The following is a 57671-nucleotide window of genomic DNA, read 5'->3' as shown; positions in this document are numbered from 1 at the left end:
GATGCGGTATTGCAATGAAGACGACGAGTATTTTGATACCTGGCTTCGACAAGCTGGTGGAGGCAGAACTGGATCGGCGGGCGCGTATGACACGTCTGGAGCGTTTGCCGGTCTCGGTCTCTTGCCTCACTAGCGATATTCATATCATCCACACTGGCACCGACGCGGCCGACTTGGTGGATCAATTGGAAAGTCAGCCGGTCACGATGATCGGAATCGATACGGAATTTCGCTTTAGCCATCCGGAGATTCTCGTGTCTGGGAAGGAATACACCGACCCCAGCCGAATCGTACCTCTGGTTTGCTCCGTGGCCGTATTGTTGAACGCAGGCCCCCAGTTGGATTCTTGCCAAGTGGGGGCTCTCGTTCGAGCTGTTTTCGATCTTCGAATTTCGGCCGTGTATCCACATTTGCAACGCCTGCTCGACTTGCCGGTGTCTTGGGTCGCACATTCTGCATGCGCTGAATTCCATTGTCTCTGGGCTTGTGGTATTCGCCCGACCGAAGATCGCTTAACCGACACGTTCCTGGCCGCAGCATGCTTGACAAGCGGGGAGTTTCATTTTCGAAAGAACTCGGCGACGAGCGATAAGCAGCCAGGTGCCGAAAAGCAAAAAGAGAGACTGGCACATGCACGGAGTCTGATCGGTCAATGTCAGCGGTACGGTCTCCGCCATCCGTATTCCAATAGCAAAGACCAATTGCGAAAGAAATTCCTCGAACTCGGTCCACAGGGCGAGTTGACCAGTGACATGGTCGAATACGCGTCCGCAGATGCCGAATTTGCAGTCAAGCTTCATCTTGCTCAGCAATCTGACATTGTCCGCCAAGATCTTCAGCGCCATTTGATCAGCGTGGAGTATCCCATGGCTGGAGCTGTTGCTCGCATGGAGCTTCGAGGCATCCCACTCGACCTTTCTGCGGTCGAAGAACATACGAAACCGCTAGGGGAACTGGTTTCTGAATATGAAGTGCGTCTTCACGACTTTGGTGTCGAGCCTGGGTCGAGCGCTTCGTTCCTATCGAAAATGGAATCAGAAGGGCTTGTGGAGCACTTTCGTGAGGGGACCAAACTCACAACGAAAAAGGAAGTTCTTCAGCGTGCGGAAGACGCCGAAACACACCCGGCTTGCCGATTGTTTCGGAAGCATCGCGATTTTCGCCGGATGATCTACTTTCTGACTCAGTTGAAACGGCTTCAAGGGGTCGACGGGCGGATCCGTTGCAAGCTGGATCAGATCGAATCTGCGAGCGGTCGAATGGCCTCTCGACGACCCAATTTGATCGGGTTGCCTGCCGTGCTGCGTCCAATCATAGCATCACCCGATAGTCGAGAGCAGGCCGAATTAGATTTCTGCCAGATTGAAATCGGCGTGGGAGCGGCTTGGTGGGGTGACGACAATCTGCTCGCGCTTTACAACCGAGACGACGCGTATTCTGCCGTCGCGCAAGAACTGTTCGCAAACATTCTGTCTAAAGAAGACTGCAGAATCTCCGCATCTGAGTTTAAGGTGAAACATGCTGGCCTGCGTAAAAAAACAAAGGTAATCCTGCTCGGCCTCTTGTACGGAATGGGTGCGGTGGGATTAGCACATCGTTTGAAATGCAGCGTTGAGGAAGCAGCGTCACATCTTGAGCGGTTGTTTGAGTCTTTTCCGAAGGCTCGCCGAGGGGCGCAGTTAGGGATCGAACACAGTATCAGCCGAGGTTACGCGACTTCAGTCTCGGGATTTAAGCGTTTTCTTCACGATTACAACAACCGTGATCGAAATGCCCTGCGAAACCACCCAATCCAAAGCAGTGCCATGGTGATCTTCAAAAAGGCGTTGTTGAAGGTGGATCGCGAATTTCGGGGTACTGATGTCTGGGTGTTGTTGCCACGCCATGACAGCATCCTTATCGAATATCCGATTGAAAAACGGGAGGCTGTCGTCGAGAGGGTAAGAGCGTTGATGATCGAAGCTGTCAAAGAAGTCTTCCCAGAAATGCAGCCTCGCGTCGAAGCAAAATTCGGACGCTCCTGGCCCACCGAACGAACCCTGTTCGACGAGTTAGTGGCGATTCGCAAAAGCCGTATCGGACATCAGGATTCCGATACGTTGAAGCGGCCAAAAGTAAACTGATCTTCGCGTCCAAAGATGTCATCCGGCAGATGGACCTGGAACATTGCGCTTGATTTGCAAACCGAGCCAGATGGCACGGCGGTTACCGATATCCGACCTCATTGGCTGTCGATGAGGCAAAAATGGAAGATGGAATTTCAAAAGAGGACTTTGCGATGTCTGCGGAGACATTCTCAAACGCACAACCGATCGACGTACCATTGCTGGTTGGCCGGCTCGGAGCCGCTCGATTGTGTGGGGTGTCATCGGCCAGCTGGGATCGTTTGAACGCGTCTGGCAAAACACCAAAATCGATCAAACTTGGCGGTCGTGTTGTCTGGCGGCGAACCGATCTGGAGGCTTGGATCTCTCAAGGGTGTCCTGATCGAAAGGCTTTCGAAGCTTTGATGGCGCAAGACCGCTGACACGGCCGGGAAACTGATGCTTTATTTTCAACATTAAGACTCGGTGCAAACCAACCGTCTTGCCGGGCATCGGTAACATTACTCAAACTTGGGTCGCTACAGGCGCTTGTCGTCTGCTTGAAAAGCAATCTTAGGCGTCTCGGCGATTCTCCTCGAAGGAACTTAGCCTATGGCTTCTCTGTTCAAACGTACCTACACGGTTACAGACCCCCAGACGGGGAAGAAGACTCGGCGCAAAACCGCGAAATGGTACGGAAAATACAATGATGCTGATGGGAACTCCCAACGCGTCCCGCTCTCGACAAACAAAACCGCCGCTGAACAAATGCTCGCTGATCGGGTCCGCCAGGCGGAACTCGGCAAGGTCGGTATCATCGACCCGTTCGAAGATCACCGCAAACGACCATTGAAGGAACATGTCGCTGATTTTCAGCTGCACCTCGAATCGAAGGGAAACACTCCAGACCATGTTTCTTTGACCGTTGCTCGTATCCAAGCTGTATTCGCGGGATGTCATTTCCGTCTTATGGGACAATTGGATGCTGACAAGGTTTCTAATTGGCTGATGGCTCGCCGTAACGACCCAGACACGAAAAAGCGTTTCGGCATGGCGACCAGCAATCATCACATTGTCGCAGTGAAATCATTCGGGAACTGGCTCGTAAAGTCGCAACGTTTGGAACGCAATCTTTTCGCCCATCTTTCTCGCCTGAATGCCAAAGTTGATGTTCGAGTCGAACGTCGGGCGCTCGATCCAGAAGAACTCACTCGCTTGATTGCTGTGACCGAGACAAGTAAGTCAACATTTCGTGGCCTGACCGGACCGGATCGAGCCGCACTTTACCTGCTCGCAACGATGACGGGGCTCAGGGCGAATGAACTGGCCACGCTTAAGTTTTCAGCTTTCTACTTCGCGGCCGATCCGCCGATTGTCAAAGTGGACGCCGCAAACGACAAGTCAGGGCGGGGGGCCGAATTGCCGTTGCACGGCGTCGTCGTCAGTCGACTGTCCGCGTGGATGAATACACGCCAGCGGCAGCCGACAGCCCGCGAAGACAAATATGCCGATCAGTTTCTCTGGCCTGGAACATGGCCGGAGAAGGCCGCTGTGATGTTTCGCAAGGATTTGGCCGAAGCCCGAGCATCATGGCTCAAGGAAGTCGAAAACATTCCCGACAAGCTCGAAGAGCGAACGAAGAGTGATTTTCTCAAACCCGAATCATCAACGGGCAAGAAGGCAGATTTCCACGCCTTGCGCCACTCGTTTATTACGTTGCTCGCGTCGTCAGGCGTTCATCCCAAGGTTGCCCAGCAGTTGGCTCGACATTCGACAATCACGTTGACGATGGACCGATACAGCCATACTCGGTTGGTTGATTTGAATGCTGCGGTGAAGAATCTGCCGGCGCTGGCCCCAACTGAGAAACTCATGCTCCCGCGTCCGTCGTCGGGAAGCATTGTCGCGATTGAAGTTGCAGGCGATTCCACTGGCCCTCCCACTGGCCCTAATTTGGCACCAACCAGTGACAAAAAGGCGTCCGAGTTGATAGCGCGTGATGAAACGTGGAGCGTGGCGCGAGCAAGTGAGAAAGAAGTAACTCCCCAAGAAAACATGGTTCTTGAGGAACCTCGCCAACGCTTGATGACTATTGATGAAAATACGCCCGGAGGGATTCGAACCCCCGACCGACGGATTAGAAATCCGTTGCTCTATCCAGCTGAGCTACGGGCGCAAGTCCTGTTTGATTGGGGCTTGTTGACATTGAACAAACGCAAGTTTAGCATTCGACAACCGAATTCGACAACCGAGAACGCGTTTATTCAATTTCGAGAACCCTCCGACAACCACGGGGCGAGCGATGCGAGCGGTCAAGCCCGAAAAGCCGTACAAGGATTTCCCCCTTACGGCACATCCGAACGGCACGTGGTGCAAGAAGATCAAAGGCAAGCTCCATCACTTCGGCGGTTGGGCCGATCCCACTGCCGCTTTGGACAAGTATCGTCATCAAGTGGACGATCTGCAAGCGGGCCGGGAGCCATTACCGATGGCAACCGACGAACAGTTGACATTGATGGATCTCTGCACTGAATTTCTCGATTCGAAGGAATTGCTCGTTCAAAGTGGCGAACTGTCGCGGCGGATGCACTTTGACTATTTGAATTCGTGCAAACGTATCACCGCGATTCTCGGAAAAAATCGGGTTGTCGAAAATTTGAAGCCGAAAGACTTCGACCAGGTGCGAGCGAAACTTGCCATGGGAGCCAAGGGGCAAGTTGGGAAAGTCACCCTCGCCAATCGAATTCGCCTGGCTCGCATTCTTTTCAAGTTTGCGTCCGACCAGGATCTTATCGAGGCACCTCTGAAATTCGGTCAAAACTTTGACCTTCCAGACAGGGCGTCATTGCGGGCCGAGAGGAACAAGCTACCGCCGAAGATGTTCGAAGCAGCGGAACTGAAAAGAGTTATCGACGCTGCAAAGCAACCATTGAAATCTATGATTCTTCTGGGGATCAACTGCGGATTCGGTCAAACGGATTGTTCGACGCTTCCCCGATCGGCTCTTAACTTGGAAACATGTTGGTTAAAGTATCCCAGACCCAAAACCCACATTGAACGACGATGTTTTTTATGGCCGGAGACTGTGGCCGCGCTTCGCGAGTGGTTTATTCAGCGACCGGATCCAAAGAGCCCTGAGTGCTCTGATTTGGTGTTCATCACAAAGTACGGCGCTCCATTCGTTCGTTTGGGTGAGAGTGGGGCCGTATGCGATGCAGTTGGAGGGGCATTTTCCAAACTCTTGGTCAAGTTGGATTTGGGCGGGAATCGCCGAAACTTCTACAGCCTGCGTCGTACGTTCGAAACTGTCGGAGGAGACTCGCGGGATCAAATTGCTGTAGATTCAATCATGGGACACGCTCCTGACTCAGATGACATGGCGGCAGTCTATCGACAGCGAATCGATGACGAGCGTTTGAAAGCAGTCGCGAATCACGTGCGACGTTGGGTGTGGTCGACGTCCGTGAACATTACTCAATAGCCGTATGATCGAACAAGCGAGGCGCTACCCGGCAGGGGAAGAGGACCTGTTTCAGTCCCTGCGCCTCGCTTTGTATTTCTGAAACGTCACCAACGAAACGGGTGGCAAGTGAGTGAAGCATCGCTCGATAATTTTGAGTATATCTCAAGACATAATGCCCAATTCTTCCGACTTGTTTTTGAAGGTGTCTGGAAGCGTCGTGTTATGAGCTATCTGATATGTTTTGGCCCAACGGCCGGCGCCAACGCATATTTGATAGATTTGGCCGATGGATGGCTTCAGCCGTGGTCAGACGAGATCGTGAAACTCAATGGATTGCAACACACTCCTGTGGTCGTCAAACCGTGGGCAGACAACCCTGAACTTGAGATTATACAGACCACCGCAAATGCATGCGGAGCAGCACTCTTGCACGTTTGTTGGAACATAGTGTTTCCGGATAAGCCGAGAGACTTCCCCAACTGGCCGAACGGAATTCTTGAGTACATCAATGACAATTTCGAGTCATTATCAAAACGCGTTGACAATCTCACATGCTTAGCGAACTACTCTGAATGGACTCGCTTATCCGCAAACATCGACGTAGAAAGAATTACGTTACTTGATCGCATTGCCGTAGCGGGCCCGCGTGACGGATGGAATAGGGGTGTGAAATCTACGATCGCAACTATTGACAGCGATCACCTGACCAGCCGCGGCACTATTTCTTGCGATTGGTTGGCCATCAGTTCCGAACGAAAACCCGAATTTTTCCGATTGATTGAATCTGAGGGCGGAGTTCGTTTTGGTAATCGTGATACGAGTGATGGTGATGTAGTTCCGACTGAGATCGGAGTATATGAAGGCGAAAAAAGGGCTGGAGACAATGAGCCAGATCGACGGAAAGAATCTCCTCGACCGACAGTCGTGAAGGGTGATCGGCCTCATATTGTGCTCGACAAGGTTCCCATCCCCCTGACACCCGAGCAGGCCGAATATCTGGATTGCTTGATCAATTCGTCGGAGCGCATGACAAAAGGTGATTACGACAATCTGGTTCCGGGGGACAACCGACCAGATCGCATCATCAGATCCATGCCGGAAGAGATCCAAAAGAGGATCGACACCCACAAAACCAAGGGCTCTAAGTGGGTTTGACGCAGTCGCGGCAGAAACCATCCGTAGTCACGCCAAAAATAGGCCGTGGCTACGCCAAGCCAAGAAATAAAGAATGGCGACCAGTTCGGTTTGGTCACATTCGGAGTTTTGGTTATGGCAACCGCGATTCGCCAACCTGCGTTAGCTGTTTATCTTTCACCGAGCGCTATCGCAAAAAGCCGTGGGGTAAACGTCTCCAAGGTCTTGGCTTGGATTCATTCAGGTGAACTTAGAGCAGTGAATTACGCTGCCCAGAATGGTCGCCTGCCACGATGGAAGGTGAACCCGGCAGATTTAGAGGCATTTGACATTGCCCGCTCCTCAACGAAGGAGGTGGGGACATGCTGACGCCAGTACTCACCATTGACGAGGTAGCAGCGCGTCTCGGCGTCGACAGAGATGCTGTTTCCAGGTTCATCGCGAACAAAGAGCTTAAGGCAATCAACGTAACTCGCGATAGAAATGCCCGTCGACCGAGTTGGCGAATTCGCCCAGAGGACCTTGAGGCATTCGAGCTCTCTCGACTCTCGATTCAGTCACCGAATGCCGGATCCACCAAACGCAAGCTTCTCAAAAAGCCGTCCGCTGCTAAGCGGGCGTGGTTCTGAATAAAAGCTCTACGCCGTCACCTGGCGAACGTCCGGTCAAGAGTTTTTGGTGGCCCAGGACGGAAGCGGAACCGTCGATTGAGATCAGATTCCAGTTCCGCAATTCACTAACGGAGTTTCATTTGATGTCACTCGCATCACAACGACCCCTCTGCGACTTCACTTCGCCACAGAACTCCCCGCGCAATTCGGACGCCTTGTTGATGGCGGCCTGTGCCTCACTTGCTGCAGGTCCAGCCCCCGGAGCGATCGGCGAGGTTGCCATGGGGGAAATGATCGTCATCGGCGGGCGACCGTCGCACGGCAAGTCCATGGTTGCCTGCAACTGGATTGACGCTTCCGCGAGCCATGGGTTCCCCGGCCTGATCATCTCGGAAGAAATGAGCCGCGAATCACGTTAAACGAAAAACCACGGGCTGCAACCCGTGGCACGCCCAGTCAAAAACCACACTTTTGAAAGGACACGCGTCATTATGCCGATGGATGTCAAACAATCAACCCGAACGCTTCGGGGAATATCGCGACCACGTCCAGTCTCCCCCGTTCCCTCACCTGCTCGCGCTCTAATTCAGGCCCAGGGCGATTCAAGTGCCGTTCCCCACGATGTCAGGGGGATGCTGCGCGCAGCGATGGCTTTTCACCGCAAAAGGCTCGGGATCGACGATCAGGGGAACATTCTGCATCGCGACGACGAAGCCCACTTCTCAAGGGGACCCATGCAAATCGGAAGAATTCTCTCAACACATCCCGTAATTCTTGGCCTTCGGAGGGGCTAATCAACATGGCACGCATTCGCACGATCAAGCCAGAATTCTTCACTTCGGAACAAATCGTCGAGTGCTCGACGAGTGCTCGACTACTGTTCGTCGGCTTGTGGTGCTTCTGCGACGATGGGGGAGTCCACCCCGCGAGCGTCAAGCGTCTCAAGATGGAGGTTTTCCCAGGCGATACCGTGACCGACGATGAGATTCAGGGCATGGTCCGGGAACTCATATCCAACGGACTGCTTGAGGAATTCGAAGCTGGAAACGAGCGATACTGGCATGTTTCAGGCTGGGATCGTCATCAAAAGGTAGATCGCCCCACCATCAAATATCCACGTCCTGACGCTCCGAATTCGACGAGCGTTCGTCGAGGGCTCGTCGAGCAATCGACGACGCCTCGCGACGGAATGGAGTCTAATGGAATGGATAATACATATAGGGGACCGCAAGCGGTCTGTTCGTCACCTGGTGAGATAAACCAACAAACCGAACCTGCACCAAGTCCGAAAGCCACGCGGTTCCAAAAGCCGACCGTGGCCGAAATTCAGGACTACTGCCGCCAGATCGGTTCCGAAGTCGATGCCCAGTCGTTCGTGGACTTTTACGAGTCGAACGGCTGGAAGGTTGGCAAGAATCCCATGCGGGACTGGAAAGCCGCATTCCGCAATTGGTCGAGTCGCGACCGTCAGCGCGACGGTCCAGCCATGCGTTATTCAGACCGGACACTGAAGGTCCCCCGCGTTCCAAAGATCCACGAGACAAAAGTTAACTCACTTGGACACATCATTCGATGACGACACAACAAGCTGAACCGGCGTCCTACGCTGGGCGAGTCAAAGCTGATCAGGCAGAGAAATGGTTGATCGCAACACTGTTGCTGAATCACTCCCGCTACATCGTTCGAGTTGGAGAATTCGACGGAACCCAGCTGGTTCATCCCGCTCACCGCGCCATCTGGAAGGCGATGGAGGAGCTTCATTCGGAAGACATCCCTGTTGATGCGGTCACTGTCCTCGAAAGAGTGTCACAGCTGGGGATGCTCTCAGAGCTACCTGACGGAGCGATCTATCTTTTCGGTCTGCTCGAAGAAGCTCAGGGTTATGTTGAAGACCATGCTGAAGAATGGTCCCGGATTGTCGTTGCCCGGGCAGCCTATCAGAAGCTGATTTCGGACCTGGACGAATTGAAGAGACTCGCGTTATTCGAAACGGATCTCGATGGGATCCGGTCCAGAATCGCGACACTCTCCACACCCTTTCCGAAGGAGCGACGGCGAAGAACGGTTCTGATGCCAGACGCCGTGGCGGAGTATTGCGACCGTCTCGAGACCGGGACGGGAGAAACGTTTCATATCGGGATCCCCGCCATCGACAGGGCCATTGGCGGGGTGGCCGCGGGAGAAATGGTCGTCATTGGGGGCCGTCCCTCCCATGGGAAATCCATGGTGGCTTGCAATTGGATCGACGCGGCCGCGAGTCACGGTTTCCCCGGGCTGATCGTTTCTGAAGAAATGAGCCGCGACATGCTCGCGCAGAGGGCGCTGCAGGGGATCATGACGACACCGAAATCAGAGTGGGGAACAGACCTCAATCGGCTACGGTGGGAAGTCAGCGAGCACTATCGCCACCGGGCTCCCATCGCGGTTTCCGAGTTCTGCGGGACGATGGATGCTGTAGAGCGTGCTGTGGCTGAGAGTGTCCAGAAGTACGCAACGAAGATCGTGGCCATCGACTACGCCCAGTTGATCAAAGTGGCGGATGCAAAGACCCGTTACGAACAAATCACTGAGGTTTCGATTCGCTCAAAATCACTTGCGAGAAAGCATGACATCATCGTGCTGTTGCTCGCGCAGCTGAACCGTCAAATCACCTCCCGGGCAGACGCCACGCCGACGATGAGCGATCTGCAGGGAAGCGGGCAACTCGAACAGGATGCGGACGTGATCTTGTTCCCTTACTGGCCTGTGATGATTCAGTCGGACTACGAGCGTCCTGACGAATACCGCATCTACCAGGTGAAGAATCGTAGCCGGGGAATTGCTACTCCGATCATCCAACTTCGAATCAATGCCGCTCGTCAGCGCCTCGAAGAGTGGGTCCCTGACAGTGACTTCCCTTCCGATCCGTGGGAGACGGCCAACCGATGAACCTCGAGCGCACTTCATCAAATCGATTGGGTCTCCGAATGTCTCGAGCCTCGTCAATCGTGACGAGTGAGGCCTCTGCGGCCGGGATCGTTGTTCTTGACGATGCTGCAGGCAGTTCCGCTTGTCGCTGCTGACTCAGCGATTCACCGAGGCTTGAATACTTCGAACCACCTTACTGAAAGATCGACAATGTCGAAGACCGTTAGATCGAATGGACTGAAACGGCCCTGGCTGCTGTCGGCATCAAGGGACCTCTGCGATCGGCTCGAATACCACCTTTCGAGAATCCTTCAATCGGATCTCGCCGCTGAAGGGGCTGCAACCGCGTATATCGTCCTGCTCGACGAAACCGAATACGAGGTTCATCCCGACATCGGGGGATTGAGCTGTCCGGAACTCGGTTGGATGCTCTGGCATTGTATCCCGGAATACCGCCGAAACGGGATTGGGCCGACCGTCCTGCTGGCTGCCGACCGGAGTGATTACAGGCACGTGGTTCTAACGTGCCGTGCGATTCACGAGATGGCCCATCTATTAAGCTCGCCTTCGATGCTTCGCAATCCAGACAGTCCACCTGAAACCAAAGTTCAGACTGGCATCAGCCTGTCTGAGACGTTGCGACTGCATCCAGATAAGTGGCCTGCATACTCAGGTAAGCCGGCCTGGGCTACTCATGGCCTTCAGTTTCTGCGGGCCATTCTTCACTTGCAGGAACGCATGTACTGCCGAGGCTGGGAAATCCCGTTGTCCTATCTTGGGGACTGGAAGGGATACGGGTACCGCACACCGATCGCAACGTATCTGGCAGCCTTGCAGGACGAAATCGATTCCCGGCGGGACGAACCGATCCGGCAGATTCTCTCGTCTCGCTGTCCAAAAGACTTTTTGAAAATGTGGGCTACCGATCTCGCTGCTGTAGCGTCGACGTGAACCCATACACCCCCGTTTCCGGAAAGGGAACACATGCTTGGCTTTTTTGAAAGACTGGTCACCAAGAGCCGCTTGGCCTCTGAAAAGAAGACTATGACCTGGCGGCAGTTGGTGATTGACATTTGCGACGGGAATGAGCCTCCCGAGGATGAGGTGATCGAGGCACTTCAGCGGCTCGGTAAAACGATTGAGGATCTGCGGGAGTCGGTCGCACTCCTCGCTAAACGGCGAGAGTGGAGCGAAATTGCCCGAAAGGGTGCCGAAGCCAGGTTGAAGCTCAACTCCATCGAGTCTGAGAAGGCCCCACACTTAGCAGAGTTCCAAGCCGCTGAAGCAAAGTTCAATCTCGCAATCAATGAGATAAATGAGAGATCGAGTCAGCTGCGTCTGGTGGCAGGGCAAGGGGATCAAGCTCGAATTGAACTCAGCAAATCTGCGACGGATCCGGCTATCCAACAGGTTATTGATCGATGCGGGCCTCGCGTTTCCGAGCTGAACCAACGATTGGAACGGATCGGGGAAGAATTGAGAAAACGAGAGGGAGATTTGGAACGTCTTGAAAGCAGACACGGGAAAACTGATGAGTTTGGTCAAAAACGGGATAACTCATCTCCCATCGCCATAGTCAACTCTGAGCTTGCCAACTTTCGGCAACAAAAAAAAGACATCTCTGCAGAGATGGCAGAACTGCAGGCTGAGCAGAGCCAAGCGAGCGCAATGCGGCTTATTCCTGAATCGATTGCTTGAAGTCCGTTGAACATGAAGCAGCCCCCCGTCGATTGGCCGGGGGCTTCTTCCTTCTGCGCTTGCGGCTGCGAGTGGATCATTTTGCCGCATCTCTTGCGGGAACATGGAGTCGAAAAATGAGTGACCAAGCACCATCCAAAGCAAGCAGATCTGAGCTGCGGTTGTGGCTGCAAGCAATTCGTAATGACTGGGACATACCTGCAGCGAAGCTGGAAGAAATCAAATCGGCGGCAATTGCGGCGACTCTGACTGGCAGCACGCGAGAGCAACTTGCGGGCGCCGAAGTCCTGATCGCAATTTACGGAAAAACACCGGCGTAGGCGCAATTGCCCCCTATGGTCCCCCGAGTCTACACCGCAAATAAATAAAAACTAGTACCGCGACTGCTGTGTGATCAGTATCAGACCCAGTTGGCTTGGGAAGGACCCGCAGAAATCTTCGGGGCTATGGAAGGGAAGTATTTATGGACAAGCTAATCAAGATCGAGCGGCGCGAGATTGCGAATTGGGGATCGTCAGACACGGTCTCGGCTCGTGATCTCTATACCTTCCTTCAGGTCGGCAAGGACTTTTCGACCTGGATCAAAGCTCAAATTGAGCGTGCAAAATTGATCGAGAATTGCCACTTTGTCACAGAAAGCGTCACTCCCCCGAAAGGGGGAGTGGTTCGGGTTGAGTATCACCTCACAATCGATGCTGCCAAGCACTTGGCCATGATGTCGGGAACCGATCGAGGTTGTGACGTGCGGGACTATTTCATCGAGTGTGAACGGCTCGCACGATCGGCTGCACCGCTTGACCTGGTTCAGCTGCTCAATGATCCGGTTCAACTGCGATCGATCATCTTGAGCACTTGTGATCAAATCATTGATCAGCGTCGGCTATTGAGCCAGCAAGCTCCCAAAGTCGCTGCACTTGACCGAATTGCCACGATGAGCGAAGGATCTCTCTGCGTGACTGACGCGGCCAAGTCCCTGGGTGTAACGCAGAGCTTTCTTTTCACGTGGCTGAGCAGCCAGAACTGGATCTACCGCCGCTCTAATTCCCGCTGGATCGGATACGAACGCCGAATCAAGCAAGGCTTTCTTGAGCACAAGGTAACCCCGGTCGTTAAACGAGATGGAACCGACAGTCTGAGCGCCCAGGTGAGGATTACACCGAAGGGGCTCGCTGCAATTTCTACGGCACTCTCACGGCCAAATCCCAATGGGTCTGCTGAAGTGAGCGCTGCGTCATAAATCTTGCGGCGACATTTGCCCGCGACCAAATCCGATCGTAGGAGCAACCTGCACCAAGGGTTTTGGGAGTCCGACTGCATGTCGCATACATCCGAATTCGAGCACAAAAGTAGGAGTTACAATCTGATGCAGGCGAAAGGTGTCACACCTCACCAGAAGCGGAACACGATGATTCCAGAGTATGTGCCCACCCCTGCGGAGATTGCCGAGACTTGCCGGTTGATCCGCGCCGGCTGGTCCCATGACGAATGGATCAAGCGACGGGTGTCGATGCCGCGCGAACCGGATCGAGAGTACCAACCTGGCGTCCAATGAAGCACCGGGCCTACACGTCGATTTGCATGCCTTGCTGCGAATGTGACGGAAATTTCAATCGTCGTAGGAACTGTCAGTGCCCGAACGTTTTTCAGACGTGTTTCCTGCAAGAAAATCCTAGGAAGTTCCGACGACTCCATACCGAGTGAATTCAGGGTTGGCGATCTTCGCTGCTCGTACGCAGACGGCGGTTCAAAACCTCATTTTCAGTCTTCTCGCGAGTCCATCCCCCTTCAATCGCTGCTGCGGACAGAGCTTGGTCGTTTTTACAGATCCATTTGATGTCTCGCAGGCGGATTTCCTCATCAGCGAGGATTTTCCTTCGCGTTGTTATTTGGGCTTCTAACCGGTTTCTCTGGATTCCCTGCTCCGTAGACATCTTCGCGACTGCATACTGTTGCCAGAATACTTCACGGGCTCGCTCGTTGAGAGTGGTTGGGTCAATCCCCAGTTCCGTTGAACACCATTCCTCAAAAGCCGATTCGTCGGGCATCTCCCCCTCGGTGGCATCGAGTTTATCCGAAGCGGTGTCTACGTCTCCGGTCAATTCGGCTAGGAAGTCAATCGTTCCTTCTGCCGTAAGTAAGAATGAAGTGTTCTTGTCGGCACCATTGGCGAGAACGGACGTTTCCCGAAGAACAGATCTCGTCGCCAATGTGAACGGTCCCTCCTGATCCCGGCCGTTGACGAATATGCTTTCCCCGGGGAGGATCTCGACCAGGTCGGATTCTTCGAAGATCGCACCGATCGACGCTTGCCAGCTGTGGCCATTCTCAGCCATTTCCAGCACACGTTTGACGGAAGGACTCAGCTCCGGGTCAGCAGTGATGACGCCGCCCAATACCAGGGTTTGCCCGTCGTTCACAATCTCGTCCGGGTTGGTTTGCCCCAGAATCATATCATCGCTTAAGTCGTGCTTGATCGCGATCGGGATTGCCCCCTCCGCTTCAAGCCCCTCCAGGTCAACCACAATCGGATAGTCAAACCCGTCGACATGCAGTTTCCCACCGGTGTAGGCAACAATCTCGAAGTGCCTCGCCTTCTCAGTCACTACCGGCTCAGTTCGGAATTCGGCGTTCATATCAACGAATAGGGGCATTTGCGGGATTCCTTCAATAACGAGAGTCTTGAATTTTTCTCTGAGTGCAACGCCTTGCTGGAATGCTGGTCTCCACAGAAAGTGGGCCCGATCATTCCACAGGTTAACTCGAAAAGATTCCGTTGCGCGGATCCGAGCAGGTGCCAAGTCATCTCATTTTTATATACGGCGCAGAGCGTTCCGACTCCTACCGAAGGTTCGTATGGCATCGTGAATGTCGACACTGAGACGGAAGGCAACCTAGGACGAAACTGCCTGAAGGAGTGGATACTCTGGAATACATGGGAAACAGGGTAAATTGCCAAAGCCAGCGAAAAAAGAATCGAGATTTGAGTTATGTTCAGTGGCACCTTGGGAGTTTGATCGTCTGTTCAATGAGCGTCATTGCAGATGTCTGCAAGATCCCCAAGAGCCACTTGACTTGGGCTGGATAAACGTTGACGCGCTCGTTCGTGACGGAAAAGACGCAACTCTTCTCCAAAAGTGGGACGAGTTTATCTATTAGTCCCCCGCCAGCATGTGAGAGCGAGTTTCTAACTTCTCTTGCGAGCTTCAAATCGTCAGATCCCCAGCACTCCAAGTCGATATTTCGTTCAAACTCTTTCTGGAGTAAGTTGAAAAAGGGCCGCTCGTTCGCTCTCAGATTTTGCAGATTGCCGACACGTTTCAACACCCGTATCAGGAAATTCTCGTAGGCATTCCACATAGCTATGAAACAAATTCTCTGAGATCCCCAGAGTCCAAGTCGGTATACATCACTGCCCAAATATTGATTCCATGCTTGATCGACGTCAAATTCGACTCGCACTTCTGAAACAATTTGACGCTGTTCGATTCCGAGCTTGATAATCATCTGCACGAGTTCTTGCTTCAGTACCGCGTCTCCATTGAGATTTGGAACCTCTCGTGCCAGTCTTGCAATCAGGCCCTCTAAAATCTGAAGCATTTCCGTGTTTGGCTCGTCAGATTTCGAAAACCCATCGTGGTAACCCTTGACATGGTCGATAATTGCAATTGGCATCCCGGCGGTGTAAACGGCTGATTGCCAGTCAACAACGAGATTGAATGCCAACGGAGCGATTTTTACGGCCTGGCCTGCAGACTCAAGGAACATTGCGGCCCATCCGTCTGGGAAAACGTTCCGGTACTCTTCCATTCTCGTTTCTAGCGGATCGGCGTACGACATAACGTTTCGACCAACTGCCCGGCTTGTTTCCTCGTCTTGTGTCATTATCTACGCTTTGTTTTTGTGGACTAAATAGTGACAGATTCAGCATCACAAATCAGTGTTACCCTTTCAGAAATATTCAGCAATCGACGCTGGAAGCACGTCGAGAAACTGAAGTGCCCCGTCTTGTAATAGCACGAGAAGACTTTGTTGAAGAGGAGGTTCAAGGTCCGCTGAGCATCTTAAGAGCGCGCGGCATCCTCGCGCATCGCTGATAGATCTAGTTTGAGATATTGACTGCATTCAGTTGCTGCTTGAACTCCTCAACTTTGATCCTCGCGGTGTAGACATATTCGACAATGACACGAAAAAAGTCATCGATTACGACCACGTATTCTTGTGGGATATCTTCCTCCCCTTCATGGACGCCAATGTTCCCTAGTTTTCTCAGTACCGTTGAGATTTCTGAGAGTGTCGTTGGGATTTCCCCTCTGTCTGCGAGGTTCTTCAGCTTCGTAGCAAGATTTCTTCCTTCTGCGTTCCTGTCATTACAGATCGCTTCCATGGCTCGCCGGATCAGACCTGCAAAACCGTTTGGTGAATGCAGCTTGATCCGTGAAGCCTCTGAGTAAATCTTCTGAACAGAAAATGGCACACAGACGTCAAGCACGCTTAGTCTTGGCCAGACGAGCTGGAAGTCATCAGTTTCAAATCGTTCAATCGCACCGATCGAGTGCAGTTGGCGCCAGTCAAGTTGCCGATACAGAAGCACCTCAGAACAGGTTTGACATTGGAGAAGAAAGTAATGGTGGGAGCTGTCTCTGGGAACGACTTTCGAGCAGTTGCCCACGAGAACCTGTGGTGCATCGTTACCGCAGTGGGGGCAGTAGGTCACCCATTTTTTGTCAGGTAAGTCCATTCGATAGCCTCAAATTACGTGATAGGAGTTGTGGACGTGGTTTTCATTACGTCAGATGCGACAGCAATCCCATTGAAATATTCAGAATGGCGAATGCTGTGGCAGGGCGGCCCGGCTCTGCTGGACGTCATGGATCTCAGGCCAGAACAACAAAATTTGTTGAGTTGGTGCGACGGCGTAATCCCGCGCAATGAGAGTGGGCTCAAGCATTGTCGCATCTCTTCAGTTTTCTGGCGCAGGTTCCAGACTGCTGAAGAAAGTCGCAACCTCTGACATCAGCGAAGCCCATCTTTCGATTGCATGATCTTGGTCATCGCCTCTGACTCTGCATCGTATACACAGCACCCGGCCCAACGAATCGAACTGCTTTAGGATCTCTTCGAAGGCAAGAACGATATCCAACCCTCCATCCTGCAGGAGAACGAGGGAGTCGGCTCTTCGAGTGAGGAATTCCATTAATTGGCCACTCAGAACGTACAAGTCTTCGTGGCATGCAAATCCTAATGTCTTTCCGAGTCCGATCTGCAGATATGACTTGGCCAAAAATGGAAGTTGCGCCCCGGTGAAATTGTGATAAAGGGACAGGGGCTCATTCTGTTTGACTGTGCAATTGCATCCTACCGTCGTGAATGGAATCACTGTTGTATTTATCGCAAGCAAAATTTGCTTCCAATGCGGATATCGCTTCACCTCTGGCAATTCATCGACTCTTGAAGGTTCTTCTCGCAAGTTGATCCATGTGTGTCTCGTTGCTGAGTCTCCATCACCCCTGGTATCAAATGGAATACGCGAACCCTTGACTGAGAACGTGATTGTCACGGGAATTGGACATGAGAGGGAAATGTCTCTTAGCATCTTACGAATAGCCTCGTGCGGGTGAGAGATTCCGGTTGTGACAGGACGGTCCTGGAAAACGTCGCGTGTACCTTGACAATTTGCAACTTCGATGGCAAGAATGCCGATCCTTAAAGAGCCTTGCCAGACTCTGCAATCCTGGCAGTCAAAGTGAAACCCTTAAACCTAAGTGAAAGAACAAAGCCCGTCCCTCAACAACTGTGCAGGAACCGCGAGGACTGCGGAGCGGCTTCACTTCCGCTCTAGGGTCAGTGGTTGAGGGCCGGGCTTCATTTTCATCCCCCTCTCGGGATGGAAGAAAGGACATACCATGTCCAGTATCGCAACGCCCATTTTCCACCCGGCAGCCCATTCCGACTTTTCTGCCCCCCTTCAGATCGAGGCGGTTGACCGCGATCAAGGTCACGAAATTGCAGGGCCTGGTGACGGAGTCCCTCTTACTCCGATGGAAGTGACGCAGGCAATGGAGCGACTGAAGCAACCGCGCCTGGAAGCATGGAAGGCACAGAGGTCCTGTGGGGTCGTGACGATCACCAATGTGAAATGGGAACCGTCAGGGCTTCGTTCGTTGCCTCCCTCACTCACCAACGGTCTCGGGATGGGCCTCTCTGCCCAATTCGCAATGGTCTATAACCAATCGGAGACCAGCAGACTCCAACGCCGATGGGCCGTTGTGACGAACCGGGGGACGGTCTTGTTCTTGTCGGGGATTCTCCCCCAGGATCGACCCGTTAACCCTGCTGACTTCCCTCCGTGCGTGATGGCGAACCTGACATACGCGGAAGCTGAGTCGACTGCAGATACAGAGAATCGCCCGCGGCTACGGCTCGCCCGGATTCCTCGTCAGTGGACGGTCAGTTTGCGGCGGGCCGATTGCGCTGATGACTCACTCGCAACCCAGGAAGGGAAGGTGAAGTGATGAGCCCAGAATCCCAAAACCGCCTATTCGAGGGCACTCTTCCAGAGGCCGAAGCGGCAAAGTTCCTTGGCCTGACGATCAGTCAGCTACGCACCAAACGCAATCGGGGTACAGGCCCGGCAGTGACACGTATCGGTTCCCGGGTACGGTATTACCTTCCTGCCCTGGAACGATGGCAGCGGACGCAACCGATACTCGAGCGCACCTCCCGGCCGGCCGCGTCCGCCCAGGGCCTGATTTCTGATTCCCCTGCAGAGAGTGAAGTCTTCTGGGTCGATGACGAAAAATTCGCTGACCAGGTGGCTGCAACAAGAAGAGCAGCGGAACTGTCTGAACTCAGGGACGAAGTCGTGACGGTCTACATCAAGAAAAGCTTCTTCCACAAGAGGCGGCAGTTCGCTCGGGTTTCCCCTGAAGGAGTTGTCACACGATGAATTCAACAACCAAAACGGTCGACGTGTGGCTCGTGGCAGGGATGAAGTTCCTGAGCGAACGGGAAGCCGTCTCAGCAGCTTGCCGCATCGCTGATCTCGGTGAAACTCCGGTCGAAATCACGAAGGGAGCGCTCACGATCGAGGCCTTCACTGTCGTGTCGGTCATTCAGCCCCGTCCGTGCCGCGTCTGCGGATGAACCCCAGAAATTGGGATTTCCCCCCGGGAGCCCCAGGGGCTGACGGGTTTTCAAAACGATTTTGAAGAACTGCGGCGGGCTTCAGGCGCCTGAGTTCATCAGAGGAGCAGTAAATGACCACGATCGAAGAAGTTGAAGCCTCCCTGGCAAAGCAGGTGGAACGCCATCGAGTTCTGAAACTCATCCTCACCGCACTGAACGAGCTTCAGAAAGAAGATGAGGACGGCGCCGAATGGGTCGTTGAGCAGATCAACGAGGGTTGACCTGCGGACCTACTTGGCGGCGTCGACTGAAACGGAATGCGAGCCCTCTGCGGAATGCTGGATGGCCGCTGACAAGTGATCTTTTACAACTCAATGCAGAATTATCTCCAGAACAGACGGAGCCTGCGTCCGCAATGTCGCGGTTCCGTCTGCTTCGTGGATCGGTAGCCGGAGCGACCCATCCGTCATTCCGTAAGGCTACGATTTTCGGTGGTCTATTGGGGTGAAATAGCGGTTTTTCGGCACGATTTTGAACTTTTGCGGATCCAATTCCATGCGATGTAATCGGGTGTCGGTTCGGCTAAGGATACTTCCGATGACCACTGCCAAGTCCTCCGGCATCCGTGCACCCAAATAAACGTCTGTGAGGACATGTCTGGCATATCCAAAGACCTTACACTTTTCATTGTGAAGCAGCCGCCACTCAGCTTCGTAAGTCCAACATTTGGCTTTTGTTAGAAACGCTTCTGTAACATGGAGAAAGTTTCCTCTGCTGATCTCTTGCAGGTCAAAAACAGGCATCGATTCGCGGTACTTAACGGGCCTACATTTGTTGGGGTTGTTAAATGGCTCAAAACTTGTGTCAAATGCCAGGCAAAAGCCGCGATGGGATTCGGCGTAGTGACCCCACATCAGTGGATTATCAAGAGATTCCGTGAAACAACTCACTCCCCTACGGTTCTCCAGCCTGCTTGCAATTGCGGGTTCGAGCCCTTTCCCGGCGTGCTCCACAATCTTCTCTTTCGGCAGCTGTGCGATTGATGTTAGTACTTTGGCATCAGAACCAATTGCAATTGCAATTTCGATTGCCTGTGCAGCGTCCATGGATTTGAGAGCCTGCTTGACCTGCTCTACAACGCCGTCCACCGCGCAGTCGAATGGGTCATTGAATGTCAAAGGGTCCGCAAACCAGATATTGCCAGCTGCAAGATTCAAAATCGCCTGAAGTGTCGCTGGCTGATATTTGAAAAGCCGCTTTGGTACAGGACGGTCTCTGTCACTGCACTCTTGCTCAAGATCATGTTCATCAGACATACGACATCCATGGAGTGAAAGCGGTTGTCGTCGACAACCGAGACTACCGAAAACGGAGGTCTTACATGGTATTTCACGGTCGGTAAAATAACGAACAAACCCCATGAAACATAGTGTTTTCAGGGGTTTGGAACATCCCGCCATTCGCTATTAGAAATCCGTTGCTCTATCCAGCTGAGCTACGGGCGCAATTCTTTGTTCTGTCTCTTTGTTGGTTCCAACGTCTGACGTCCGCTGGCATCGCCTCACGGTCTGGCAGAGGTTCCACGTATTGTGAACGAAACTCAGGTTTTGTGCTGATGGGATGAGCGGCTCATTTTTGCCAGAATTCATCTGTCGGCACAAACTCCAGCTTTTCTAAGCTCAAGTTTCGGTGAAGTCTACAGTTTCTCACGATTCGGGCAAGCCAGCGAAGCTCTGTCGCGAGGTCCTTGGATTTCTTTCGCGGGAACCATTGGGTAAGGGCGATGGGGGCAAGTTCCAATTGTTCGGCTCGTTGACGAAAACCAGCGGCGTGAGGGGCGACTGGCTGCAACGTTGAGAAGATTGAATTTCACGCCATGAGGGGGCCTCGCAGTGGAAGGATTGCGAGTCACTCCGTTGTCCAGGTCCCAACGAGTGAGCGAGTACTTGGGGGAGGGAAGTGGGATTGGCCCGTCGGAATCCCCTTTTCCATTCTCGCTCCCGCCTGCTTCTGTGGCGGGTGCGTGAGGACTTCGTTGACGGTCGCGGCGGTCAACGACAAAAAAATGGCCTATTCAGCAAGTACGAGGCGGGAACTGGAGCGGACGCAGGCGGTTCGTGAGCGATGTCAGTAGCGGCATCGGTAGTAGATTACCGCTTCGGTGCAGTGACGACATCACTTCCCGATTGTTAGCGACTCCAGTTCCAGCTTTTGTCGATTCGTGTCGGCTGCGGTCTTTACTGGTTTGGGGGTCGGTTTTTGGGGAGATGATGGAGCCGGGGCGTTATATGCGTCCTGCGTATCGAGACAGAGCTTGAAAATCTGCTGCATGAACAGATTGCCCAGGGAATTGGCCGTTTTCACGTAAATGGAGAGCCATTCTCCCTGGCAACCGATTCGTTGTTTGAATTCGTCCGCGGCCGCTCCGATGTGGATGACACGAACGCCCGGTACGAGCGCGTCCTGGATTCCTCGATAGACGATGTTGAAATACAGGTCGGTATCACGATTTGAAGCGTCGTCCAGTCCCATAACGATCAGCGAGTGCTGACCCATTCCCGCCACGGCGCAGCCGAAACCGACGATTTTTTCACCTTTGCGAATGATCGTGTAATGGGAGTCATCGGGCATCTGCCGTGCGAGTTCATGAAAGAACGATAGGGGGATTCGTTCGAACTTGACGTCAGCTCGTTCCAGGACTCTCACATACAGTTCATAGACCTCGGGAGTGATGAGGTGCTCAATGCCGTCGCGTCCCAGGACCTGTTCGCACGTCAGACCCGCTTCGTCGAAACGGCGGAAGCTGCGTTTGATATTCTGCCGCGTGGAACTGTTCCGGCTGGCCAGGTAATTGTCGAAGGACCCGTACTCGCCCTCGAGGTGATACGCATAGACACTTCGGGCCTTGAGAAAGCCAAATTGCGAAAGCCGATCCATCCGCTTCGCGAGAGCGGGAGGGAACTCTTTGAACGAGATGAGTCGGCAACGTGCTTTTCTGGCAATTTTGATTGCCGTTGCATCGAGCGCGGTGAGCAGCGCCTCGTCGTCGACATTTTCGGCAATCGCCAATTGATGATCGCACATGCTGATTGGCAGACCGCACAGCAGGATTGGGAGTCTCATGAACCCCGACCAGACCCGTCTGACCCGCGAAGCCAGATTCTGGATGGTAGATGGGGCCATCATTGATCCATCGACCATGAATCGAGAGAAACAGGTGGCAGCGACGGCACGTCCATTCTCATCCCTGAAAATGGCGTACCAGATTTTCGACTCGGCCGCGAAAGAGATCTCTACCGCTTTAAGGAACCGGGGATCGAGTGAGATATTGTTGGTCTGGCGGCAAATTTCCCGCCATTCCTCTTGATCAACGTCATCGATCGATTCGTAGAGTTCACACTGGTATGTCGTCGGCTTCATCTGTTGTTTCCGCCACATATTGCAGGCAATTGCGGGCTACTCAGCGGCGCTCGCATGAGTTCGCTTTTTCCACAATCGCTTCCAGATCAAGTTCATCGTTTTCAAGGGACTGATTCGCAACAGCCCACAGGCCCGAATTGTCGCGAATATATTTGCGGGAGAGATTCCGGGTGCGGTGCAAACATAGCTGTTAGAGTAGTTTGGACGGAAGCGGCTCTTGAAGTGGTCGATACCGTCCAGGTCAAACAAGACAGAGAAGTGATTCCGGAAGTAGGTCAGGCTGTTCCGTAGGAACGGCTTGTCACCAGGAATCGGATCCTCACAGTTTCTCGCCAGAGCAATGCACAGGTTGAGTTCCTGGACTCCTTCAGTCTGCATCCGCAGTGCAATCTGGTGGAACAGGTAGGGGACAGTGCCTCGAACACAATCGGCGCGGTGACGATAAATTTCGGTGGACCAGGATTCACCTCCGTTCATCGGGTTGCAGACCACGTACCCTTCGATTCGACTGCCGTCGGCCTGTTCCGTCCGGGCGACGAAAAGTCGCCGGAATCCGAGCTTGTGGGCGCCGAGGGAGCCGTCGAAGAAAGTCAGCTCACTGACCTGGGGCTTCATTTTCATTGTGTCCCGGCACACCTCGTCCAGTTCCCCCAGGATCTCGGTCCAGGCATGCTGAGACAATTCTTGGGGCCGAATTTCTTCGACCGTGACGCCGTGTCGGATGCAGTAATTCGTTTGCCGACGGACCCATTCAAAACTCTTGCCGGCAAAGGTGACCGTTCGGAGGTTGATTACGGCATCTTCGCCAATCTTATTGGCGATGTATCCCTGAGCACGGAAGACAGGTAAATCTTCTTCGGGGATGCAGAAGAAGCTGGCGCGCCAGTGGCGGGAATTTGTGAATTCGAGAAATTCCCGCAGCAGCTTTGGGCGATCTTCCGGAGCAGCGATCAACCCGCCGCTAATCAGGACGTTTCGACCATAGCGTTTGTAAGAGACGACTCCGTCTCGGTTGCTTGACCAAAACGTTTCCCGTCCCGGAGCTGTCGCCAGATAGGAATCCGGCTGATGTCCATGTTCGTAAACGAACTGCATCAAGGGAGAGGCGGCGACAAGCGTCTCCGGTCCCACCGACATTTTGACTAACGGAAGAACGGGCTCGAGCGTGAGCATTTCAGCCATATCATTTACCTGTCAAAATCAGCCTGGGAGCAAAGCGGCGACTGACGGACGTGCAGTCGTCGGAGTCTCTACGAATCTGAGACGATTCAGGACCCGACAGTAGCGCGAAATACCCCAGACCACAGGTTTGCATACGAAAACAATTACGCAAAACCTACAACCGGCGCACTCGTTACAATCGGTATCCATTGGTCAAGGAAGACGAAACGCGAGGAAACGATGTTCCAATACCGCCGCAATCACCTGACTGGAGGTAAATCGAATCGGATTTCAGCAAAAATCCGTTAGAGAGAGGTCCAGAACAGCCAGTCAGACGACCAGATTTATCGTTCGCACCTGCAAGGGCTATCCATCGCCAGTTCACGAAACATACAGCCGCAGCCAAACTGCCCGCCCGTCGTCCACCACAGTCGTTACATTGGGAGAAACCGGACCAAGCTGGACTTCGAGCTTGTCACTTTGGCTATGCAACACAGCGAGACACCACATGCCAGAGTAGCGAAATATTCGAAATAATCTCGCATAATTCTAAAAGTCGCCCAAACTTTTTTGGAAAAGCCTGCCATGTGGAAAGCCCAGCTCCGCGGATGCGATATCCTCTGGTTCACACCTGAGCGATCGGAAATTCGATGATCCTGCATATCGATATGGATGCCTTTTATGCCTCCGTCGAAGAACGGGACAATCCGTCCCTAGTCGGTAAGCCGGTCATCGTGGGCGGATCCGTGGAAGGGCGGGGAGTGGTCGCGGCCGCCAACTACGTGGTCCGCGAGTTTGGTGTCCACAGCGCGATGTCCGCGGCCCGGGCCCTACGCCTGTGTCCACATGCCATCGTGATTAAGCCACGTATCGAATACTACGCGGAAGTCTCTCGTCAGATTCGCGAGATCTTCGAGCAGTTCACGCCGCTGGTTGAGCCCCTGTCGCTCGACGAGGCTTTTCTCGACGTCACGGGAAGTGAAGACTTGTTTGGATCCGCAGCAGAGATCGGCCGCAAAATCAAATATCGGATCTGGAGCGAACTCAAGTTGACGGCGTCGGTGGGGGTCGCCAATTCGAAGTTCGTTGCCAAGATTGCCAGTGCACTCAAGAAGCCGGACGGCTTCGTCGTGGTTGACGAGGATGCGGTGCAGGCCTTTCTCGACCCACTGCCGGTAGGACGGTTGTGGGGAGTAGGAAAGGTGACGGGACAGGTCTTTGACAGGCTGGCGATTCGTACGATTGGCCAGTTGAGACAGATGCCCCTGAATCGGCTGAAGGAACTTTTTGGGACCGCAGGGGAGCATTACTGGCAGCTCGCGCAGGGAATCGACGGCCGCAAAGTTGTTCCAGATCGGGAAGCAAAGTCAATTTCCAACGAGACGACATTTGCGGAAGATATTTCTGATCCGGCAATTCTCAGGGCCTGGCTCGTTGACCTTGTCGAACAAGTGGCCCGTCGAATGCGACGTCACGATCTCAAAGGACGCAGTGTCGAGATTAAAGTCCGATTTCCCGATTTCCAGACGGTAACGCGGTCTTTAACCGTCACAGAACCGACGAACATCACCCGGGAATTACTGGAAGCGGGGCTGGAACTTCTCTTGAATCGCCTGCCTCAACGGCAGCAGCCGATCCGATTGCTGGGGTTTGGCGTCAGCCGGTTTGATGGTTCGGAAAAATCTCAGCAGTTGCTTTTTGATCAGCCCCATCGCCAGCGTCAGCAGCAGCTGGATCGCATCGCCGACCAGATTGCTGAGAAGTTCGGCAAGTCAGCTATTCATCGCGGGACTCGGCTCGACAAGTCCGGAGATTAGCTGCTGACGACGATCTGCTGATTTGCCCGCGGTGTGGATTTACGCGGTGTGGATTTACGAATCGTGTCGCTCAGGACGGGTTCTATGGGTTGCTTCTGAAGGGCATCCACAGCATTCTGTCACATCAATGGATATTGTTCCCAAATTGTCTACGCGGTGAGGATATTTCCTGATGAATTCGTCAGTGATTCGAGCTTTTTCGGTGATCGCTTCATTTCTTTTTGCATTCAGCCCCCTTTTCGCAGATGAGGCATTTCAATTCCGCGTTGAATCCAATCTCAAAGCGGGGGTGGCCAAGGTGGACATCACGCCGCCTGCAGATACTCCCGTGGTGGGGCACGTTCGGCCTACGAATGGGGTGAGAGATCCTCTTCGAGCCGGCATCCTGTTAATTGCCAACGAGCAGACGCAGGCCGCGATCGTCACGGTGGATCTCATTGACGCACCGACAGAGATGGTCGAGATGCTGCGGGATGCAATCTCGCATGGGACAGGAACGCCTCATGAGAATGTGCTGGTGGCAGCCTCACACAATCATTCAGGGCCAGGCTGGGTCCGTGAAGCAGCCTGGAATCGAGAGACCACGGCGAAGATCGGTGCTGCCGGGGCCGCAGCTGCCAAAGAAATGAGACCGGTGACGATCGGCTATGGCGAAGATCGCATCGACTTCAACATTAACCGACGGAAAGTGATTAACGGGCGCGCCGTCGTGCGGTTGAATCCTGAAGGCCCCTGTGATCATCGTGTGAAAGTCCTGAGGATCGACGACGGTCGCTCGCTGGAACCGATGGCGGTATTGATGCACGCGGTCTGTCATCCGTGTGTGTTTACCTGGGGAGATAAATTGACTCCACCGTTTCCGGGTGGTTTCCCCAAGATCACAGCCGATTTCCCGGGAGAAGCTCAGACGTTTGTGGAAACGATCTACGGTCCGAAAACCAAAACCCTGTTTTTGCAAGGGTGTGCCGGAGACATCAGACCGAATCTTCCGGGAGTGCCGTATCGCTGTGGCGACGAAGCCGATATCAAGTGGACGGGGCGGAACCTTGGCTGCGCCGTGGTCCGTGCTGCAGATCGAAGTGTGGTGCGGGAAGAGCTGTCGAAACGCAAAACCATTTATCCTCTCAAGTGCGCCACAAGCATCATCGAACTGCCGGGCAAACAGGAGAAGCAACGTTGTGAGCTGCAGGCGCTGCGAATTGGGGATTTCCTGCTGCTGACGATGCCGGGCGAGCCCATGGTGGAATATGGTCTTCAGATTGAACAAGCGATCGCTGACCGGGCTATTCCAATTGTCATCGGTTATGCAAATGGAAGTCTGGGATATATCTGCACCGCCGAGTCTCACCAGTACGGTGGTTATGAGCCCAACATGTCGCCACTTCTGCCGGAAGCCGAACCAATCATCCTTGACGAACTGGGACGACTTGCAGACAAGGTACTGGCGGACGTGTTTGAGTCCTTCAAGCCGACGAAATAGTCGTCCGTTCTCCGCTCAATTGACGTTGTCCGAACCGCACCTACCTGATGACAGTGAAGAGACAAATGCCTCGAATCGTGATTGCCGAATGCAAACAGGAAGTTTCCACCTTCAATCCCACCAGCAGTTGTTTTGAAGATTTCCGCATCGTGCGGGGAGAGCAGTTGCTGTCACATCATCGCAAAGTTCGCGAGGAAGTCGGCGGGGCACTTAGCGTTTTCGACGCAGATTCAAGTGTGAAACTGGCACCCACATTCGGGGCAAGTGCCAATACGTCAGGTGGGGTTCTGACGGCGGAAAGCTTCAAGCGATTGTGTGATGATTTCGCGAAGTGTCTTCAACAGGCAAAAGACTCGGGGCCGGTCGACGCGGCCTATTTCTCGCTGCACGGAGCGATGCAGGCTGCTTCGGAAGATGATCCGGAAGGGGCCTTGCTGGAGATTGCCCGCGGAATCCTTGGGGAATCGATCCCATTCGTCGTATCGCTCGATCTCCACGGCGTCCTGACTGACAAAATGTTACGACTGAGTGACGCCGTCGTGGCCTTTCATACTTATCCGCATGTGGACTTCTTTGAGACGGGTGTCCGTGCGGCCAGACTGCTGATGAAGATTCTGGCCGAGGGAGCACGGCCTGTGACCGCTCGCGTAAAAATTCCCGTGCTGGCACGCGGCGATGAAATGATCACAGAGGCGGGACTCATCCGTGAGTGCATTCAGGTGGCAAAGGAGATTGAATCCACGAAGGGAGGCCTTGGGGCCAGCGTCATGTGGGGTAATCCGTTCACAGACGTTCCTGAACTGCGAAGTAACTGCATCGTGGTTATGGATGGTGATGAAGAGGGGGCCAAACAGAAGGCGACCGACATCGCCCGGATCTTCTGGAAGCATCACCAGAAGATGCAGGTTCCGCTGACCAGTCTCTCCGACAGCATTCGAATTGCTGCCGAAATCCCTGAGGGGACCGTGATCCTAATGGATGCCGCAGATGCCACCAGCTCCGGCGCGTCAGGAGACAGCAACGCCATCATTCGTGAAGTTGTGAAGCAATGTTACCGTGGGCGGGTACTGGCTCCGATTGTCGACCCCGCAGCAGTCCAGCAGGCCTTCAAGGCCGGCGTTGGTGCAACGATTCAGACGAAGGTTGGGGGGGCGGTTGACTCGGCGCGCTTCCAGCCGCTGGAGATTGTCGCGCGAGTTCGACTCTTGTCGGATGGGAAGTTCTTCAGCGAGTCCTTCGGCTGGCCCTGGGATTCCGGAGACACTGCCGTACTGGAAGCCGACAACCTGACGCTCGTTGTCGGAACCCGGCCCGTCAGTCTGTTTGATCGATCTTATTTCTATGCCAACGGTCAGGATCCTCGGCGGTTCAATCTGGTGGTCGTGAAGTCTCCGCACTGCGAACATCACATGTTTGCGGACTGGTGCGCGAAGTTGATTAACGTTGATGCTCCGGGATCGACCAGCGCGAATGTGAAGTCATTGGGTCACAAAAAGTGCAGCCATCCAATGTTCCCGCTGGATGTTGTGCGTGAGTTTGAGCCCGTTGCCGATGTGTTCCGTCGTTCGTGATCAAGTCGTCTGACGTGTTTCTGATGTGGTCCGAACCCCGATATTGCCTTTATTCGATAAGGTCGAGAAAAGATGAGTCAGACAGACGAAGCAGCCCGACGTACGTATTGGGCTGAACAGATGGAGCGGGGCTATGACATTGTCCAGCTTCTCTTAACACACCCCGTTGAAGAGTGTGGAGAGGGCTTCGCCTCATTGCCTGAAGCGGCCAAGTCAGCGGGCATCGAGATGCAGTTCTCGACCTCAAAAATTGCAGATGACCTCGAACGCGTGTTCTTCATGCGGGAGAGCCTGGTTAGCGTCGTCATGGCCGTTGGTAAAGCGATGAATGATCGGGGCTGGATCCTGAAAATCGAGGATGCCTTCCGTTCGTTAGAGATGCAGGGCCAACTCGTACGTAAGCCAGAACTTTTCGACGCGATCCTGAATAAATGCATCTGGGAGAACGGTGGCGAGATTCCGTCTGCTGAACTGGTCTTCCGTCGTGCGATTGTTTTAATCGCGAACATTCCGAAGATCGGGACTCACATGTCAGGTTCGGCCATCGACGTGTCTGTGTTCTCACGCGAGGATGGCAGCGAAGTCTGGCGGGGCAATCATTATCTTGAGATGAGCGAACGGACGCCGATGCGGTCTCCCTTCGTTGAGCCCGAAGCACTTAAGAATCGCCTCGAAATCACAGCCATGCTGGAATCCGAGGGACTGGTTCATTTTCCCTACGAATTCTGGCACTTCAACAAGGATGACGCTCTGGGACACGTGCTGAGGAATAATCCGTCCCCGGCCCGATTTGGTCCCGTTCACTGGGACCCCAAAACGAACCGTGTCACGGCAGTCGACAACCCGTTAACTCCCCTCAATCCGCTCCCTGTGATCCAAAAGGAAATTGACGCCGCGCTCGAGCGTGCTCGAACTCGCCAGGGGACGTAACGATTACTCCTGTCAGCAGGTGCTCGCCGACAATCCGCACGACTGGCAAAGTCACGCATGGGCGTGATACCCGGATGCCGATGAGCGGGTAGAGAACCCTGTCGAGCGCTGACTGTTGGTCAAAAATCTCCAGTTACTGCGGCCTGTTTGTCGATGGGAGTAACGCGGAAATGGCTTAAAGAGCCGGGGGAATGCTCGTGCGCCTCCGGTTCTGTGCCGAAAGAGTGGAAATCGGTCCGTAAAGTTGCTGTTTTTTCCCTAATTTGCCAGAATGCGCAGTCTATTGGGGTCTGAGTGTGATTTCAGGCCGACTCTAGATTGAACGCACCCGGCAAAGACTTGGACGATCCGTTCCCGTAGAACAGGAGTCCTGGGTCGCTGAAGAGAACAGACGAAGGCTTTCGCATAAGGTTGATCGATGAGTGTTTCGTTAAGCCTCGCCCTGCTCGAAATTAACAATCTTGCGCCATCATTCATGGTGGCGGATGCGTGCTCGAAGGCGGCCAACGTCCGCATCCTTGGCATTGAAAGCACCGACGGTGCGGCTCAGTGCATCAAGTTGGTGGGACCGATCGCCGACGTTCAAGCCGCTGCAGACCGAGGTGTGGAACTGGCAAAGCGGATGGGAAGTTCTGCCTTCTTTTCTGTTCTGCCTGCCCCCTTGGAGCTGACTTACAATTTGGCCGACGCGAAGCCCGCGTTTAGCCCTTTGCTCGGTGGATACGATATTCGCAAACCCAGAGAGAATTCCATGTCGACTACGAATGCACTTGGACTGTTGGAAACACAAGGTCTCGTCGCTGCTCTGCACGCCACCGATGACATGTTGAAGGCCTCGAACGTGACGCTGGCTGGTAAGGAAAAGATCGGTGCCGCTTACGTGACGATCATGATCCGGGGTGATGTTGCAGCCGTCCAGACCGCGATTGAAGTCGGGCGTCAGACGGTTGAGCGATTGGGTGGCAAGCTGATCCTGGCTGATGTGATCGCGCGGCCGCATGCTGACCTGGCCTCGCTCCTTCCGTAATTGATACGAACCGTATTTAATACGAAGTTCACTCGAGCTTTGTTTTGAGCAATGAGATGGGGGCTTTTGTTTCAGAAGCCCCCTTTCTCACGCTGCACGTTCGGAGAATTGGCTCGGACCCCACGGCCGGTCCCTTTCTGCGGGATTGTCTTGAGCAGGACTCGGTCCGTACGATCTGATGAACCGCTCGGATCGATCATTGAAGGGGCTTTCTGTGATTCCCCTTGTTCCGTATATCAGCAAACGGCTTCATCGCGATGACCACCTCGTCATCCGCAGAGCCTGACGATGAAACGACCTGTTGGTCGCGCTGCCTCGCTCAGGCCGATTCGGTCGTTCGTCCGCCGCGACGCACTCCTTTGACGCCCGGAATCGCCGCAATGAGTTTGCGAGTGTACTCATTCTGCGGGTTAGCATAGATATCGTCCGAGGGGCCGTACTCAACGATTTTTCCTGCGTTCATAACCGCCATCATGTCGGACATGAATTTCACTACGCTCAGGTCATGGCTGATGAAGACGTAGGTCAGACCACGTCGTTCCTGCAGATCCTTGAGCAGGTTGAGTACCTGGGCCTGAACCGATACATCCAGCGCGGACACGGATTCGTCGCAGATCAGGAAGTCCGGTTCCACAGCGAGCGATCGGGCGATACAGAGTCGCTGCCGCTGACCACCGGAAAATTCATGGGGATAGCGGTGCAAGTGCTCGGGCAGAAGGCCGACCTCTTCGAGCAAATGTGCTGCCCGATCTCGACGGTCTTGAAGGCCGCTTCCGATCCGATGAACGCTCATCGCTTCAGTGATCATCGCTTCAACGGTCAAACGCGGATTGAGTGAGCTATACGGGTCCTGGAAGATAATCTGCATTCGTCGTCGCTGCCGACGAAGTTCTTCACCTCTCAGGCTCGTCCAGTCCATTCCGTTGAACGCGACTGTCCCTCCGCTGATGGTCAACAGTCGCATGATGGCACGGCCGGTGGTCGTCTTGCCACAACCGGATTCCCCCACCAGGCCAAGGGTCTGGCCCTTGTAGACCTTGAAACTGACACCATCGACGGCTTTGTTATAAGCGACAGTACGGCGGAGCAGGCCCTTTTTGATCGGATAGTAGACTTGCAGATTTTCGACCGCTAATAGCGGCGATTCACTTTCCGGAACGTGGGTCACCGCGTCGGATTGGCTGCCTGAAATTTTAACAGCAGTGTCTGCTGAGTCCGATGGTCGCAGCTTGGCCAATTCACTGTGTGGGTGAATGAGGCGCCCTCGCCCACGCCCTTCAATTTCAACCAGTCGCGCGGGACTCAGTGGTTTTTCCGTGATGACAAGTTGTCCGTCAGCGTTTCTCACTGTGTCCATGTAATCGGACACGACCGGAAGTCGTCGTCTCGTCGTGTCCAGTCTTGGTCGGCAGGCGAGCAGTCCGTTTGTGTAGGGGTGACGCGGGTTGGCGAAAATGTTCTCCACTTTGTCGTATTCGACAAGTTTACCGCGGTACATCACGGCCACTTCATCGGCGATTTCTGAGATGACTCCCAAGTCGTGAGTGATGAACAGGATTGCCATTCCCCGTTCGTCCCGTAACTTGCGAATCAGATCGAGAATTTGAGCCTGGATCGTGACGTCAAGTGCTGTGGTGGGCTCGTCTGCAATCAGCAGCTTTGGATTGCAGGCGAGTGCCATGGCGATCATGACACGCTGCTTCTGGCCCCCAGACATCTCGTGCGGGAATTTTTCGATCGATTGTTCGGGATTGGGAATCCCAACCTCTGAAAACAGGCGGCGGGTTCTCTCCATGGCCTCGCGACGGGTTACTTGTTCATGGAGGAGGATCGCTTCGGCGACTTGAGCACCGACGCGATAGACGGGGTTTAGCGAGGTCCCGGGTTCCTGAAAGATCATGCTCAGTTCATTACCACGCATGTGCCGCATCTGTGCGCGTGGCAATTTGACGAGATCCTTACCGAGGAAAACAATCTTTCCCCCTTCGATCTTCGCACCGACATCGGGTAGCAGTCGCATGATTGAGAGCGACGTTACCGATTTGCCGGAACCTGACTCACCGACCAGACCCAGTGTGTGCCCGGGGCGAATTTGTATCGACAGGTCATCGACGGCTTTGACGGTACCGCTGTCTGAATGAAAGTAGGTCTTGAGTCCAGTGATCTCGAGCAGAGCCGTATCCGTCATGGATTCCTTCCCCTTCCAAACATCCCATGCTGTTGATGATCATCGACACCTGTTTTGTCGTCTGAATTGAATACTCTTCGACGCAGGTGGCTTTCGTCATACGCCCCATGTTACGGTTTTTATGACTTCGGTACATTCGAAACTTCATCCACCGAAGTCGGCTTACAATCGAACTTCACTCAAACCGCCGTCCCCTTTGAGAATCAGCCCTCAGGCGATCATAAAACCCCGTCAGGTCATCAGGAAACGGTCGACGGAAGTAAAGTTCTTCTCCCGTGATGGGATGCACAAAGCCGAGTTCCGCTGCGTGCAGAGCAAGTCGGGGTGCACCGCTCCGGTCCTCAATCATTGGGGCCGCAAAGGGCTGCCGGTACTTGACATCACCACAGACCAGATGCCCTCGCTCTGAAAGGTGAATTCGGATCTGGTTTGTTCGCCCGGTTTCAAGCTGACATTCCACCAGTGAATAGGCCCCCAGGTCTTCGAGAGGGCGAACATGAGTGACTGCGCGTTTGCCGATTTTGGGGTTGTTTACGCTTCCCCGGCGCCCGTCACCCCGATCCCGAACCAGATTCGATTCAATCGTTTCCTCGATTGGGTGACCGTGTACGATAGCCCAGTAAATGCGATGGGCGGTGTGGCGTCGAAACTGATTAATCAGCCCGTCCTCTGCTTCCGCTGAACGAGCAATCACCAGCAGGCCACTGGTATCCCGGTCTAGCCGGTGGACGACGCGAAGGGCCGGCATGCGGAGATGTCGTGACCGACCAGGGGGACTGCCTTGCTGCATTCGCCGACCAAGCAAGGCCGCTACGGCTTCTTCCAGAGAGGGTTGTAACGATTTCTTGTCTGCGGACCAGCGTTCTTCTTCTTCACGACGATGCGTCATCATTCCCGAAGGCTTGGCAACGACGACAACGTGCGGGTCCAGGAAGAGGATCTCTACGTCACTCGGTCTGGGAGTCGCCACGGGACGAGAACTCAGCGCGACGACATCGTGTAATTTGAGTCGACGAGCCTCTTCAAGACAAAGAACCCCGTTGACGGACACGTGTGATTTTGCCAGTTGCTGCCGCAGCCTCGACCACGACTCCCCCGGAACAGCAGCCCGCAAAACGGCAAGCACCGTTTTGCCAACGAGATCTTCGGTGACTGTAAACTGGATGGAGTCTGGCATAGAGACGAAACTGTTCGATGAAAAGCCAGGGTCCAGCGATCGAAATCCCGACGCTGGACCCAAGAGGAATTGACGTTCGGCCGATGAAACTAGATCGACTGCACCGGCTGAAGCGGTTCGAGAGTGTCCCTCGATGGCTCGCTACCCAGCATCGTTCGGTCTGCCAGTGGGCTGAACAGAACGGCTGAATAGAAGAGGGTACTCAACAGCGAGTATTTCACATAAGGGAGAGCGGCTACGTAACAGGCCATTAATCCGGCTGCCGTGTGCGGAGGTGTGGTCTGTGTGTAGAAGTAAGCAAAGTTCGTTACGACATAGAACAGGACCTCGGCGAAGACACCCTGGCGGACAGCCGAGGCAACGCGAGAAAGGCCGGTCTGGCGATTGAGGCCCGCGCCCATTACGACAGCAATGACATTGCACAGGTAAGCACACCAGCGATCGCTGGGGAACGCCCATGAAAATTGACCTGTGGCAGCCCAGATGGCCAGATCACTTCCGAGGAGTGCGAGCAGGGGCAGGCCGAAGCGGGAGCGGCGGTCATTCATATACGCCCCCGAATAGAGGCATACGGCCATCAAGGGCGAAAAATTCCACGGATAGAAAAAAGCATTGGAATCCGTCTTGATGTCGTACGAAGTCAGGACGTACGGCACCACTCGCAGAACGATCGTAAACGCGACAAGTCCCAATAGAAATTTCATTCGTGGTTGCATCTCGTACCCTTCAATTGATGTTCATCGCCGCGGAAGAAATGAGGTCATTCCATTTCCGCGAATAGAGTGTAAGCAGGACAGCAAACTTTCGCGAGCGAAGTTTTGTGTGAATGCCCGAAAATCATTCGAGCGGATCAGGCAGCGGTCCATCCTGAGTTAACGGGCACTTGTGGAGCGGACATCTCGGGCGTGATTGACTGGTCTGTAACATTTCCAATGGCCCGACAGCTCGCCACGCACGGCATTGGTCACAGTACAGCCCGGGGATCAGCGTCGGCTCTCCAGTTTCTGGATTGTACTCCGGTGAAGCTCTGGCTCGCAGCAGGAATGCCTCACCTGTTTTTGTATCGACATAGACAAATTCTTGCAGTTGATCATCGGGGATGATGGACGAACTGGAAAAAAGCCGGGCAAAGTAAATGGCTCCGCCAGCGAGCAGCACCAGAGCTGTGCCTATATAAACCCGCTTGTCTGGCAAGATAATCCTCCTGATCGGAACGCCGGTGATCGCTTTATGTAACAAGTCTTCATTTCGCGCTTATTCGCGATCATAAAGCTCATCACGCTTGAGCGGGTCCGACAGGTTTCCGTCGCTGATGTATCCAATACGCTTGGCGTCCATCTTATTGGCTTGAGCTGCGGACATGAAATTCGTGCCAGGAACCTGAACCAGAAAATGACGGCTCCGCGATTCAACGTGCCCATCGAGAAATGCCACATTGGCCGAGTCGGAATGACGGAAGTGCGTCGTCGGAAAGTTCTGGCTGGGAGGTTCCAGTAGCCAGATTTCCTGAAGATTCAGGGCGTAATCGATTTGAGCAGTGTCAGCGAAGACAGCGGTCTGAGTCATCTGCTGGACGTCGCGCAACTGCCGGAAGTCCGCACCAACTGTGTAATTCGGGTAGTTCGAGAAATCATACTTGGTGCCGTAGCCAAGGTATCGACCGTTGTATCCATATCCGGACGAGATCCGGCCGAACCGTGTTGAATCGACCTGCGTATCTCCAAAGTCGGGGCACTGGAATGTGGCGTAACTGGTTTCTGTGTAAGGTGCGAGCGGTCCTTTGGTGAAGTCGAGTTGCTTACGCGGGTCTGGCTCGTCGTAGTTGACATTGCCGAACCAGAAGCGGGCCTGGCCAAGGCTGGGGTAAGCCGCTGCGTTCGCAATGAATCTCGCGTCATCAATGCGATAGCACGGAAGGACGCCTGCATAGGTTTCCGTATAATTATGTAATGCTAACGCGAGTTGCTTGAGGTTGTTCTTGCATTGGGTCCGTCGGGCCGCTTCTCGCGCCTGTTGAACGGCTGGAAGCAGAAGCGCAATCAGCACTGCAATGATGGCGATGACAACGAGCAGTTCAATCAGCGTGAATGCGGGTCGAATTCGGTTGCGGGCTGTCAGGCGGGTAAGGTGAGTGGTTCCCGGGAGTGAGGAACCCGGCGTCGTGCGCACTGTGTGCGTGCGGTCTGTCATGACAATTCTCCGTTGTCGAGAAGTAATCGCCAAGAGATCCACGGCAAGCGTGACGACTGCTGTCTCAACGCGCACCCTCTGACCCGGAACGGAGCGGGGAAATTGCGTAGAATGCCCCTAGGATGTGGGGCCAGGAGTCAACGTTTTCGTTCGCCGCGAACTCGTTGGTATTCGAACGGACATCTGGGCAGGTCTTCTGGCTACCGGATCTTACTACTGACCGCGCCTTCCCAAGCGAGTGGCTCAGTGGCGGTTGCGGAGTTCGTCCCCGGATACAGCGGCGGGACCGCGACGGATTCTCACCGTCTTCCCTATTCTTCTGTAAACACGTGTTTACAGACACCCATGTCTGGCCGGAAATCCTATCGCGTAGAGCGGCAATTGCAACTGTAAAATCGACACATGGTCGATGCTGGCGCCATTCACAGGCCTGCCGTCAACACGTCAGTCATAGATGAGCCTGAAGCCGTTTGACCAAGCCTCAGAGGCTGTTCTCATTTACACGAAAGGGAGCGTTGCGGGACAAACCGGCATCTTCGTTCGGCTGTCATTAAACAATGAAGCCTTTGCCTCACTCGAATGGCCCAGGGGAAGTCGGCCCGACAGCAATGCGACGTCCTTACACCCCGTTATTGCCAGGGTTGACGAACCGCAGCAGCTTCCGTCCCCAACTGTTAAGATGCTTGTAACAAAACCAACCTACGATACACGAAATCACTTCGATTCTCGTCTCTACAAGGATGCGAAAAGCGATCCGCCCGCTGATGGGGCACGGCATATTGACCAAAACCGATGGAGCGTAGCCCGTGAAATGGGCAATTGCAAAGCTTTCTTTCCGCTTTCTGAGCAGGAAACTTGAGCACCGCAGGAGCGCAAGGTCGAGTGATCAGGCAAGCGGGCATCACGTTCGGGTCAGGGCATCTTGGTGTTATTTTTTGGTCGACGAACTTTTCTCCCCTTTGTAGTGGGGATCCTTGGCCCAGTATCCTGGCCCACGGGTTCCATCCTTGCGTTGGCGTCCGCGCACCCACTTGTATCCCGGTCCGGGAGGATCCGGGCGTTCTTCTTCTTTTGCAGTGGGAACGGGGAGTGCGGGGCTCGCCGTCCCTTTGTCGCTGCTGACAACAGGAGGAGGACTGACCGACTTCCCGGCCAGGAAGCCAAGAGTCAGGCCCAACAGAAAGCCAGTGATAAAGGCGATGGCGACAATGACCAGTTTTGTGATTTCGGGAAGTGACTGCCAGATTCCCAGCGGACCACTCGTTTGGGTTCCTGATCCCGACGAGTTTCCGCCTCGCATTCTCTCGAGACAGACGTCGCAGGCAATCGGATCGAGTTGCGTCACCGACAGAAGTTCTTCCGTGCCGCATTCCGGGCATTTCCAACTTCGTTTGCCAGCGGCTGATGAAGACATGGCTCTCCCAAGCGATAAAACAGGCGTAACCGTCAATCAAATTCGTGTTCAGCGAGTATTCCAGCGTCAGGGCCCGGCTGAACCGCGTCGTGCGGTCAAACGGGTTTCGAAGCTGATAGGACCGGCTCATTCCCGCAAGGCGTAACAGACGTTCAACTCAGTCGATACCTCGATGGACACGCTTCGTCAATTGGCTCTCCTTTCATTGAAAAACTCTCTCATCGATCATCGGCAGATTACGCCGGGCGAATCGGAAAAAGAGCAGGAAAGCACATCTTTCGTCAGGGATGTTGCGAACTAATCCTCGGAACCGTGAAGGACGTCCATTGTCCGATACCAAAGGTGACCGGGCGCCGAGGGGGATTCGAACGGCTTGCATGTCCTGCACGTGACAGCCAAACTTGGAAATCCTGCATAAGACCCATGAACTGCAAACTCGTTGGTTGTGATGATACCGGTACCAAACACCCGACTCTCGCCGATTCCAGTCCCTTTCCTGCTTCAGTTATTCGCCTGGGCCATTGGCTTGCTGGTCTGTGTGGCGGGGATGTTGAACTTCGTTGCGGAGTGGAACCCTGCCGTCGCGACCCTTCAGTTTCTGTTTTTCGCTTCCGCACCCGTCTTGTGGATGATCGAACGACGCCGGGGTCCTGCCCGCTCTGAGCACGCGGAAGTCGACGCAGGTCAGAGGCGTGGTCTCTTGCAGGCCTGGTTGTATGCCATCGCTGTCGGTGTCACCTCGTTTCTGACTTGTTTTCTGGTTGGGCGCGAGATCGTCGATTTACCTCCCGCTTACCATGATGAATACAGTTATGTCTTTCAGGCGAAAACACTGTTACTGGGACGCCTCTCGGTCCCCAGCCACGCCACTCATCCCGAGTTGTTCGATCAGATGCATGTTCTGAACGAAGGACAGATGGCGAGCCGGTACTATCCGGGAACGGGAATCTGGCTGGCTCCCTGGCTTGTCCTGAATCATCCTTACCTGGGGTACTGGCTGGCAAGTTCCCTTGCGTCTGTGTTTGTCTTCTGGACGGGTTACGAATTGGGACGAATTCCGGTCGGTCTGGTCAGTGGTCTGGCCTGTGCCTTGTCCCCCGGTGTTGCCCTTTTTTCGAACCTGCTCCTGGCACATCAACCGACACTCCTTGCGCTGAGTTTTTTCCTTTGGGCTTTTGTTCGCTGGCAGCGAACACAATTGCCGATTGATCTTTTTTTGTCCGGTTGTGGGCTCAGCTTTGCCATGATTTGCAGACCTGCGACTGCGGCGGGGTTTGGTCTCCCATTCGGGGTTGCGTTTCTGTACTGGTTGCTGTCTTCTTCGTCCCGCAACGCTGGTTCGCCCCATTCACGACGAATTCGAGCATTGCTGGCGATCGGATTACCGCTGATGATGGGCTGGTGCGTGATGGCCGTCTATCACAAGGGAGCCACCGGATCCTGGACGACCTCGCCGTATCAACTCTACACCGAAATCTATACTCCTCGTCATATCTATGGGTTCAACAATGTGGAACGGGGCGGGCAGATCCCTGCGACAAAAGTGGTTGAGGCCTATGACCGCTGGGCGGAAAATCTCACGCCGCAACTGGCCGCACAGAATGTTCGCGACCGACTGGTTACCAGTTGGGTGTGGGCGTTCGACCTTGTTCCGCTGATCGTCAGCAGCCTGATTTTCTGCGGCGTCATCTATCGACTGGATCTTCGCTGGGTTGCCGTGGGGCTCTCGATCGTCTCATTGCACGCCATTCACATACCCTACTGGTATGTCGGCATCATGGGATGGCACTATGTCTTTGAAAGTGTTCTCGGGTGGTGTCTGATCTTGGGAGCCGTCACGGACGTCCTGTGTCGCCAGTGGTCAGTCATGGGACGCTGGCTTCTGCCCAGTTGGTGGAAGGCGTTCCTGTGCGTGTCCATTCTTGCAGTCTACGTTCCCCTTGGCTGGATCGGATTGCCTGCTTCTTCGGCTCCTCGTGTTGCTGCGGGTATCGCTTCCATTCGCTTTCCGCGCCGGCAGTATGCTGAGTTCAATCGCTGGCTGGACAGAGGCGTTCAGGAACGTCCCGCCCTCGTGCTGATTGAAACCGATCCTGATAATCAGCATGTCGATTATGTGGTGAATTCGCCTGGGCTGACTGATCCCATCCTGCGAGGCCGCTTTCGCAGCAAGTCGTCTGACGTCCGACAGATCCAGGCTGATTTTCCAGACCGAACGATTTACCTTTGTGATCCCAAACGCCAGACGCTTGAACGACTCCGATAACTCCCGTTCACTTTTCTGGTTATTGCCGGTTCGTCGTGGGGCACCACTGCTGAGTCGCGGCCTGGGGCAGAAGAACCACGTCGTCGACCGACTTCGAGCCTCAACTTATTGAGGTTCAACCCGTCCGACTCGAACGACACCGTCGGTCAGGCTGGCGGCATGGCTCAGGAATCGACGATCTGCGACAGGAATCGCATTTCGCAGCCGGACCGAGAGCGCCCCCGGCTGCGATGTTGTTCGTAATTCTTTCAGGTAATTGACGAGAACTTCACGAGAATCCTCGCTGTGCTGGAGCATAAAGTGTACCCAGGCCCACGATTCCTGGTAGTCGTTCCGATCGAGTTGTTCGACCCCTTCAAGGGTTTCTAACCGATCGAGATTAGGCTTCCAGCCGCTGGCGATTTCGGCGGCGATGTTCATGGCGTATTCGCGGTTCAGCCCTGCTGGCTGTGAGGTGACTTCGAAATATTCGGCCAAACCTTCATCCAGCCAGAGCGGCACGTCTTTGAGAGTGGCGTGGAGCACTCCATGAGTGAACTCATGCCGCAGATCCTCCTGGATTCTTTCACCCCAGTAGGTATAGACCGCCAGTTCCCGGGAGGTCCCGACGAAATAAGCCCGACGGGGTGGGAGTCGCGGATAGTGCGTGTGGAGGTAGTTGGCATAGCGCGCCTCGTCGCCGAACAGGTAGATGACGACGGGTTGCTTCTGTTCGGGCAGATCGAGCAGCGTCAGGATTTCGTCCCGAAGTCGATCAAGGTCTTTGAGTAACTCATGATTTCGCGACAGCTTAATGTCGCTTTGAACGACGAGGTGTTCGTTTTCCAGGGAATACTTGGCTGGCAGTCCTGTGACTGGACGCGTGGTCCGGCACCCGGTCACCGCCATCACCAGCACCACCAGCAGTACCGGAAGACGGAACTTCAGCCTCTCCCGCGAAGTTCGGGGGCATCCCCTCGAATCAGTCGCGAGCACCATGCTGTCGCCCTTCTCTGGTTCTTGCTCAGGTTCGGCCATTCGAGCCTTCACGAACTTCGCCTTGCCGGTAAGGCAACATCGCCTGGAAGTTTTGAAAGTAACATCATTGCAGAATCTGCAAAACCGGACTAGAGAACTTGATCCCGAACCAGACGGCAACGCCCCGCTCAGTCGACTTTCCAAATTCAGGATATATGGTATTGATGCGAAACGGCTTGTGGTGATTCCACTTGGGGTGTCAGCACCTGCCCGAGCGTGCAATCTGCGCCGCACCGTGCGGTATTCTCACGCATCGCATGCCCTCCTGGCTGGCATTCCTCCATCTGGAAGGAGCATCTTGGTTGGGCACCTTGGTTGGGCACCTTGGTTGGGCACCTTGGTTGGGCACCTTGGTTGGGCACCTTGGTTGGGCACCTTGGTTGGGCACCTTGGTTGAGCATCTTGGTTGAGCATCTTGGTTGAGCATCTTGGTTGAGCATCTTGGTTGAGCATCTTGGTTGAGCATCTTGGATGAGCATCTTGGATGAGCATCTTGGATGAGCATCTTGGTTGGGCTGAAATGGCTTGCAGTTTCCAGGCATTCGCGGCTCGTACTCTCGCAACACGCATCGAAACCTTGTGATCCTGCGACGCCAGGCGCACAGAGCTTCCGCACAGCGCCTTACTGGTGCGTAAAGGCGGTTTTTTAATGGTGCTCAATCGCTGCTGAGAGATTGCAGTGATTTGGTCGACTTTGAACTCTCAGTACGACCCGGGTGGAATGGCGGCAAATTGACAGGAGATCCCCCGTCCCGGCTGTTGCAACGGTTGCTGCTCAGTATAGCGAGAATGCGACAAATGTCAATGTCGTTGTGTTGGCGCGGCGGTTCGCGGTGCAATGGACTGGGGCCGGGACTCGCCCGAGGTAAACAACAGAGATCGCACTGCAGTCCGTAGAGGGGGAGGTACATTCCCGCTTGGGAGTTGGGGCGTTGTGCGGCGGACACTCGTAACCCCCACCGTACGCTGAGAACGGGGCGAATAGCGTCACGGTCAGAGTGAGGATTGCCGGACGTAACGACTCCGCAGGGTATGCCAGAGAGATCCTTGCCGGCTGCTGTTTTCCGTTCCGGTGGCTGGCCCGGCAGGGGGGAGCAGCGTGAAAGAAATGATCACAAGCACTGCGGCCGTCGCCAGCAGGCTCATTCGAACCGTTCCATTGCTGGCCAGATAGGTGACGTAAGGTTCGTACCATTCGTGGATGGGGGCGGGATCGTCGGCCGTCGACGGCATCTTGTTCGCGTTCAGCCGCAGTTCATCGTCAACGGGAATCACCTCTTCGCCGGGGCCGACGGCATCGAACTCCATCCGCGTCAGTTCGGCAACGAATTCCTTGTCATTCTCCAATGCGTGGACAACACGGCTGAGTTCTTCCGTCTGGGCTTCGAGTGCGACCAGTTTGCGCTGGTTGACGTCAAACTTGCTGCGAAGCTGAAGATAAACCGAATACTTTGGAGCCAGAGAGACCAGTCCGAAAAGGATTGCCGCTACAAGCAGGCACAACCAGAAAATCAGCGAGACCACCATTCCGGCGACAGTCTCGGTTCCGGGTTCGGCTGACGGATGAAGTCCAGCAGCGACTGGCGTCATAGCTCAATGACTCGTCGAACAATGGTCTGTGGGACAGCATGCGTCTTTTTCTCAAAACGCCCGTGAGTGATCCTGCATCGGATTACCTGCGCAGGCAAGTCCGTATAGCACCCCCGTTTGTCACGGCAGCGTGTTTCCCGACCCACTTCGGGGGGCCGGAATCTGCCGACGACATCAGAGGCTGCATTCCTTTCCGGCAGGAACTCACACGACGATTATGCATCGTGTAGCGGCTGCTCCGAACTTGAAAACTCCTGAAGCTGCTCGAATAACCGGAATTCGACCGGCGGGAATTCCGTTCTATTTCGGTACCGCTGAAAGCCGTTCGATGGGCTGTCGGTGGACGGTCGTGGCGGTTTTCCCCTGAAGCAAGTGAATCCGGTCGGTGATTTTCCGGACGGAGTCCAGGGTATCCGCGACTTCCAGTGCGAGTTCGCTCCGGTACGTATGACCCGGCTGCACGATGGGCAATCGGCCTCTTTCGCGTTCGAAACCACGGAAATTGGGGAAGACGATTCCCGGTTCGAGGCCCGTCACGTAACCGTCGGCTTCGGCGACTGTGTTTTTCCACACCGAGAACGTGGGAAGCTGCCGGGTCTGGAAATGAACCGCAAAACCGGCATGACCGCTCGCGTTTGCCAGCAGGGCCGTTGTCCAGCCATCGCCCCCCCCAATGGGAGTGTGAAAATAAACCTGTTCCTGAAATCCGGCGACGGGAGCTCCGTAGATCTGGTAGTTCTCGATCCCCTGTGCTGCCCGGGCATCGCGTGGTGCAACTTCGATACTGGGGACTGCGTAGGAAGCATAGGGTTCCAGGAAGGGCCGTCCGATATTGATGTGGTAGAGCAGCGAAAGTTCAGCCGGTTGCCCCCCCAGGTTCGTGATATCGTCGGTGATCGAGCAATAGTTCGATCCCGCTTCCAGCCGGTAGGTGGTTGTGAGCCGCCAGCGTGCGCCGAACATGGATGACTCGTCAACAACCCCGCGCAGCTCCAGTGAGCCGGGACCTGTGGTATCGACACGGACTTCCACACGGTGTGCCGGCAGATTGGCAATCCGGCCATGCAGTGTCAGCTTCTCACCCCGATCGTCCCCCGGGGGGCCCAGAAACGCGAGACCACAGCGGCAGAGCAGTTCATTGAATCCATGCAGCCAGCCGATGCCACCCCGGTCGAGCTGGTTGACGAATTTGGGATGAACCGGCCGTTCGACGGGAGACTTCCATTCCAGGGGCAAGTCGTTGAAGCGGCCCTTCCAGATTCCCATACCGCGCGTCGGCAGAATGCACAGCGAGAGATGGCCATTATCGAGTTCCACGACATCGACGCCATCGGAAACACCTCCCCGCAGCGTCCGCCAGCGGATGGACCAGTGGGGTGAACCGCGCAGGTCCATTGTGTTATTGGGGCGCAGTTCACCGTGATCGAGATGGACTCCGGCATCGGCATCGGTGAGAACAAGTGTCTGGATGGTCATAAGCTTCTCAACTCAGGGAGGTCTCTGAACGAACGGGATACCCGACTGACGACGTTCGTTCGTGGATTGACGGCCTCAGGCGACTTTGTTTATTCCGGACAGAAAACTTGGCAGCCCCCGAGGTGACGTGCTCAAACTCGGGTGACAGCAACGCGTTGAGAATGTACAACAATGACTCTGTCTTCGCGATGTTCCCCTGTTGTGGATTTGCGGAAACGTTTGTTCACCGCATGAGTCTTGGAGTCCGCATGATCCCCGAGGAATTTGACGTCAATAAAATTCCGTACTCTGAGCACTGGTATCAGGGCCTGAAGAGCACCTTAGGAGTCGCCGCTTGTCGACAGTTGGGTCTTTACGCGATACCCGATTCGTTTCTGCTTTCGGTTGTGATCCCAATCTACAACGAAGAGCGAACGCTGCGGACGCTGATTGACCGCGTTCGTGCGGTGCCGATTCGGAAGGAACTGGTGCTGGTCGAAGACTGCAGCAAAGACAATACGCGGCAGATTCTGAAACAGCTGGAGGAAGAAGCGGCGAACAACCCTGACCCGATGAACGCCATCAGCGTCACTTACCATGAAGTCAATAAAGGTAAGGGGGCCGCTGTCCGTACAGGATTCTCGCGTGCGACGGGGGACGCAATTGTGATTCAGGACGCTGACCTGGAATACAATCCAGCCGAATATCCCCGCCTGTTGCATCCCATCATCGAAGGTGCGGCCGATGTCGTTTACGGCAGCCGGTTTCTGGGGGACCAGGAACACCGCGTCCTTTATTTCTGGCATTCGGTCGGAAACAGGGTTCTGACGACGATCTCCAACGCGTTCACGAATCTGAATCTGACCGACATGGAGACCTGCTACAAAGTCTTCACCAAGGAAGCGCTCGCCGACATCTGGCCAACGCTGAAGCAGAACCGATTCGGGATCGAACCCGAACTCACGGCAAAAATCGCACGCCGCCGGTTACGCGTGTACGAAATGTCAATCAGCTATCACGGACGGACGTACCAGGAAGGGAAACACATCGGCATGAAAGACGGCTTCCAGGCTCTGTGGTGCATTGTCAGATACTGGTGGAAAGATTGATGTTTTCCAACTTGGTTGAGACTTTGTCCGAGCGACCTGTCATCCGATAAGCCCTCGCACCATCGCCAACGACCGAAAACTGGCTACAATCTGACGATTCATCATCGCCGCATCGCCTACACCCGGACATACTAATGACCGATGACACATCGAATAATGGTTCAGATTCCCCCTCAACCCGGCGTGAACCACGTCGTGAAGGCGGGGGCTCGATGTTTTCCCCTTCGTGGGGAATGCTGCTTGCCGCAGGGATGCTGATTGCATTCATCCTCTTCAGTCTGAAACAGCCCGTTGCTTCATCCGTCGACTACGTGTTCGTCTGGAAGGAAGCCGAAAAGCAAAACATTGACTGGGTCGAGTTTCAGGGAGACCGTGTCCGTGGACACTGGAAGAAAGTTCCCGAATCGCCCGACAGCAAGATTCCCAAACTGACCGATGACTTCGAGCTGAATCTGCCCGTCGCTGAAGACCATGAACTGAAGAATCACTTCATGGCGAATGGCGTAAAAATTAAGGCCAAATCCGCCAGCGATTCGTTCAGTTCGCGTGATTTTATTTTCCTGCTGATTCAGATTCTGCCATTTGCATTTCTCTTCTGGTTTTTGTGGTCCATGATCCGCAAAAACAGCGACCCCTTTGGGTCGGGGCCACTCGGTAGTTTCATTCGCAGTCCCGCCAAACGCTTCAAACCAAACGAACAGCAGACGACATTTGACGACGTCGCTGCGATGGAACATGCGAAGCAGGACCTGCAGGAAGTGGTCGAGTTCCTCAAGACACCTGGAAAGTTCCAGCGTCTGGGGGCACAGATTCCCAAAGGTGTGCTGCTGATGGGCCCCCCCGGGACGGGGAAAACATTGCTGGCACGAGCGACCGCCGGGGAAGCGGGGGTTCCGTTCTTCGCCATCAACGGATCTGAGTTCATTCAGATGTTCGTCGGTGTGGGGGCGAGCCGCGTACGTGACATGTTCCGCACCGCAAAAGAGAGTGCTCCGTGCATTCTGTTCGTCGACGAAATCGATGCCGTCGGCCGCATCCGCGGTGCAGGCCTGGGAGGCGGACACGACGAGCGTGAACAGACGCTGAATCAGATCCTCAGCGAAATGGACGGCTTCCAGCAGACGGAAGCGGTGATTGTGATCGCCGCCACGAACCGACCCGACGTGCTCGACCCCGCACTCCTTCGCCCCGGACGCTTCGATCGCCACGTGACGGTGGACCGTCCCACCAAGCAGGGACGTGCGGCAATTCTCAAGGTGCATAGCCGCAAAGTTCCACTGAGTGATGACGTCAAACTCGACGTCGTTGCCGCTGGATCGATTGGGTTTTCCGGTGCCGAACTGAAGAATCTCGTGAACGAAGCGGCGCTCAATGCCGCACGGGCAAATCGAGATGCCGTCACTGCCGAAGACTTCGACCAGGCGCGCGACAAGATTATCATGGGACCAAAACGAGAAGAAGTTCTGGGACCAAAAGAACGCGAGATGACGGCTTACCACGAAGTCGGTCACGCACTGCTCGCATGGCTGCTGCCCGAAGTGGATCCCGTTCACAAGATCACCGTCATTCCACGTGGTCGGGCCTTGGGTGTTACGCAATTGATGCCAGACGAAGATCGTTACAACGTGGGCGAACAGCGGCTGCACTCGCAACTGGCGTTCATGCTGGGGGGCCGTGCTGCCGAGAAGCTCATCTTCAACGAGTACTCCGCAGGGGCCGAAGACGATCTGAAACGAGCCACCCAGATTGCCCGCCGAATGGTGACACGCTGGGGGATGAGTGACGTCATTGGGCCGGTCGCCTTCCGGGATGGTGAAGAGCATCCATTCCTGGGCAAAGAGATGGCAAGCGAACATCGTGAATACAGTGATGAGACGGCACGTGTCATTGATTCCGAAGTTCAGCGGTTCCTGCTGAAAGCCAACGAGCGGGCGGTCAAGATCCTGACCGAAAATCGTGACAAGCTGGATTCCCTGACGAAGGCGCTCGTCGAACGAGAATCCCTGGACATGACCGAAATCACCGCCATTATCGGGCCCCCCGTCAGTCGCTCGGGTGAGATGGTGGCGTTGTCAGACGCTTAATTCACCGGTGGGGTCACCACGACCACATCGCAGGTACGATTCGGAAACCTCGGCCGCAGGCGGCAAATAATGACGCCTGCGGCTTTGGCAATTTCGGAATGATCATTCCCCGCATTTATGAACAAGGCCGTGGGCGACGTACGGCAGGTCCTGTCAATTTCACGCATCCGGAAGAGACGTTTTGAATCAGATCGTCCCGCCCCGATTTCTGTTTCGCTGGTCGTTCACCGCCCGCAAGCTGGCGAATCTGCCACGCTCGTCCGGTCGCCTGCTGGATCTTCCCGATGACTGTCTGTTGCCGTCGTTGAGTGAACTTGAGCAGCGTCGGGATTTCGCGACGGTTAAGCTCGCCTGGAATGACGGTGGTCTGGCTCTGGGCGTGGAAGTGAAGGGCCGTTCGGAACGCCCTCAATTCGTCCAGGGTGAAAATCAACTTCCGGACGGAATCGGGCTGTGGTTCGATACACGCAATACACAGACTGTGCATCGCGCCACCCGCTTTTGCCATCACTTCGTGCTCTTACCCCTTGGCGGTGGACCCAAACATACCCTTCCGGTCGTCAAGGCGTTACCCGTGGCACGTGCCCGAGAGGACGTAGCACTGCCCGATGCTGCACTTGTGCGAATTCAGTCAGAAGTCTCGTCGACCGGCTACTGGGTGGATGTCTGGTTTCCTGCCGAAGTTTTCTCGGGTTTTGATCCCGGGGCCAACGACAGGATTGGATTTCACTACGCGATTCATGACACGGAACTTGGGAATCAGAACCTGGCGGTGGGGAGTGAATTCCCGTTTGAATCGGACCCCAGCTTGTGGCAGACTGTCGAACTCGTCCCTTAAAATGGGCGACTGACTGTCTGTCGTTTGCAGGATACTGAGCGTAATAAGAGGTGGATTAAGTCGATGCTGAAGGAACACGCAATCCAGATCCGGGTTCGCTATTGTGAAACCGACGCGATGGGGTTTTTGCACCACTCGCAGTTCTTTAACTTCTTCGAGCAGGGGCGAACCGAACTGCTGAGGGCTCAGGGGGGCTGCTACCGCGATATGGAAGAGTCTGGACTGTTTCTGGTCGTCGTCCGTTTGCAGTGCAGCTATCACTCGCCAGCCCGTTACGACGATGTGCTGACGCTGACCACGAAGGTCGAAAATGTTTCGGCTGTCAAAATCGAACACAGCTACCGGCTGCATTGCGGCGATCGCCTGCTGGCCTCGGCGTCCAGCACACTGGCCTGCGTCGATGGAAGTGGCAAGATTCAGCGACTGCCCGATTCGGTTGCCGAAGACTGATTCCAGTGCATAACGTCAATCCGTCCGTCCCTCGCTCTGCTCGAACTGGAGCGAGGGTTCCCTTTTCTCTCTTTTCATTGATCATCCACGACCGAGCAGCATCTCGCACCTTCATTGAGCTCGGGGCTTCGGCAGCTATGTCCGCAATCACGGATTTCTGGTATCTGGCGAAGTCGGGAGGACGGCCCATGGCCGCCCGGGTGGCCCGCTGGAGCGGTCTGGCGCAGCACGTTGTCGAACTGTCCGAAGACTATTCCGGACTCACCGACGATGCATTGCTGTCTCTTTCCAAAGAGTTGCGTTGGCGATCGAAGTCAGGTGTCCCGCTCAAGGTGCTCTTGCCGCAGGCCTATGCCTTGGTGAGAGAAGCTGCACGGCGCGTCCTGGACAAGCAACACTATCTGGTGCAGATCATTGGTGGAATCGGGCTGTTCGAAGGGGGACTGGCCGAGATGCAGACGGGTGAGGGAAAGACACTCACTGCGACGCTGCCGACCTATCTGCGGGCACTGCCCGGTCGCGGGTGCCATGTGGTGACTGTCAACGACTATCTCGCCCAGCGTGACTGTGATCTGATGGGACCTGTCTACGAAAAGCTGGGGCTGACTGTGGGCAGTGTCGTCTCGTCCAGTCAGCCGGACGCCCGTCGGCGTGCTTACGCGAAAGACATCACCTATGCGACCAGCCGTGAGATTGGATTCGACTTTCTGCGAGATCGATTGAAAGTCGGTTCCCGGCTGGATGAGGCGTACCGTGCTCAACTGTTTGAGGCAGAGTCTCAGGCGGAAGCGGGGCCTGTGCAGCGCGGGCATTATTTCGCGTTGATTGACGAAGCCGACAGTGTCTTGATCGATGATGCGGTCACTCCGCTGATCATTGGACTGGAACGTGAAAACACGCAGGAAATTGAAGAGCTGCTTCACTGGTCCCGTGATCTGGTTCCGCAGCTCACGCTTTCCCAGGATTATCTGTTTGACCCGGGTAAGCGAACCGTTGAACTGACCAACGCGGGGACGCGGAAGGTTGTTCTCGCACTCAAGCCAACGCGACTCAGTTCATTCGACACTGAAAAACTTTATACGAGTGTTGAGCAGGCGCTGCGAGCCGATTACGCGTACGAGCGAGGGCGGGACTACGTCATTACAAAAAAGAAGGAAATCGCGATCGTCGACGAAGGGACCGGTCGGACACTCGATGGTCGCAAGTGGCAGGCAGGTCTGCATCAGGCGATTGAGGCCAAAGAGCGGGTTCCTATCACAGCGGAGACAGGTGAAGCGGCCCGGATCACCGTGCAAACTTTTTTCCGCCGCTACGAAAATCTGGCTGGGATGACAGGGACCGGCATCCAGGCAACTCGCGAGTTTCAGCACACCTACGGCCTGGGAGTGACCGTCATCCCCACGCACAGACGCTGCATCCGGCAAGGGTTAACTCCAAGAATCTTTCTCACCCAGGAGGCCAAGCGTCAGGGGCTGATCCCGGAAATTGAACGGCTATACCGACTGGGGCGGGCCGTCTTAATCGGAACCCCTTCCGTCGAAGCCTCTGAAGTTCTTGGGAGAGAGCTTCGCAGCCGAGAGATCGATTGCCAGATTCTGAATGCGCTGTTCGATGATGTCGAAGCGGAAATTATTGCGCAAGCAGGTCAGCCGGGGCGAATTACAATTGCCACCAACATGGCGGGACGGGGGACCGACATTCACTTGCACCCTGCGGTCAATGCAAGTGGCGGTCTGCACGTCATTGCAACGGAAATGCACACGAATCGGCGGATCGATCGTCAGCTGGTAGGTCGAGCAGCCCGTCAGGGGGATCCCGGTTCCTACCAGTTCTGGCTTTCTCTGGAAGACGAGTTGTTCCGATATCTGACCGCCGCACAGCTCACCAGGCTGCGTAACCGGGCTGCCGCCGTCTCGCGTGGTGGAGAGCTTGCTCCGAGTTGGATTCGCCCCTTCCGCCAGCTCCAGCGACGCATCGAAAATCAGGAACGCAAGTACCGTAAGCAGTTACTGAAACAAGAAAAAAGCCGCGAAACGATGTGCCGGGCGATGGGGCTGGATCCTTACCTGGAATTGGCGGAATAGTGGATTACAGGGCCGGTGAACCCGGAATGTCTCGGGAAACGAATTATTCCGGGTCGCGACACCCTGAAATTCTTTCGGACTTTTGGCTATACTCTTTCATTGCAACGAAATTACCGGATTTTCATGAACTCACCGCAGCGGCAAACACGATCCCACTTAATTTCCCTGTTCGAAGAACTGGGTTTACACCCGCGCGGGGATCTAGGTCAGAATTTTCTGATCGATCTGAACCTGCTGGAAATGATTGTCCAGGAGGCGCGACTCGGACCGGACGACGTGGTCCTAGAGGTGGGGGCCGGCACCGGGGGACTGACGACATATCTCTCTGCGGCAGCAGCGGTCGTCTCTGTCGAATATGACTCGAACCTCTACAAGCTGGCGTCGCGTGCGGTCGAGGGACGCAGCAATGTGACTCTCCTGCACACAGATGCACTCAAAAGCAAAAACCAGATCGCCCCGGTCGTGATGGAGGCCGTTCGGCGGGAACTGGCGGTCGATCCCAAGCGGCGGCTGAAGCTGGTGGCAAACTTACCTTACAACGTCGGTACCCCGATTATCTCGAACATCATCGCCAGCGACCTGCCGTGGGAGCTGATGGTGGTGACGATCCAGTGGGAATTGGCCGAGCGAATGGTGGCGAAGCCCCGAACCGGAACCTACAGCGCATTGTCGGTCTGGCTCCAGGCCCAGTGTGAGCTCAAGCTGTTGCGGAAACTGGGGCCCAGTGTTTTCTGGCCCAAGCCGATCATCGATTCTGCCATTTTGAGAATCGATCCGGATTATGAGGCCAAAGCGAAGATCGTGAATCGGGGCGAGTTTCAACTTTTTCTAAGAGACATCTTCACCCAGCGCCGTAAATTGTTGCGAGGGGTGATTGTCTCGCTATTCAAGCAAAAGCTTTCAAAAGAGCAGATCGACGAGGCTCTTGCTTCGATGCAGCTTTCTCCGGAAACCCGTGCCGAAGAACTGGATGTGAAGCAGCTGGTCGAACTGTCAAACCAGCTGCAGCGTCGAGTCATCGAAAAAAGACTGCAATAATCCAAGTTGATCATTGATAAAGAAATGTCGTTAGAGGTCGTGAGGAGGCTAGGAAATCATTATGGAAGATCGTATCGCATACAGAGGAATCACGTTCGACGATGTCCTGCTGGAGCCACGGTATAGCGAAGTCATGCCCAATGAGGCCGATGTTGCGACCCAGTTGACGAAGAACATCCGTATCAATGTTCCGATCGTCAGCAGCCCGATGGACACCGTGACGGAAAGCGAAATGGCCGTGGCCATCGCCCAGGAAGGTGGCATGGGGATCATCCATAAGAATATGTCTGCCGAACATCAGGCGATGCAGGTGGAACGAGTCAAGCGTGCTGAGCACGGTGTCATCGTGGACCCGGTGACACTGCCGCCGGAAGCGACCGCCGCTGAAGCGTGGGATATCATGGAAAACCGCAATATTGGCGGCGTTCCTGTGACCCGTAACGGTCACCTGATGGGCATCCTGACCCGTCGCGACCTGCGGTTCATGCTTTCCGGTGATATGGACAAGCCTATTTCGGAACTGATGACCAAGGACAATCTGGTCACGGCGAAAGAAGATACGACTCTGGCCGACGCACAGCGGATCCTGCTCGAAAACAAAGTCGAAAAACTGCTGCTGGTCGATGAGAATAACCTGCTCAAGGGTTTGATCACGATTAAGGATATCGACAAGAACCTTCGCTACCCACGAGCCGCCAAGGATTCACGCGGACGATTGCGAGTCGGCGCGGCGATCGGTGTCGGTGACTATGAGCGAGCTGAACGCCTGATTCAAAAAGGGGTCGACGTCCTCTGCGTCGACAGTGCTCACGGACATTCCCGCAACGTGGTCGAAACCGTCAAGGAATTGAAACGTCGCTGGGAAATCGACGTCATCGCGGGAAACGTCGCGACGACAGAAGGGGCCAAGGAACTGGTCCGTGCTGGTGTTGATGCCGTGAAGGTCGGTATCGGGCCCGGTTCGATCTGTACGACACGGATCATCGCCGGGATTGGAGTTCCGCAACTGACCGCCATTTCGAATGCATCGAAGGCGATCGTCGGAACGGACGTCTCCATCATCGCCGACGGTGGTATCCGCTACAGTGGCGACATTACCAAGGCCCTTGCCGCTGGTGCCCATGTCGTCATGCTCGGCGGACTGCTGGCAGGACTGGATGAAAGCCCTGGCGAAACAATTCTTTATCAGGGTCGACGCTTCAAACGCTATCGCGGGATGGGCTCGCTCGGGGCGATGGTTAAGGGAAGCAGCGAGCGGTATCGGCAGTCCAACGCGGACGAACAGCGAAGTTCCGGCCCCTCAAAGCTGGTGCCTGAAGGGGTCGAAGGGCGTGTCGCCTACCGCGGGGCTCTTCCCAGCGTGCTTTACCAACTGATCGGTGGTCTGCGTGCCGGGATGGGTTACTGTGGCGTGCAGACGGTCGCGGAACTCAGGACGCAGGCCCGCTTTATCCAAGTGACCCCCGCTTCGGTTCGGGAAAGTCATCCGCATGACATCTCGATCGTGGAAGAGTCACCCAACTATTCCGCGGAACATGCCCGCGAATAGAAGCGAGTCTGATCGGGGATGATTCGGCAGGAGTGACGCTACCCGCTTGATCCTGCGCCACTCGTCTCCGGACAAATCTGATCTGAAGACATTTCTCGTAACAGGGAGATGGGGTGGCGCACGGCTTTCCCATTGAGATGACTATGAGCCTTTTTCGACCTGAAATTGATCGACTTGCCGGCTACATGCCGGGGGAACAGCCACAGGATACGGGCTGGACGAAGCTGAACACCAACGAGAACCCCTATCCGCCATCACCGCGGGTTCTCGAAGCCATCAACGAAGCGGCACGCGGGCGATTGAATCTGTATCCGGACCCGCACGGGACAAGGTTCCGGAAGGCGGCGGCTGAGGTTCTGAACGTCGATCCCGACTGGATCCTGCCAGGAAATGGCAGCGACGAGGTCCTGACGATTCTGACTCGATCCTTCGCCGGGACGAGTGATCAGATTGCCTTTCCATATCCCAGCTACATCCTTTACGAAACGCTGGCTGACCTTCAGGGGGCGCGACATGTGCGACTTCCACTGGAACCGGACTGGTCGTGGAATTTCGAAAAGGTCATGCCAATTGTCGAGCAGTGCAAGCTGGTCTTCATTCCGAATCCCAATTCGCCTTCAGGCAATCGCTGGACCTGGGATGATCTGGTGTCGCTCACTCCGCGGCATGGTGTTCTGGTCCTGGACGAAGCCTATGGAGATTTTGCCGATCACCCACATCGGGGCGAACTGCTGAACAGCACCATCGGGACGCGACTGGTGATTACCCGCACGTTCAGCAAAAGCTACAGCCTGGCGGGGATTCGATTCGGGTTCGCGATGGCACACCCTTCCATCATTTCGGGTCTGCGAAAGATGAAGGACAGCTACAACTGCGACGCGATCTCGCTGGCCGCAGCCACGGCCGCCATCCAAGACCAGGAATGGATGCAGTCCAACGTCGCCCGGATTCGTACGACGCGCGAGCGTCTTAACGCGGCTCTTGCGTCTCTTGGGTTCCACGTCGTCCCCAGTCAGACCAACTTCGTCTGGGCAACGCATCCCTCGGGGGAACATAAGCGGCTGTACGAAGCCCTGAAGGCGAAGAAAATTCTGGTCCGCTACATGACGTTTCCTGACGTTTCCTGGGCCAATGCTCAAACGCTCGATGGGCTGCGGATCACGATCGGGACCGACGACGAGATCGAACTGCTGATTCGTGCTCTGACGGAAATCGTTTGATTCATTTTCGTATCTTCCGCTGACTTTTACAGACTTTCCGGACACTGACCCATGACGCGCATTGCGACCATTCAACGCAAAACGGCCGAGACCGACATTCAACTTTCGCTGAACCTGAATGGCAGCGGAAAAGCCAAGATTGAGTCGGGGGTCGGTTTCCTGGATCACATGCTGACGCTGTTTGCCAAGCACGGCCAGTTCGATCTGGAAGTCGCGGCCATCGGCGATCTGCATATCGACGACCATCATACGACGGAAGATGTCGGTATCTGCCTGGGCAAGGCCCTCGCGCAGGCGGCTGGTGATAAACATGGACTCACCCGCTATGGTTCGATGACGCTCCCCATGGAAGAGACGCTGGTCACATCCGCTCTCGACTTAAGCGGTCGCGTCAAGTTTATCTACAAGGTTGAGTTCCCGACGGAGAAGATTGGGCAGTTCGACACAGAACTCGTAGAAGAGTTCTGGCAGGCGGTGGCATCGAACGCCCTGATGAACCTCCATCTCGTTCTCCATCACGGGACCAATAGTCACCACATCGCCGAGGCAATTTTTAAGGCGACGGCCCGAGCCCTCCGCCAGGCCACCACGGTCGACCCTCGCCAGACCGGAGTTCCCTCGTCGAAGGGAACTCTGTAATCGTCTCGTGCAACGATGCTGTTCAAGGGGGGGAACGCCCCAGGCAGGCTCCACTTGCGGGGTTACCGCAGTTGCTGAGGGGAACCCCGGGGCAACGGCATCGGATACGAATGTGAGTAAAAGAAAAAGGGCAGGGGGATTCCAGTGGATCGACCCTGCCCTTCGTTCATAGATTGGTGAGCCAAACTATTTGGATTTCGCTTCGGTCCAGCGTTTGACTCGCAGCGCGTTCGCGACTCGATAGGGATCGTCGGACGATGTTCGATCAAATGTGGCAATCGCATCGGCATACTGGCCCAGTTCGGCGTGACTTTGAGCCAGCAGCGTTCGTGCGGGGAAGAACCATTTTCCCTTGCGGTCATACTTCTTGATGTAGTCGGTCAGCAGCTCGACTGCCGTTGCGTACTCACCCAGTTCGTACTTGCAGAGTGCGGTCCAGTAGAAGGCATTTTCGGAAGCCATTTTGTTCACGACTTCGACGTCGGGCGGGTTCCGCTCGACTTCAAGATGCCGGATTCTCAGATAGCGAGCAGTCGCCTCAGCGAACTTACCGAGCAGGTGATCTGATCGATAACGCTGGAACTTCCGCTCAGGCGTGCCGATCGTGAACTTGCCATCTTCGTGAAAATCGACGGGAATGGGGACGCTGAACGGTACCGTTAGCCGGTTCCATTCCAGTTGCTTCTCCTCGGCAATTTTCTTCATTTCTTCAGCCTGCTGACGCGGATATGGCCAGAGCTTCAGACTGTCGACGGACCAGTTACCCGCCTTGGCGACTCGTTGCAGCAAGCCCGTCCGGCCAGCTTCATCGCTCAGCGGATCGTACAGAATGCATAAGTCGCTTGGGGGAAGAACCTGTTCCAGGTCATGCATCCGTCGGCACCAGAACTCCATGCCGGTCATCACATAAACCGTGGCATCGCGTAGTTCATCTGCGGTCAGTCTGTAAGGGTCTTTGATGGCCATCTGCTGAAGCCAGTCGGGATGTTCGAGGATTTCGGCCAAGGTCGCGACCGAATCACGGGCAGTGTCCTCTCCTCCTCCAATAGGAAGTCCCAGTTGAAGGTCGAAGAGATAGACCTTGCCGTCGAGAATGACACCCAGCAACCACTTGTCGCTCGTCGACCTGGTGTCGGAACTGGCTCGCAGCACGATGGTGTCGATTCGCATCTGACGGAAAATCTCGGCACAGACCCATGCCCGATCCTCGGCGGAGCCGAGCCCTAACTGCATCACAAGGTACGGCTGCATCTGCAGCTCGATGTCGTCATCCTTCCAGAGGGCAACGTTACGACAGACGAATTCGACGATCGCCACAACTTTTTGCAGTTCCGACTGGCCTCGGTCAGACAAGTATCCTGCCAGCACGCGATGGAACATGGCATCCCGTACGTGTTGTGCGTCGATGGCGTCAAATTTTGCCTGATTCAGCCGTTCTTCCTCTTCAGGCTGGACCCAGCCGGACGGAGTGGTCACGGGTACGGATTGTTCAGCAGCAGGCTCTTTTTCGGCTCGCTTGTACCGCCATGAATTGAGCAGACTGACTGGCTTATCGGTGGCGGCATTGATTCCGAAGTTTTCCGGCCGAAGCTGATGGACGGCACTGGTCAGAACGTCGTCAGAGGAGGCTGTTGAAGTACCATCCTTTTTGCTATTCCCCGAAGAATCGACTCCTGAAAAAGGAGCCTTCACGACGCGCGGCCCACAACCTGGAAGTAACAGTAGCAATAGAATCAGGCAGAGAGAGTTCAACGAACGCATGTCACCGGCTCGAAAGTGGGAAAACGATCACGACTCTGACATATACGCCGAGCCGATCAAAAGCGTTGAATGACAATCGGAAACCCATCGACGGGATTCCCGTTCAGGCACGCAACTGGCAGGGCAGCAACGGAACAGAGAGGGTAGCCGGGAGGGATAAACAACGCAAATCTGCGTCGCAGTCTTTACTTCTGTCGAATTGGACCTGCTGGTGCTCCAACTCGTTTTCCCCGACCATCGTACCGAAGGGATGAGACTCAAGTTGTGAAAAAGTCCGCCAGAATCGATAAGTCAACGAATACCGTCAGCCTGAGGCCTCTTCCTAACAGCATCCGTATCGTGCGAAAAGAAGGTCGCAAAGTCTGTGACGGTCCTGGGGGCAGGGGTTGCCCATTCTCAGTCTGTCGGGGATATTCGATTTCTTTTACGACTTTGAGCCCCAAGGTGGCGATGAATGGCAACAGAGAGCTCCCTGCCGCGGAAAGGGAAAGCAGGACAGATCACGTTCGTGGTAGCCTGTCTGATCGCGCTAATCTGGTTCCGAAGTGTGTACGTTTATAACGTAATCAATATTCCCCTTGGATCTGACGAGTACTTTCAAATTTACTCCGCCAGCCAGTGCATCACTTTCAGTCGACTGTCACTGACCCGGATCGGCGATCAGGCCGATGGCCGACTGCGATCCTGGGGATCGGGGCGCGTTCGACCGAATGTCGCAGGAGCAAGGACGTGGGCCCAACTTGACATTGGAGACGCAGAGTTTCAGGTCGAAAACCCGGGCAAGCCGTTCGGTACGGCCAGCTTCAACTGTTCTCTCCGCACGTCAGATGGAACCTACCGCGGAATCTTCTCGTCACGCGCGTTCCCTTATTGGGCTTTCGTGCTGCCGCTGATGCTGTTCGCGGGGTATTTCTTCTACAGAGAATACAGAAATTCAGCTCCGGCTCTGCCTCTACCGCGTCAGAAAAAGCAGCGTAAAAAAAAGTAGTGCCTGTGATCCGAGCTCTCGCCCGGGAGTCACTTCGAATGATCTCCGTCCCCCCCCTCGATTGCCAATTTGAATCTGTCACATGCCTCGCGTGCTGCTCAAGACGTCGACGGCGATGATATTCTGATCACCGCCGTCGATCCCCGCAGAAACTCGTCGTCTCTTCTATCGTAAATTCGAGAGAAG

At 54.8% G+C, this 57671-nt stretch carries 49 protein-coding genes, 1 tRNA gene, 1 pseudogene and 1 riboswitch; of the genes and pseudogenes, 32 read left to right on the top strand and 19 right to left on the bottom strand.

Features of this window, described 5'->3' with window-relative positions:
* Positions 1 to 512 precede the first annotated feature (512 nt).
* Positions 513 to 935: a hypothetical protein gene (locus tag ACGY09_RS02835; protein ID WP_397571920.1), complete on the bottom strand. Its 423-nt coding sequence runs from the start codon at positions 933 to 935 to the stop codon at positions 513 to 515.
* On the opposite strand from ACGY09_RS02835, the gene ACGY09_RS02830 reads away from it, so the two are divergent.
* The gene (locus ACGY09_RS02830) at positions 867 to 2123 is read left to right on the top strand and encodes a DNA polymerase (protein WP_397570400.1); all 1257 of its coding nucleotides are present in this window, start codon (positions 867 to 869) and stop codon (positions 2121 to 2123) included. The two genes, ACGY09_RS02835 and ACGY09_RS02830, sit on opposite strands and share 69 nt — an antisense overlap.
* Before the next feature lie 534 nt (positions 2124 to 2657).
* On the opposite strand, the gene ACGY09_RS02825 is transcribed toward ACGY09_RS02830, so the two are convergent.
* Positions 2658 to 3155: a hypothetical protein gene (locus tag ACGY09_RS02825; RefSeq protein WP_397570399.1), complete on the bottom strand. Its 498-nt coding sequence runs from the start codon at positions 3153 to 3155 to the stop codon at positions 2658 to 2660.
* On the opposite strand from ACGY09_RS02825, the pseudogene ACGY09_RS02820 reads away from it, so the two are divergent.
* Positions 3054 to 3881: pseudogene (locus ACGY09_RS02820) on the top strand (tyrosine-type recombinase/integrase); the annotation flags it as partial. The gene ACGY09_RS02825 and the pseudogene ACGY09_RS02820 sit on opposite strands and share 102 nt — an antisense overlap.
* Positions 3882 to 4186: 305 nt before the next feature.
* Here ACGY09_RS02820 and ACGY09_RS02815 read toward each other — a convergent pair.
* Positions 4187 to 4260: transfer RNA gene (locus tag ACGY09_RS02815), tRNA-Arg, on the bottom strand.
* A 1413-nt stretch (positions 4261 to 5673) separates the two neighbouring features.
* Between ACGY09_RS02815 and ACGY09_RS02810 the strand changes: the two genes are divergently transcribed.
* From ACGY09_RS02810 to ACGY09_RS02765, 10 genes are all read left to right on the top strand, one after another.
* Positions 5674 to 6702: a hypothetical protein gene (locus ACGY09_RS02810; protein ID WP_397570398.1), complete on the top strand. Its 1029-nt coding sequence runs from the start codon at positions 5674 to 5676 to the stop codon at positions 6700 to 6702.
* A gap of 341 nt (positions 6703 to 7043) precedes the next feature.
* Positions 7044 to 7310 (top strand): helix-turn-helix domain-containing protein, encoded by a 267-nt coding sequence (locus tag ACGY09_RS02805; protein WP_397570397.1) that lies wholly within the window; start codon positions 7044 to 7046, stop codon positions 7308 to 7310.
* Between the two features lie 125 nt (positions 7311 to 7435).
* Positions 7436 to 7711 carry a hypothetical protein gene (locus tag ACGY09_RS02800; RefSeq protein WP_397570396.1) on the top strand — a complete coding sequence of 92 codons (276 nt, stop codon included), beginning with the start codon at positions 7436 to 7438 and terminating at the stop codon, positions 7709 to 7711.
* Positions 7712 to 8091: 380 nt separating this feature from the next.
* Entirely contained in the window at positions 8092 to 8868 is a 777-nt protein-coding gene (locus tag ACGY09_RS02795; RefSeq protein ID WP_397570395.1) for a hypothetical protein, read from the top strand.
* Positions 8865 to 10220 carry a replicative DNA helicase gene (locus tag ACGY09_RS02790; protein WP_397570394.1) on the top strand — a complete coding sequence of 452 codons (1356 nt, stop codon included), beginning with the start codon at positions 8865 to 8867 and terminating at the stop codon, positions 10218 to 10220. The genes ACGY09_RS02795 and ACGY09_RS02790 overlap by 4 nt, the downstream gene beginning before the upstream one ends.
* A 189-nt stretch (positions 10221 to 10409) precedes the next feature.
* Complete coding sequence (locus ACGY09_RS02785; RefSeq protein ID WP_397570393.1) at positions 10410 to 11150, top strand: hypothetical protein; 741 nt, start codon at positions 10410 to 10412, stop codon at positions 11148 to 11150.
* Between the two features lie 33 nt (positions 11151 to 11183).
* Positions 11184 to 11897 (top strand): hypothetical protein, encoded by a 714-nt coding sequence (locus ACGY09_RS02780; protein WP_397570392.1) that lies wholly within the window; start codon positions 11184 to 11186, stop codon positions 11895 to 11897.
* Between the two features lie 116 nt (positions 11898 to 12013).
* Entirely contained in the window at positions 12014 to 12217 is a 204-nt protein-coding gene (locus ACGY09_RS02775; protein ID WP_397570391.1) for a hypothetical protein, read from the top strand.
* 143 nt (positions 12218 to 12360) lie between these two features.
* Complete coding sequence (locus ACGY09_RS02770; protein WP_397570390.1) at positions 12361 to 13134, top strand: phage antirepressor KilAC domain-containing protein; 774 nt, start codon at positions 12361 to 12363, stop codon at positions 13132 to 13134.
* Between the two features lie 78 nt (positions 13135 to 13212).
* Positions 13213 to 13449, top strand: a complete 237-nt coding sequence (locus tag ACGY09_RS02765; RefSeq protein ID WP_397570389.1) for a hypothetical protein — start codon at positions 13213 to 13215, stop codon at positions 13447 to 13449.
* Between the two features lie 151 nt (positions 13450 to 13600).
* On the opposite strand, the gene ACGY09_RS02760 is transcribed toward ACGY09_RS02765, so the two are convergent.
* From ACGY09_RS02760 to ACGY09_RS02750, 3 genes are all read right to left on the bottom strand, one after another.
* Complete coding sequence (locus ACGY09_RS02760) at positions 13601 to 14548, bottom strand: hypothetical protein (protein ID WP_397570388.1); 948 nt, start codon at positions 14546 to 14548, stop codon at positions 13601 to 13603.
* 340 nt (positions 14549 to 14888) lie between these two features.
* Entirely contained in the window at positions 14889 to 15779 is an 891-nt protein-coding gene (locus ACGY09_RS02755; protein WP_397570387.1) for a hypothetical protein, read from the bottom strand.
* 217 nt (positions 15780 to 15996) lie between these two features.
* Entirely contained in the window at positions 15997 to 16635 is a 639-nt protein-coding gene (locus ACGY09_RS02750) for a DUF4145 domain-containing protein (RefSeq protein WP_397570386.1), read from the bottom strand.
* A 1165-nt stretch (positions 16636 to 17800) separates the two neighbouring features.
* Here ACGY09_RS02750 and ACGY09_RS02745 point away from each other — a divergent pair.
* The 4 genes from ACGY09_RS02745 to ACGY09_RS02730 all read left to right on the top strand — a co-directional run bounded on the left by ACGY09_RS02745 (position 17801) and on the right by ACGY09_RS02730 (position 19303).
* Positions 17801 to 18409, top strand: a complete 609-nt coding sequence (locus ACGY09_RS02745) for a hypothetical protein (RefSeq protein ID WP_397570385.1) — start codon at positions 17801 to 17803, stop codon at positions 18407 to 18409.
* Positions 18409 to 18843 carry a helix-turn-helix transcriptional regulator gene (locus ACGY09_RS02740; protein ID WP_397570384.1) on the top strand — a complete coding sequence of 145 codons (435 nt, stop codon included), beginning with the start codon at positions 18409 to 18411 and terminating at the stop codon, positions 18841 to 18843. The genes ACGY09_RS02745 and ACGY09_RS02740 overlap by 1 nt, the downstream gene beginning before the upstream one ends.
* Positions 18840 to 19040, top strand: a complete 201-nt coding sequence (locus tag ACGY09_RS02735) for a hypothetical protein (RefSeq protein WP_397570383.1) — start codon at positions 18840 to 18842, stop codon at positions 19038 to 19040. Before ACGY09_RS02740 ends, ACGY09_RS02735 begins: the two co-directional genes overlap by 4 nt.
* 113 nt (positions 19041 to 19153) lie before the next feature.
* Positions 19154 to 19303, top strand: coding sequence for a hypothetical protein (locus ACGY09_RS02730; protein ID WP_397570382.1), 150 nt, complete (start codon positions 19154 to 19156; stop codon positions 19301 to 19303).
* A 198-nt stretch (positions 19304 to 19501) separates the two neighbouring features.
* On the opposite strand, the gene ACGY09_RS02725 is transcribed toward ACGY09_RS02730, so the two are convergent.
* From ACGY09_RS02725 to ACGY09_RS02715, 3 genes are all read right to left on the bottom strand, one after another.
* Entirely contained in the window at positions 19502 to 20338 is an 837-nt protein-coding gene (locus tag ACGY09_RS02725) for a DUF2971 domain-containing protein (protein ID WP_397570381.1), read from the bottom strand.
* Positions 20339 to 21197: 859 nt separating this feature from the next.
* Positions 21198 to 22442, bottom strand: coding sequence for a GNAT family N-acetyltransferase (locus tag ACGY09_RS02720; RefSeq protein WP_397570380.1), 1245 nt, complete (start codon positions 22440 to 22442; stop codon positions 21198 to 21200).
* A 36-nt stretch (positions 22443 to 22478) separates the two neighbouring features.
* Complete coding sequence (locus tag ACGY09_RS02715) at positions 22479 to 23624, bottom strand: bifunctional lysylphosphatidylglycerol flippase/synthetase MprF (protein ID WP_373651627.1); 1146 nt, start codon at positions 23622 to 23624, stop codon at positions 22479 to 22481.
* A gap of 629 nt (positions 23625 to 24253) precedes the next feature.
* Between ACGY09_RS02715 and dinB the strand changes: the two genes are divergently transcribed.
* The 5 genes from dinB (at position 24254) to ACGY09_RS02690 (ending at position 30428) form a co-directional block, all read left to right on the top strand.
* A complete protein-coding gene (dinB, locus tag ACGY09_RS02710) occupies positions 24254 to 25420 on the top strand; it encodes a DNA polymerase IV (protein ID WP_397570379.1) in 1167 nt (388 codons plus the stop codon).
* 172 nt (positions 25421 to 25592) lie between these two features.
* Positions 25593 to 26900, top strand: a complete 1308-nt coding sequence (locus ACGY09_RS02705) for a hypothetical protein (protein ID WP_397570378.1) — start codon at positions 25593 to 25595, stop codon at positions 26898 to 26900.
* Between the two features lie 65 nt (positions 26901 to 26965).
* Positions 26966 to 28471 carry a M81 family metallopeptidase gene (locus ACGY09_RS02700; RefSeq protein WP_397570377.1) on the top strand — a complete coding sequence of 502 codons (1506 nt, stop codon included), beginning with the start codon at positions 26966 to 26968 and terminating at the stop codon, positions 28469 to 28471.
* Between the two features lie 72 nt (positions 28472 to 28543).
* On the top strand, positions 28544 to 29401 hold the full coding sequence (locus ACGY09_RS02695) for a M15 family metallopeptidase (protein WP_397570376.1): 858 nt from the start codon (positions 28544 to 28546) through the stop codon (positions 29399 to 29401).
* Positions 29402 to 29819: 418 nt separating this feature from the next.
* On the top strand, positions 29820 to 30428 hold the full coding sequence (locus ACGY09_RS02690; RefSeq protein ID WP_397570375.1) for a BMC domain-containing protein: 609 nt from the start codon (positions 29820 to 29822) through the stop codon (positions 30426 to 30428).
* 319 nt (positions 30429 to 30747) lie between these two features.
* Here ACGY09_RS02690 and ACGY09_RS02685 read toward each other — a convergent pair whose 3' ends face one another.
* The 6 genes from ACGY09_RS02685 to ACGY09_RS02660 all read right to left on the bottom strand — a co-directional run bounded on the left by ACGY09_RS02685 (position 30748) and on the right by ACGY09_RS02660 (position 37397).
* The gene (locus ACGY09_RS02685) at positions 30748 to 32616 is read right to left on the bottom strand and encodes an ABC transporter ATP-binding protein (RefSeq protein WP_397570374.1); all 1869 of its coding nucleotides are present in this window, start codon (positions 32614 to 32616) and stop codon (positions 30748 to 30750) included.
* A gap of 175 nt (positions 32617 to 32791) precedes the next feature.
* Positions 32792 to 33793, bottom strand: coding sequence for an RluA family pseudouridine synthase (locus tag ACGY09_RS02680; protein WP_397570373.1), 1002 nt, complete (start codon positions 33791 to 33793; stop codon positions 32792 to 32794).
* 89 nt (positions 33794 to 33882) lie between these two features.
* Positions 33883 to 34497, bottom strand: coding sequence for a DUF6580 family putative transport protein (locus tag ACGY09_RS02675; RefSeq protein WP_373651635.1), 615 nt, complete (start codon positions 34495 to 34497; stop codon positions 33883 to 33885).
* A gap of 133 nt (positions 34498 to 34630) precedes the next feature.
* On the bottom strand, positions 34631 to 34987 hold the full coding sequence (locus ACGY09_RS02670; RefSeq protein WP_373651636.1) for a hypothetical protein: 357 nt from the start codon (positions 34985 to 34987) through the stop codon (positions 34631 to 34633).
* A 60-nt stretch (positions 34988 to 35047) separates the two neighbouring features.
* Positions 35048 to 35983 (bottom strand): DUF1559 domain-containing protein, encoded by a 936-nt coding sequence (locus ACGY09_RS02665; RefSeq protein WP_373651637.1) that lies wholly within the window; start codon positions 35981 to 35983, stop codon positions 35048 to 35050.
* A gap of 168 nt (positions 35984 to 36151) precedes the next feature.
* Positions 36152 to 36345: riboswitch (cobalamin riboswitch) on the bottom strand.
* Positions 36346 to 36911: 566 nt separating this feature from the next.
* On the bottom strand, positions 36912 to 37397 hold the full coding sequence (locus ACGY09_RS02660; protein WP_373651638.1) for a hypothetical protein: 486 nt from the start codon (positions 37395 to 37397) through the stop codon (positions 36912 to 36914).
* A gap of 448 nt (positions 37398 to 37845) precedes the next feature.
* Between ACGY09_RS02660 and ACGY09_RS02655 the strand changes: the two genes are divergently transcribed.
* Positions 37846 to 39663: an ArnT family glycosyltransferase gene (locus ACGY09_RS02655; RefSeq protein WP_397570372.1), complete on the top strand. Its 1818-nt coding sequence runs from the start codon at positions 37846 to 37848 to the stop codon at positions 39661 to 39663.
* A gap of 105 nt (positions 39664 to 39768) precedes the next feature.
* On the opposite strand, the gene ACGY09_RS02650 is transcribed toward ACGY09_RS02655, so the two are convergent.
* The 3 genes from ACGY09_RS02650 to ACGY09_RS02640 form a co-directional block, all read right to left on the bottom strand.
* Positions 39769 to 40680 carry a DUF1570 domain-containing protein gene (locus tag ACGY09_RS02650; RefSeq protein ID WP_373651640.1) on the bottom strand — a complete coding sequence of 304 codons (912 nt, stop codon included), beginning with the start codon at positions 40678 to 40680 and terminating at the stop codon, positions 39769 to 39771.
* A gap of 993 nt (positions 40681 to 41673) precedes the next feature.
* Complete coding sequence (locus tag ACGY09_RS02645; RefSeq protein WP_373651641.1) at positions 41674 to 42270, bottom strand: septum formation initiator family protein; 597 nt, start codon at positions 42268 to 42270, stop codon at positions 41674 to 41676.
* A gap of 300 nt (positions 42271 to 42570) precedes the next feature.
* Entirely contained in the window at positions 42571 to 43746 is a 1176-nt protein-coding gene (locus ACGY09_RS02640) for an aldose 1-epimerase family protein (protein ID WP_397570371.1), read from the bottom strand.
* A gap of 248 nt (positions 43747 to 43994) precedes the next feature.
* Between ACGY09_RS02640 and ACGY09_RS02635 the strand changes: the two genes are divergently transcribed.
* The 9 genes from ACGY09_RS02635 (at position 43995) to hisB (ending at position 54736) form a co-directional block, all read left to right on the top strand.
* Positions 43995 to 44834 carry a glycosyltransferase family 2 protein gene (locus ACGY09_RS02635; protein WP_373653776.1) on the top strand — a complete coding sequence of 280 codons (840 nt, stop codon included), beginning with the start codon at positions 43995 to 43997 and terminating at the stop codon, positions 44832 to 44834.
* Between the two features lie 212 nt (positions 44835 to 45046).
* Entirely contained in the window at positions 45047 to 46918 is a 1872-nt protein-coding gene (gene ftsH, locus ACGY09_RS02630) for an ATP-dependent zinc metalloprotease FtsH (protein WP_397570370.1), read from the top strand.
* Positions 46919 to 47099: 181 nt separating this feature from the next.
* Positions 47100 to 47756 carry a hypothetical protein gene (locus tag ACGY09_RS02625; protein ID WP_397570369.1) on the top strand — a complete coding sequence of 219 codons (657 nt, stop codon included), beginning with the start codon at positions 47100 to 47102 and terminating at the stop codon, positions 47754 to 47756.
* 63 nt (positions 47757 to 47819) lie between these two features.
* A complete protein-coding gene (locus ACGY09_RS02620; RefSeq protein ID WP_397570368.1) occupies positions 47820 to 48206 on the top strand; it encodes an acyl-CoA thioesterase in 387 nt (128 codons plus the stop codon).
* A gap of 137 nt (positions 48207 to 48343) precedes the next feature.
* Positions 48344 to 50290, top strand: coding sequence for a translocase (locus tag ACGY09_RS02615; RefSeq protein WP_373651646.1), 1947 nt, complete (start codon positions 48344 to 48346; stop codon positions 50288 to 50290).
* Positions 50291 to 50413: 123 nt separating this feature from the next.
* Positions 50414 to 51328 carry a 16S rRNA (adenine(1518)-N(6)/adenine(1519)-N(6))-dimethyltransferase RsmA gene (rsmA, locus tag ACGY09_RS02610; protein ID WP_397570367.1) on the top strand — a complete coding sequence of 305 codons (915 nt, stop codon included), beginning with the start codon at positions 50414 to 50416 and terminating at the stop codon, positions 51326 to 51328.
* A gap of 61 nt (positions 51329 to 51389) precedes the next feature.
* Positions 51390 to 52877, top strand: a complete 1488-nt coding sequence (guaB, locus tag ACGY09_RS02605) for an IMP dehydrogenase (RefSeq protein WP_397570366.1) — start codon at positions 51390 to 51392, stop codon at positions 52875 to 52877.
* Positions 52878 to 53020: 143 nt separating this feature from the next.
* Positions 53021 to 54097, top strand: coding sequence for a histidinol-phosphate transaminase (hisC, locus tag ACGY09_RS02600; RefSeq protein ID WP_397570365.1), 1077 nt, complete (start codon positions 53021 to 53023; stop codon positions 54095 to 54097).
* A gap of 51 nt (positions 54098 to 54148) precedes the next feature.
* Positions 54149 to 54736 carry an imidazoleglycerol-phosphate dehydratase HisB gene (hisB, locus tag ACGY09_RS02595; RefSeq protein ID WP_373651650.1) on the top strand — a complete coding sequence of 196 codons (588 nt, stop codon included), beginning with the start codon at positions 54149 to 54151 and terminating at the stop codon, positions 54734 to 54736.
* Between the two features lie 186 nt (positions 54737 to 54922).
* Here hisB and ACGY09_RS02590 read toward each other — a convergent pair whose 3' ends face one another.
* The gene (locus ACGY09_RS02590; protein WP_397570364.1) at positions 54923 to 56497 is read right to left on the bottom strand and encodes a tol-pal system YbgF family protein; all 1575 of its coding nucleotides are present in this window, start codon (positions 56495 to 56497) and stop codon (positions 54923 to 54925) included.
* Positions 56498 to 56951: 454 nt separating this feature from the next.
* Here ACGY09_RS02590 and ACGY09_RS02585 point away from each other — a divergent pair, with 454 nt between their 5' ends.
* Positions 56952 to 57485 carry a hypothetical protein gene (locus tag ACGY09_RS02585; protein WP_397570363.1) on the top strand — a complete coding sequence of 178 codons (534 nt, stop codon included), beginning with the start codon at positions 56952 to 56954 and terminating at the stop codon, positions 57483 to 57485.
* The last annotated feature ends 186 nt before the right edge of the window (positions 57486 to 57671 follow it).

This window comes from Schlesneria sphaerica, assembly GCF_044336245.1.
Taxonomy (GTDB): Bacteria; Planctomycetota; Planctomycetia; order Planctomycetales; family Planctomycetaceae; genus Schlesneria; species Schlesneria sphaerica.
The sequence above is the reverse complement of the archived record's forward strand: the minus strand, read 5'-3'. Positions and strand labels throughout refer to the sequence as shown.

Coding starts and splice junctions, on each gene's coding strand:
- guaB (WP_397570366.1), top strand. CDS start 51,390: ATGGAAGATCGTATCGCATACAGAGGAATCACGTTCGACGATGTCCTG.
- ACGY09_RS02635 (WP_373653776.1), top strand. CDS start 43,995: ATGATCCCCGAGGAATTTGACGTCAATAAAATTCCGTACTCTGAGCAC.
- ACGY09_RS02795 (WP_397570395.1), top strand. CDS start 8,092: ATGGCACGCATTCGCACGATCAAGCCAGAATTCTTCACTTCGGAACAA.
- ACGY09_RS02740 (WP_397570384.1), top strand. CDS start 18,409: ATGAGCCCAGAATCCCAAAACCGCCTATTCGAGGGCACTCTTCCAGAG.
- ACGY09_RS02760 (WP_397570388.1), bottom strand. CDS start 14,548: ATGCCCCTATTCGTTGATATGAACGCCGAATTCCGAACTGAGCCGGTA.
- ACGY09_RS02800 (WP_397570396.1), top strand. CDS start 7,436: ATGTCACTCGCATCACAACGACCCCTCTGCGACTTCACTTCGCCACAG.
- ACGY09_RS02675 (WP_373651635.1), bottom strand. CDS start 34,497: ATGAAATTTCTATTGGGACTTGTCGCGTTTACGATCGTTCTGCGAGTG.
- ACGY09_RS02735 (WP_397570383.1), top strand. CDS start 18,840: ATGAATTCAACAACCAAAACGGTCGACGTGTGGCTCGTGGCAGGGATG.
- ACGY09_RS02750 (WP_397570386.1), bottom strand. CDS start 16,635: ATGGACTTACCTGACAAAAAATGGGTGACCTACTGCCCCCACTGCGGT.
- ACGY09_RS02640 (WP_397570371.1), bottom strand. CDS start 43,746: ATGACCATCCAGACACTTGTTCTCACCGATGCCGATGCCGGAGTCCAT.
- ACGY09_RS02720 (WP_397570380.1), bottom strand. CDS start 22,442: ATGAAGCCGACGACATACCAGTGTGAACTCTACGAATCGATCGATGAC.
- ACGY09_RS02685 (WP_397570374.1), bottom strand. CDS start 32,616: ATGACGGATACGGCTCTGCTCGAGATCACTGGACTCAAGACCTACTTT.
- ACGY09_RS02730 (WP_397570382.1), top strand. CDS start 19,154: ATGACCACGATCGAAGAAGTTGAAGCCTCCCTGGCAAAGCAGGTGGAA.
- ACGY09_RS02590 (WP_397570364.1), bottom strand. CDS start 56,497: ATGCGTTCGTTGAACTCTCTCTGCCTGATTCTATTGCTACTGTTACTT.
- ACGY09_RS02660 (WP_373651638.1), bottom strand. CDS start 37,397: ATGTCTTCATCAGCCGCTGGCAAACGAAGTTGGAAATGCCCGGAATGC.
- ACGY09_RS02715 (WP_373651627.1), bottom strand. CDS start 23,624: ATGGCTGAAATGCTCACGCTCGAGCCCGTTCTTCCGTTAGTCAAAATG.
- ACGY09_RS02765 (WP_397570389.1), top strand. CDS start 13,213: ATGTCGCATACATCCGAATTCGAGCACAAAAGTAGGAGTTACAATCTG.
- ACGY09_RS02775 (WP_397570391.1), top strand. CDS start 12,014: ATGAGTGACCAAGCACCATCCAAAGCAAGCAGATCTGAGCTGCGGTTG.
- hisB (WP_373651650.1), top strand. CDS start 54,149: ATGACGCGCATTGCGACCATTCAACGCAAAACGGCCGAGACCGACATT.
- ACGY09_RS02585 (WP_397570363.1), top strand. CDS start 56,952: ATGGCAACAGAGAGCTCCCTGCCGCGGAAAGGGAAAGCAGGACAGATC.
- ACGY09_RS02780 (WP_397570392.1), top strand. CDS start 11,184: ATGCTTGGCTTTTTTGAAAGACTGGTCACCAAGAGCCGCTTGGCCTCT.
- ACGY09_RS02770 (WP_397570390.1), top strand. CDS start 12,361: ATGGACAAGCTAATCAAGATCGAGCGGCGCGAGATTGCGAATTGGGGA.
- ACGY09_RS02725 (WP_397570381.1), bottom strand. CDS start 20,338: ATGTCTGATGAACATGATCTTGAGCAAGAGTGCAGTGACAGAGACCGT.
- ACGY09_RS02745 (WP_397570385.1), top strand. CDS start 17,801: ATGTCCAGTATCGCAACGCCCATTTTCCACCCGGCAGCCCATTCCGAC.
- ACGY09_RS02805 (WP_397570397.1), top strand. CDS start 7,044: ATGCTGACGCCAGTACTCACCATTGACGAGGTAGCAGCGCGTCTCGGC.
- ACGY09_RS02700 (WP_397570377.1), top strand. CDS start 26,966: ATGCCTCGAATCGTGATTGCCGAATGCAAACAGGAAGTTTCCACCTTC.
- ACGY09_RS02680 (WP_397570373.1), bottom strand. CDS start 33,793: ATGCCAGACTCCATCCAGTTTACAGTCACCGAAGATCTCGTTGGCAAA.
- ACGY09_RS02705 (WP_397570378.1), top strand. CDS start 25,593: ATGAATTCGTCAGTGATTCGAGCTTTTTCGGTGATCGCTTCATTTCTT.
- dinB (WP_397570379.1), top strand. CDS start 24,254: ATGATCCTGCATATCGATATGGATGCCTTTTATGCCTCCGTCGAAGAA.
- ACGY09_RS02690 (WP_397570375.1), top strand. CDS start 29,820: ATGAGTGTTTCGTTAAGCCTCGCCCTGCTCGAAATTAACAATCTTGCG.
- ACGY09_RS02785 (WP_397570393.1), top strand. CDS start 10,410: ATGTCGAAGACCGTTAGATCGAATGGACTGAAACGGCCCTGGCTGCTG.
- ACGY09_RS02620 (WP_397570368.1), top strand. CDS start 47,820: ATGCTGAAGGAACACGCAATCCAGATCCGGGTTCGCTATTGTGAAACC.
- ftsH (WP_397570370.1), top strand. CDS start 45,047: ATGTTTTCCCCTTCGTGGGGAATGCTGCTTGCCGCAGGGATGCTGATT.
- ACGY09_RS02645 (WP_373651641.1), bottom strand. CDS start 42,270: ATGACGCCAGTCGCTGCTGGACTTCATCCGTCAGCCGAACCCGGAACC.
- ACGY09_RS02615 (WP_373651646.1), top strand. CDS start 48,344: ATGTCCGCAATCACGGATTTCTGGTATCTGGCGAAGTCGGGAGGACGG.
- ACGY09_RS02830 (WP_397570400.1), top strand. CDS start 867: ATGGCTGGAGCTGTTGCTCGCATGGAGCTTCGAGGCATCCCACTCGAC.
- ACGY09_RS02695 (WP_397570376.1), top strand. CDS start 28,544: ATGAGTCAGACAGACGAAGCAGCCCGACGTACGTATTGGGCTGAACAG.
- ACGY09_RS02755 (WP_397570387.1), bottom strand. CDS start 15,779: ATGACACAAGACGAGGAAACAAGCCGGGCAGTTGGTCGAAACGTTATG.
- rsmA (WP_397570367.1), top strand. CDS start 50,414: ATGAACTCACCGCAGCGGCAAACACGATCCCACTTAATTTCCCTGTTC.
- ACGY09_RS02650 (WP_373651640.1), bottom strand. CDS start 40,680: ATGGCCGAACCTGAGCAAGAACCAGAGAAGGGCGACAGCATGGTGCTC.
- ACGY09_RS02665 (WP_373651637.1), bottom strand. CDS start 35,983: ATGACAGACCGCACGCACACAGTGCGCACGACGCCGGGTTCCTCACTC.
- hisC (WP_397570365.1), top strand. CDS start 53,021: ATGAGCCTTTTTCGACCTGAAATTGATCGACTTGCCGGCTACATGCCG.
- ACGY09_RS02790 (WP_397570394.1), top strand. CDS start 8,865: ATGACGACACAACAAGCTGAACCGGCGTCCTACGCTGGGCGAGTCAAA.
- ACGY09_RS02835 (WP_397571920.1), bottom strand. CDS start 935: ATGTTCTTCGACCGCAGAAAGGTCGAGTGGGATGCCTCGAAGCTCCAT.
- ACGY09_RS02655 (WP_397570372.1), top strand. CDS start 37,846: ATGATACCGGTACCAAACACCCGACTCTCGCCGATTCCAGTCCCTTTC.